The sequence below is a fragment of the Trinickia sp. genome (assembly GCF_051953405.1).
In the GTDB taxonomy this organism is placed as follows: domain Bacteria; phylum Pseudomonadota; class Gammaproteobacteria; order Burkholderiales; family Burkholderiaceae; genus Trinickia.
Genome location: NZ_JBQCIV010000159.1, coordinates 1 through 56273, shown reverse-complemented (window position 1 = coordinate 56273; position 56273 = coordinate 1). Strand labels below are relative to the sequence as shown.

51 protein-coding genes, 1 pseudogene and 1 riboswitch (1 of these 53 running past the window's edge) are annotated in these 56273 nt (G+C 64.2%); of the genes and pseudogenes, 18 read left to right on the top strand and 34 right to left on the bottom strand.

Annotation, left to right across the window (positions count from 1 at the left end):
- From ACTHN9_RS28990 to gstA, 3 genes are all read right to left on the bottom strand, one after another.
- On the bottom strand, positions 1-766 hold the start of the coding sequence (locus ACTHN9_RS28990; protein WP_440540272.1) for a LamG-like jellyroll fold domain-containing protein. The gene continues 1451 nt to the left of window position 1, outside the view; 766 of the gene's 2217 nt are visible here — the first part of the coding sequence; it begins with the start codon at positions 764-766; the stop codon falls past the left edge of the window.
- A gap of 145 nt (positions 767-911) precedes the next feature.
- Entirely contained in the window at positions 912-1604 is a 693-nt protein-coding gene (locus ACTHN9_RS28985) for a glutathione S-transferase family protein (protein ID WP_440540271.1), read from the bottom strand.
- On the bottom strand, positions 1601-2227 hold the full coding sequence (gstA, locus tag ACTHN9_RS28980) for a glutathione transferase GstA (RefSeq protein WP_440540270.1): 627 nt from the start codon (positions 2225-2227) through the stop codon (positions 1601-1603). Before gstA ends, ACTHN9_RS28985 begins: the two co-directional genes overlap by 4 nt.
- A 174-nt stretch (positions 2228-2401) precedes the next feature.
- Here gstA and ACTHN9_RS28975 point away from each other — a divergent pair, with 174 nt between their 5' ends.
- The 7 genes from ACTHN9_RS28975 to ACTHN9_RS28945 all read left to right on the top strand — a co-directional run bounded on the left by ACTHN9_RS28975 (position 2402) and on the right by ACTHN9_RS28945 (position 9736).
- The gene (locus ACTHN9_RS28975; protein WP_440540269.1) at positions 2402-3349 is read left to right on the top strand and encodes a LysR family transcriptional regulator; all 948 of its coding nucleotides are present in this window, start codon (positions 2402-2404) and stop codon (positions 3347-3349) included.
- A 201-nt stretch (positions 3350-3550) separates the two neighbouring features.
- On the top strand, positions 3551-4297 hold the full coding sequence (locus tag ACTHN9_RS28970; protein WP_440540268.1) for a glucose 1-dehydrogenase: 747 nt from the start codon (positions 3551-3553) through the stop codon (positions 4295-4297).
- Positions 4298-4530: 233 nt separating this feature from the next.
- The gene (locus ACTHN9_RS28965; RefSeq protein ID WP_440540267.1) at positions 4531-6423 is read left to right on the top strand and encodes an SAM-dependent methyltransferase; all 1893 of its coding nucleotides are present in this window, start codon (positions 4531-4533) and stop codon (positions 6421-6423) included.
- A 161-nt stretch (positions 6424-6584) separates the two neighbouring features.
- A complete protein-coding gene (locus ACTHN9_RS28960; RefSeq protein WP_440540266.1) occupies positions 6585-7280 on the top strand; it encodes a phosphatase PAP2 family protein in 696 nt (231 codons plus the stop codon).
- A 342-nt stretch (positions 7281-7622) separates the two neighbouring features.
- Positions 7623-8519, top strand: a complete 897-nt coding sequence (locus tag ACTHN9_RS28955) for a hypothetical protein (protein WP_440540265.1) — start codon at positions 7623-7625, stop codon at positions 8517-8519.
- A gap of 210 nt (positions 8520-8729) precedes the next feature.
- A riboswitch (Fluoride riboswitch) is annotated at positions 8730-8792 on the top strand.
- Between the two features lie 80 nt (positions 8793-8872).
- Positions 8873-9259 carry a fluoride efflux transporter CrcB gene (gene crcB / locus ACTHN9_RS28950; RefSeq protein ID WP_440540264.1) on the top strand — a complete coding sequence of 129 codons (387 nt, stop codon included), beginning with the start codon at positions 8873-8875 and terminating at the stop codon, positions 9257-9259.
- Between the two features lie 144 nt (positions 9260-9403).
- The gene (locus tag ACTHN9_RS28945) at positions 9404-9736 is read left to right on the top strand and encodes a DUF190 domain-containing protein (RefSeq protein WP_440540263.1); all 333 of its coding nucleotides are present in this window, start codon (positions 9404-9406) and stop codon (positions 9734-9736) included.
- Between the two features lie 40 nt (positions 9737-9776).
- Here the strand turns inward: ACTHN9_RS28945 and ACTHN9_RS28940 are convergent, their stop codons facing one another.
- From ACTHN9_RS28940 to ACTHN9_RS28930, 3 genes are all read right to left on the bottom strand, one after another.
- A complete protein-coding gene (locus ACTHN9_RS28940) occupies positions 9777-10340 on the bottom strand; it encodes a YggT family protein (RefSeq protein WP_440540262.1) in 564 nt (187 codons plus the stop codon).
- Between the two features lie 96 nt (positions 10341-10436).
- Positions 10437-10754: an EthD family reductase gene (locus ACTHN9_RS28935; protein ID WP_440540261.1), complete on the bottom strand. Its 318-nt coding sequence runs from the start codon at positions 10752-10754 to the stop codon at positions 10437-10439.
- A gap of 80 nt (positions 10755-10834) precedes the next feature.
- Positions 10835-11755, bottom strand: a complete 921-nt coding sequence (locus ACTHN9_RS28930; RefSeq protein WP_440540260.1) for a Rossmann-like and DUF2520 domain-containing protein — start codon at positions 11753-11755, stop codon at positions 10835-10837.
- A gap of 256 nt (positions 11756-12011) precedes the next feature.
- On the opposite strand from ACTHN9_RS28930, the gene ACTHN9_RS28925 reads away from it, so the two are divergent.
- Positions 12012-12173, top strand: a complete 162-nt coding sequence (locus ACTHN9_RS28925) for a hypothetical protein (RefSeq protein ID WP_277430075.1) — start codon at positions 12012-12014, stop codon at positions 12171-12173.
- A 397-nt stretch (positions 12174-12570) separates the two neighbouring features.
- Positions 12571-12870, top strand: a complete 300-nt coding sequence (locus ACTHN9_RS28920; protein ID WP_440540259.1) for a hypothetical protein — start codon at positions 12571-12573, stop codon at positions 12868-12870.
- 117 nt (positions 12871-12987) lie between these two features.
- On the opposite strand, the gene ACTHN9_RS28915 is transcribed toward ACTHN9_RS28920, so the two are convergent.
- Positions 12988-13653, bottom strand: a complete 666-nt coding sequence (locus tag ACTHN9_RS28915; RefSeq protein WP_440540258.1) for a LysE family translocator — start codon at positions 13651-13653, stop codon at positions 12988-12990.
- Positions 13654-13705: 52 nt separating this feature from the next.
- Positions 13706-15280 carry a UbiD family decarboxylase gene (locus tag ACTHN9_RS28910; protein ID WP_440540257.1) on the bottom strand — a complete coding sequence of 525 codons (1575 nt, stop codon included), beginning with the start codon at positions 15278-15280 and terminating at the stop codon, positions 13706-13708.
- Between the two features lie 591 nt (positions 15281-15871).
- On the opposite strand from ACTHN9_RS28910, the gene ACTHN9_RS28905 reads away from it, so the two are divergent.
- On the top strand, positions 15872-16996 hold the full coding sequence (locus ACTHN9_RS28905; RefSeq protein ID WP_440540256.1) for a transglycosylase SLT domain-containing protein: 1125 nt from the start codon (positions 15872-15874) through the stop codon (positions 16994-16996).
- 116 nt (positions 16997-17112) lie between these two features.
- On the opposite strand, the gene ACTHN9_RS28900 is transcribed toward ACTHN9_RS28905, so the two are convergent.
- From ACTHN9_RS28900 to ACTHN9_RS28880, 5 genes are all read right to left on the bottom strand, one after another.
- Positions 17113-18306 carry a pyridoxal phosphate-dependent aminotransferase gene (locus tag ACTHN9_RS28900; protein ID WP_440540255.1) on the bottom strand — a complete coding sequence of 398 codons (1194 nt, stop codon included), beginning with the start codon at positions 18304-18306 and terminating at the stop codon, positions 17113-17115.
- Positions 18307-18398: 92 nt separating this feature from the next.
- Positions 18399-18836, bottom strand: a complete 438-nt coding sequence (gene nusB, locus ACTHN9_RS28895; RefSeq protein WP_440540254.1) for a transcription antitermination factor NusB — start codon at positions 18834-18836, stop codon at positions 18399-18401.
- Positions 18833-19345 carry a 6,7-dimethyl-8-ribityllumazine synthase gene (ribH, locus tag ACTHN9_RS28890; RefSeq protein WP_440540253.1) on the bottom strand — a complete coding sequence of 171 codons (513 nt, stop codon included), beginning with the start codon at positions 19343-19345 and terminating at the stop codon, positions 18833-18835. The genes nusB and ribH overlap by 4 nt, the downstream gene beginning before the upstream one ends.
- Before the next feature lie 58 nt (positions 19346-19403).
- Complete coding sequence (gene ribBA, locus ACTHN9_RS28885; protein WP_440540252.1) at positions 19404-20534, bottom strand: bifunctional 3,4-dihydroxy-2-butanone-4-phosphate synthase/GTP cyclohydrolase II; 1131 nt, start codon at positions 20532-20534, stop codon at positions 19404-19406.
- 54 nt (positions 20535-20588) lie between these two features.
- Positions 20589-21509 carry an alpha/beta fold hydrolase gene (locus tag ACTHN9_RS28880; protein ID WP_440540251.1) on the bottom strand — a complete coding sequence of 307 codons (921 nt, stop codon included), beginning with the start codon at positions 21507-21509 and terminating at the stop codon, positions 20589-20591.
- A gap of 193 nt (positions 21510-21702) precedes the next feature.
- Between ACTHN9_RS28880 and ACTHN9_RS28875 the strand changes: the two genes are divergently transcribed.
- Positions 21703-22146: a winged helix-turn-helix transcriptional regulator gene (locus ACTHN9_RS28875; RefSeq protein WP_440540250.1), complete on the top strand. Its 444-nt coding sequence runs from the start codon at positions 21703-21705 to the stop codon at positions 22144-22146.
- 81 nt (positions 22147-22227) lie between these two features.
- Here the strand turns inward: ACTHN9_RS28875 and ACTHN9_RS28870 are convergent, their stop codons facing one another.
- Positions 22228-23430: an ammonium transporter gene (locus ACTHN9_RS28870; RefSeq protein ID WP_440540249.1), complete on the bottom strand. Its 1203-nt coding sequence runs from the start codon at positions 23428-23430 to the stop codon at positions 22228-22230.
- A 177-nt stretch (positions 23431-23607) separates the two neighbouring features.
- A complete protein-coding gene (locus ACTHN9_RS28865) occupies positions 23608-24540 on the bottom strand; it encodes a DMT family transporter (protein WP_440540248.1) in 933 nt (310 codons plus the stop codon).
- Between the two features lie 98 nt (positions 24541-24638).
- Here ACTHN9_RS28865 and ACTHN9_RS28860 point away from each other — a divergent pair, with 98 nt between their 5' ends.
- Entirely contained in the window at positions 24639-25541 is a 903-nt protein-coding gene (locus ACTHN9_RS28860; RefSeq protein ID WP_440540247.1) for a LysR family transcriptional regulator, read from the top strand.
- A 209-nt stretch (positions 25542-25750) separates the two neighbouring features.
- A complete protein-coding gene (locus ACTHN9_RS28855) occupies positions 25751-27433 on the top strand; it encodes a purple acid phosphatase family protein (RefSeq protein WP_440540246.1) in 1683 nt (560 codons plus the stop codon).
- A gap of 123 nt (positions 27434-27556) precedes the next feature.
- On the opposite strand, the gene ACTHN9_RS28850 is transcribed toward ACTHN9_RS28855, so the two are convergent.
- The 7 genes from ACTHN9_RS28850 to ACTHN9_RS28820 form a co-directional block, all read right to left on the bottom strand.
- Positions 27557-29137 (bottom strand): isocitrate lyase, encoded by a 1581-nt coding sequence (locus ACTHN9_RS28850; protein ID WP_440540245.1) that lies wholly within the window; start codon positions 29135-29137, stop codon positions 27557-27559.
- A 367-nt stretch (positions 29138-29504) separates the two neighbouring features.
- The gene (locus ACTHN9_RS28845; RefSeq protein WP_440540244.1) at positions 29505-31061 is read right to left on the bottom strand and encodes a UxaA family hydrolase; all 1557 of its coding nucleotides are present in this window, start codon (positions 31059-31061) and stop codon (positions 29505-29507) included.
- Positions 31058-31978: an SMP-30/gluconolactonase/LRE family protein gene (locus ACTHN9_RS28840; RefSeq protein ID WP_440540243.1), complete on the bottom strand. Its 921-nt coding sequence runs from the start codon at positions 31976-31978 to the stop codon at positions 31058-31060. The genes ACTHN9_RS28845 and ACTHN9_RS28840 overlap by 4 nt, the downstream gene beginning before the upstream one ends.
- An 87-nt stretch (positions 31979-32065) precedes the next feature.
- Positions 32066-32980 (bottom strand): ABC transporter permease, encoded by a 915-nt coding sequence (locus tag ACTHN9_RS28835; RefSeq protein ID WP_440540382.1) that lies wholly within the window; start codon positions 32978-32980, stop codon positions 32066-32068.
- A gap of 116 nt (positions 32981-33096) precedes the next feature.
- A complete protein-coding gene (locus tag ACTHN9_RS28830; protein ID WP_440540242.1) occupies positions 33097-34035 on the bottom strand; it encodes an ABC transporter permease in 939 nt (312 codons plus the stop codon).
- The gene (locus ACTHN9_RS28825; protein WP_440540241.1) at positions 34032-35567 is read right to left on the bottom strand and encodes an ATP-binding cassette domain-containing protein; all 1536 of its coding nucleotides are present in this window, start codon (positions 35565-35567) and stop codon (positions 34032-34034) included. The genes ACTHN9_RS28830 and ACTHN9_RS28825 overlap by 4 nt, the downstream gene beginning before the upstream one ends.
- A gap of 46 nt (positions 35568-35613) precedes the next feature.
- On the bottom strand, positions 35614-36543 hold the full coding sequence (locus tag ACTHN9_RS28820) for an ABC transporter substrate-binding protein (RefSeq protein WP_440540381.1): 930 nt from the start codon (positions 36541-36543) through the stop codon (positions 35614-35616).
- 387 nt (positions 36544-36930) lie between these two features.
- Here ACTHN9_RS28820 and ACTHN9_RS28815 point away from each other — a divergent pair, with 387 nt between their 5' ends.
- Entirely contained in the window at positions 36931-37671 is a 741-nt protein-coding gene (locus tag ACTHN9_RS28815) for a GntR family transcriptional regulator (RefSeq protein ID WP_440540240.1), read from the top strand.
- A 150-nt stretch (positions 37672-37821) separates the two neighbouring features.
- Here the strand turns inward: ACTHN9_RS28815 and ACTHN9_RS28810 are convergent, their stop codons facing one another.
- On the bottom strand, positions 37822-38559 hold the full coding sequence (locus ACTHN9_RS28810; RefSeq protein ID WP_440540239.1) for a GntR family transcriptional regulator: 738 nt from the start codon (positions 38557-38559) through the stop codon (positions 37822-37824).
- Between the two features lie 160 nt (positions 38560-38719).
- Between ACTHN9_RS28810 and ACTHN9_RS28805 the strand changes: the two genes are divergently transcribed.
- Entirely contained in the window at positions 38720-40270 is a 1551-nt protein-coding gene (locus ACTHN9_RS28805) for an SLC13 family permease (RefSeq protein ID WP_440540238.1), read from the top strand.
- Between the two features lie 40 nt (positions 40271-40310).
- Entirely contained in the window at positions 40311-42734 is a 2424-nt protein-coding gene (locus ACTHN9_RS28800) for a hypothetical protein (protein ID WP_440540237.1), read from the top strand.
- Between the two features lie 165 nt (positions 42735-42899).
- On the opposite strand, the gene ACTHN9_RS28795 is transcribed toward ACTHN9_RS28800, so the two are convergent.
- The gene (locus ACTHN9_RS28795) at positions 42900-43130 is read right to left on the bottom strand and encodes a hypothetical protein (RefSeq protein ID WP_440540236.1); all 231 of its coding nucleotides are present in this window, start codon (positions 43128-43130) and stop codon (positions 42900-42902) included.
- A 233-nt stretch (positions 43131-43363) separates the two neighbouring features.
- Between ACTHN9_RS28795 and ACTHN9_RS28790 the strand changes: the two genes are divergently transcribed.
- On the top strand, positions 43364-44386 hold the full coding sequence (locus ACTHN9_RS28790) for a Gfo/Idh/MocA family protein (RefSeq protein ID WP_440540235.1): 1023 nt from the start codon (positions 43364-43366) through the stop codon (positions 44384-44386).
- A gap of 316 nt (positions 44387-44702) precedes the next feature.
- Here ACTHN9_RS28790 and ACTHN9_RS28785 read toward each other — a convergent pair whose 3' ends face one another.
- The 10 genes from ACTHN9_RS28785 to zwf all read right to left on the bottom strand — a co-directional run bounded on the left by ACTHN9_RS28785 (position 44703) and on the right by zwf (position 55299).
- On the bottom strand, positions 44703-45008 hold the full coding sequence (locus ACTHN9_RS28785; protein ID WP_440540234.1) for a helix-turn-helix domain-containing protein: 306 nt from the start codon (positions 45006-45008) through the stop codon (positions 44703-44705).
- Positions 45009-45119: 111 nt separating this feature from the next.
- Entirely contained in the window at positions 45120-45404 is a 285-nt protein-coding gene (locus ACTHN9_RS28780; RefSeq protein ID WP_430365108.1) for a type II toxin-antitoxin system RelE/ParE family toxin, read from the bottom strand.
- Positions 45404-45691, bottom strand: coding sequence for a CopG family ribbon-helix-helix protein (locus ACTHN9_RS28775; RefSeq protein WP_430364402.1), 288 nt, complete (start codon positions 45689-45691; stop codon positions 45404-45406). The genes ACTHN9_RS28780 and ACTHN9_RS28775 overlap by 1 nt, the downstream gene beginning before the upstream one ends.
- A 306-nt stretch (positions 45692-45997) precedes the next feature.
- Positions 45998-46627 (bottom strand): riboflavin synthase, encoded by a 630-nt coding sequence (locus ACTHN9_RS28770; RefSeq protein ID WP_440540233.1) that lies wholly within the window; start codon positions 46625-46627, stop codon positions 45998-46000.
- A 34-nt stretch (positions 46628-46661) separates the two neighbouring features.
- The gene (ribD, locus tag ACTHN9_RS28765) at positions 46662-47783 is read right to left on the bottom strand and encodes a bifunctional diaminohydroxyphosphoribosylaminopyrimidine deaminase/5-amino-6-(5-phosphoribosylamino)uracil reductase RibD (protein ID WP_440540232.1); all 1122 of its coding nucleotides are present in this window, start codon (positions 47781-47783) and stop codon (positions 46662-46664) included.
- Positions 47784-47798: 15 nt separating this feature from the next.
- The gene (hemL, locus tag ACTHN9_RS28760; protein WP_440540231.1) at positions 47799-49082 is read right to left on the bottom strand and encodes a glutamate-1-semialdehyde 2,1-aminomutase; all 1284 of its coding nucleotides are present in this window, start codon (positions 49080-49082) and stop codon (positions 47799-47801) included.
- Positions 49083-49322: 240 nt separating this feature from the next.
- Positions 49323-50504: a porin gene (locus ACTHN9_RS28755; RefSeq protein WP_440540230.1), complete on the bottom strand. Its 1182-nt coding sequence runs from the start codon at positions 50502-50504 to the stop codon at positions 49323-49325.
- A gap of 557 nt (positions 50505-51061) precedes the next feature.
- Entirely contained in the window at positions 51062-52984 is a 1923-nt protein-coding gene (locus ACTHN9_RS28750; RefSeq protein WP_440540229.1) for a bifunctional transcriptional regulator/glucokinase, read from the bottom strand.
- Complete coding sequence (gene pgl / locus ACTHN9_RS28745; RefSeq protein ID WP_440540228.1) at positions 52962-53654, bottom strand: 6-phosphogluconolactonase; 693 nt, start codon at positions 53652-53654, stop codon at positions 52962-52964. Before pgl ends, ACTHN9_RS28750 begins: the two co-directional genes overlap by 23 nt.
- A gap of 184 nt (positions 53655-53838) precedes the next feature.
- On the bottom strand, positions 53839-55299 hold the full coding sequence (gene zwf / locus ACTHN9_RS28740; protein WP_440540227.1) for a glucose-6-phosphate dehydrogenase: 1461 nt from the start codon (positions 55297-55299) through the stop codon (positions 53839-53841).
- Between the two features lie 529 nt (positions 55300-55828).
- Between zwf and ACTHN9_RS28735 the strand changes: the two are divergent.
- Positions 55829-56273, top strand: a pseudogene (locus tag ACTHN9_RS28735) (sugar ABC transporter substrate-binding protein); the annotation flags it as partial.

Here is a 56273-nt window from a genome sequence, read left to right as displayed (position 1 = left end):
GTCGGTCGCAGAACACGCCGATCGCCATGGCGCCCGCCAACGAGGCCATGTCCCAGTTAGCATGGGACCCGATGTGCCCGTCGCTGAGGAACCACGACGATATCGGGGCGAAGACGTTGAGCAGCATGTCCTGGAAGCGCTTCAGGCTCTGCGGTGCCCAGCCGGAGTAAGTGCGCAGGACTTCGCCGATCTGCGCCAACTGGTGGCCTTGAATGCCGGCCAGGATGATGAAGGTGTGGTCATCATGGGCGGTCGATCCGGGAGGCACCGTTCCGATCACCTTCAGCGTGTTCGCCCAGGCATCCAGGAACTCCACGGCCTTGTCGGCATAGCGGTTGTCCTGCGGGTCGGACAGCTTCCATCGCAGGACGAGGCTCCAGGCGCGCCAGATGTCGACGTACAGATTGTTCTTGCTGCCGTCGGCCCGGTAGACTGCGGGCAGCGGGTAGGGCCGGGTATCCAGCGAGGACATGTGCTCGGCGCACAGCGTTTTCCACCAGCCTGCCCACGGCTCTTGGCCGGCATTGATGAGCGCGCGGATGCGAGTGAAGTCGTCTTCGGTGACCAGCAGCCCCGGGTGGCGGAAGACGCCACTCTCCGAAGCCGGCGTGAGCGCCGTAGGTGCCAGAGCGGCCCGCGCCGCCTGGATTCCGACTCCCGGCAGTAGCGGCAGCATGGGGACGAGGCCCAGGCCCAATGACAACGCTCGACGCGTAGGGTTCGGCAACGCTTCGAGGCTGGCGTGATCCACGATCTTTTTCGACACCTTCGTTCCCTCTGTTGTCTGGTTGAACTGCGCAACAGTAGGGCAGCGCGACAACGCAAGTCAACGCTATCGCCCAAGCGGTGAGTATTGTTGAATTTTTGCGAACTGCCCCTCGGTTTGGGTACGAAGGGCCGTTATCGCCCTCTCACGACGTCCTAAGCAAATAAGCATCGTGCTTGACGAGAAATGCCCGTAGCCGAACACCATAGTCGGGCGTCACGGCGTCCACGACGCTCTGCCGCTCGAACAACGCCCGCCGCCACGCACGCAATTTCGGCGTTGGCGCAAACATGCCCGTCGGCATCAATGCATCGAACACGTCGAAGTACCGAAAGACCGGCGCAAACGCGGCATCGACAAGGCACATTCTCGACCCTGAAAACAACGGACCGTCGCCGATTTGCGCTTCGACGCGAGCGAACTTCTGCGCAAGTGCCGCGCGCTTCGCCTCGTATGTCGCAGCGTCGGTGGCAGTTTCGAATCCCCAAACGTCGCCCAGAATCGCCGAGGCAAACTCGATCCAGCCGCGATGCCGTGCTCGTTCGAGCGGGTCCGCCGGATGCAGCGCGGGGCCTGCACCCACGTCTTCGAGATACTCGCAAATCACCGCGCTTTCGAAGATGGCGGCCGAGCCCCCCGTATCGTCGTCCACAAGCAGCAGCGGCACTTTGCCGAGCGGCGAGACCGCTCGAAACCAGTCGGGCTTATCGGCGAGGTCGACATAGCGGCGCTCGAACGCGACGCCCTTTTCCGCCAGGGCGATGGCGGCGCGCTGGACATATGGGCACAAACGATGGCTCGCCAACGTATAAGCCGGCGCCGTGGCGGCAGTCGTCATGCCGGCACCTTCAGGCCTTCGGCCTTCATCGCCTCGCGCACGGCTGGGCGCGCGCCCACGCGTTCCATATAAGCGCGCAGGTTCGCAAAGCCCGAAAGATCGACATCGACGAAGGTCGACCAATTGACGACCGTAAAGAGATACGCGTCGGCCGCCGTGAACGATTCGCCCATCAGAAACGGTCCGCCGGCGGCCAGGTGCCGGTCGACGAATCCCAGCCGCTCGGCAAGCCTGCCCCGTGCGATCGCGTGCACTTGTGCACCGTATTCGGCATGAAACAACCACGGGCTAAACACCTTGTGAAGCTCGGTCGCGATGAAATTGAGCCACGATTGCAGGCGCGTTCGCGCAAGCGTGCCCGCGGCCGGAGCGAGACCGCTGTCCGGTTTCAGGTCGGCGAGGTATTGAACGATGGCCGGACCTTCGGTCAGCAATGTGCCGTCGTCCAATTCGAGTACCGGCACATAGCCGTTCGGATTCACCGTCGAAAACTCGGCACCCGATGCCGTCGTATGCGGCGTTTTGCCGATGTTCACGCGGGTCAATTCGAGCGCAATGCCGGCTTCGACGGCAACGATATGCGGCGACAAAGAACAAGCGGCAGGGGAGTAGTAGAGCTTCATAGGGGCCTCGTAAAGAATGCGCAGGACAAAGTAGGCAAGACAAACGGAGAACAACAAACGGAGCAAGGCAAAACGCGACAACGGACCCAGCATACGGCGTGCATGGTTGCAATGTCCATTGCGCCAATGCCATTTCGGTTTGCATCTACGCAAGCGATCGTTTAATGTTGCCGGATGAACGATTGGAACGATCTGCGCCTCGTGCTCGCCGTGCATCGCGCGTCAAGTTTGACGAGTGCCGCCGCGCGGCTGAATGTCGACCACTCCACCGCCTTTCGGCGTCTGAAGGCGCTCGAAACGCGGCTGGGCATGCGGCTGTTCGAACGGCTCTCCGGCGGCATCTATCAGGCGACCGAAGCAGGGCTGCGCATGGCCTGCGCGGCCGAGCGCATGGAGGACGAAGCACTCGCGCTCGATCGTGCGCTCACCGGGCACGATCATCGGCTGTCGGGGCGGCTGCGCGTCACCTCGTCGGAAACACTGGCCTACAGTCGGCTGACGCGGCATCTAGCCGCATTTCGTCAGGCGCATCCCGGCGTCGTGGTCGAATTGGCCACGGATAACCGCGTGCTCAATCTTTCCCGCCGCGAGGCCGATGTTGCGTTGCGCCCGGTCCGGCCGCGCGAGGCAGACCTATGGGGGCGCAGGCTCGCGCAAGTCGCTTGGGGCTTTTACGCGGCGCCGGCCTATCTGGCCGAGCAAGGTGGCCCCGTGCCGAGCTTGGACGCGCTCGCGAGCCATCGCTTGATCGGCTGGGAGTACGGCACGATGTCGATCCAAGCTGCCGAATGGCTAGCTCGTATGGCCCCCCAGGACGCCTTCGTTTATCGCAGTAACAGTCTCGTGAATCAACTCGTCGCGGCGCGCTCGGGCATTGGGCTTGCCTTGTTGCCTTGCTATTTGGGCGATAGCGATCATGGCGTCGTGCGTGCGTTGCCCCAGCCGGTATCCGATCTGGAGGGCGAACTATGGATCGTGGCGCATACCGATCTGAAAGGCACGGCCCGAGTCAGGGCATTTTTCGATGTGGTCGGCGATGGCCTCTCGCGCGAACGCGAGTTGTTCGAAGGGCGGGGCGGCGCATCGCCACCCCAAAGTTGGACGCAGTCAATGCAGTATTAAAACCCGGCGTTCCGTCGATTGCGCTATCGACGTCCTGGCCCATTGCGCGGCTTCGAGATTGTTCGTCGATTCCACCATGTCAATTCGCGTCGATCCACTTTATCCACGGGCAGCGACTGCCTACATTGCATCCACCGCAAGCCGGTAGGCAATGCATGCCGCCGGTCCCCTCACAGCATCGAATCGAATGGAGAAATGGTTATGGGTAAGCTCACAGGCAAAGTCGCTGTCGTCACGGGTGCGTCGAAGGGTATCGGCGCCGGCATCGCTAAGGCGCTCGCGGCCGATGGCGCTTCCGTCGTCGTCAACTACGCGAGCAGCCGCGCGGGCGCGGACGCCGTCGTTGCCGCGATCGCCTCGGCAGGCGGCAAGGCCGTGGCCGTGGGCGGCGATGTATCGAAGGCCGCGGACGCGCAAGGGATCATCGATGCAGCGATCGAAAGCTATGGCCGCATCGACATCCTGGTCAACAATTCGGGCGTCTACGAGTTGGCGCCGATCGAAGAATTTACCGAAGAGCAATTCCACCGGCAGTTCAATATCAACGTACTTGGCGTGTTGCTCACGACCAAAGCCGCGCTGAAGCACATGGGCGAAGGCGCGAGCGTCATCAACGTGAGTTCGGTGGTGACCACGATCACGCCGCCGGGGACCGCGGTGTATTCGGGTACGAAAGGCGCCGTCGATGCCATCACGGGCGTGCTGTCCCGCGAGCTTGGGCCGCGCAAAATCCGCGTCAACGCGATCAATCCGGGCATCGTGATCACCGAAGGGACGCACGCGGCAGGGATCGCCGGCTCGGACTTCGAAGCGATGGCCGTGAGCCAAACGCCGCTCGGCCGCGTGGGCCATCCGGAAGATATCGCATCGATCGCCGTGTTCCTCGCGTCCGACGACTCGGCTTGGATGACCGGAGAACACATCGTTGCCAGCGGTGGCATGCGCTAACGGGGCGATCGTCATTCCAACGCCGCCAATCGCATACGTTCTGTATCGAAATCGCGCCCACCTCTCCACGCGTTCCTAAACGCCGCCCGCCGCCCGCCGTAGTGGCATGAATCTGCTCGCCGCTGACCGGCTGGCCGCCGGGTGAGGGCCGCCCCTCTCCGTTACCATTTCGATTCCCCTTGCACCTGACGTTACGTCAGGTTTTAACGTTGGAACCGACGAACGGAGAGGTCATGCAACTCAAGATCGGTGAACTGGCAAAGCGGGCCGGCCTGAGTGTTCGAGCGCTGCATCACTACGACTCGATCGGGTTGTTGTCGCCGTCGCAGCGGACCGATGGCGGCGCGCGCCTGTATGGGCGCGACGACCTGGTCCGGCTGCATCGGATCGAGGCGCTGAAGCGGTTCGGCTATTCGCTTCCCGACATCAAGGCCAGCCTGGATGGCAGTCAGGCCAGCGCACCGATTCAGATTCTGCAACGCCAGATCGCGGAACTCGACGCGCAGGCATCGCGCGCGCAGCGCCTCAGTCGCCATTTGCGACACCTCGTCGAGATGCTGGACGCCGGTGGCGAAACGCCGGCGATCGATTGGCTGAACACGCTGGAGCTGATGAATATGTACCAAAAGCACCTGAACGACGACGAAGTGGGGACGCTGTTTCGATCCGGGCCGGACGCGGCCGCGCCGATGGATCCGCGATGGGTCGAACTCGTCGACGAGGTTGGCCGCGCCATGCGGCAAGCGCTGCCCACCGACGCCGAGGCGGCCCACGCGCTGGCTTGGCGCTGGATGCGGCTCGTGACGCGGATGTGCGGCAACGACCCGGCGCTGGCCACCAAGCTGATGAAAATCCAGATCGGCGAGCCGCGCGCGCAGCAAATCGTCGGGATCACAGCCGAGATGTTGGCGTGGATCGATGAAGCGTTCATTCAAGCGCGTTGCGCGCTGTTTGCCAAGTATCTCGAGCCGGCGCACATGGCCGAGGTGCGACGCCGTCAACTCGATGCGCGCAATCGGCGCGCTTGGCCCGAATTGGTGCTCGAATTGCGCGCTTACATGGAAGAAGGCGTCGAGCCCGGCGCGCAGCCGGTGCAGGGGCTGGTCAAGCGCTGGCAGGCGCTTTTCCGCGACAGCTTCTGCGGCGACGACATGGCGTTGGAGGTGCGCGTTCGCGATGCCTTGATGCGAGAGCCGGATTTGCAACTGGGCATCGGCCTCGACGACGCGGCCCTAGCTTATCTGCACAAAGCACACGTCATTGGGCCGACTTCGCCGTCCTTCGATGCCGGGCCCAAGCCGAGCGCGCTGTTGGTGGCCAAGCAGCGAGCGGCGCACCAACTGCTCGATCGGCCGCTCGTGCTCGACGATCCGGTCGCGTTGGCGATGCTGGGCGACGCCGATGCCAAGGAACTGCGCGAGAACCTCGACCGGTTCCGCCATCCGATGTCGACGGGCATGCGCAGCTCGGTGGTGGTTCGCAGCCGGCTCGCCGACGACTTGTGGGCCGAGGCCATCGCGCGCGGGGTGCACCAGTACGTTGTGCTCGGCGCCGGCCTCGATACGAGTGTCTACCGGCATCCCGACGCGCCCGGTCGCCTCTTCGAAGTCGATTTGCCCGCCACGCAGGAATGGAAGCGTGCTCGCTTAGCGCAAGCGGGCATCGCCGAGCCGCCCTCGCTGCGCTTCGTGCCGGTGGACTTCGAGCGCATCGGCTTGGCCGAGGGCTTGGCGCGTGCCGGGTTCGATCCCCAAGAGCCGGCATTCTTCAGTTGGCTCGGCGTGACGATGTATCTCGACGAGGCGGCTGTCGTCGACACCTTGCGTTCCATCGCGGGATGCGCCAAAGGCAGTTCCGTGCTATTCGAATTTGCGCTCCCGCTGGCAAGCCTGCCGCCGATGATGCGCATCGCCATGGAGCAATTGGCGGCACGGCTCGCGCAAGGCGGCGAGCCGTGGAAAAGCTTCTTCGAACCGGCCGAACTCGCCGAGCGGCTGGCTGCGCTCGGCTACAGCGATAGCCGCGCCTGGCCGCCCGAGGAGCTGAACCGGCGCTATCTGGCTGGCCGCACCGATGCATTGCACCTTAGCGTCACGCCGGCTCGCTTGATCCACGCGACGGTCTGACAAGAGTGTGCGCGTATACACGGTTCGTATGACAAAGGTGTTGCCGTTTTTTTGAATTTTCAGCGAATATTTTTTGTGGGAGGGTATTGGGCGCTTGCCCGTCCTCGTCGCGGCGCGAGGACCGGCTGTGCGACCGTGCGGCTAAAGAAGGGAAGGACGTAGTGAACGGCTTCGACGATGCAATTTTGGTTTTCATGACGCAGCATGCGTTTCATTCCGGATTCGCGAACCGCGCGATCCGCGCGCTGACCGAGTTCTATACCATCAAAGGGCTCGTGTTGATGACGGTGCTATGGGGCATGTGGTTTGCACGGCGCGACGGCGGACAATCGAATCGGGAAATGGTGGTGGCGACGATCGCCAGCGGATTGCTCGCGCTTCTCGTCGGCAGACTGCTGGCGCATTATCTGCCGTTCCGCATCCGGCCCATACACGATGCGAGCCTGCATCTCCATTTCCCCGAAGCGACTTACACCGAACCCTCGCTGCGATTTTGGAGTTCGTTCCCAAGCGATCACGCCATGCTCTGGGGCGCGATCGCAACGGGGATCTTTCTCGTCTATCGCGCCATCGGCGTCTTTGCCCTGCTTTATACGGTGTGTTTCATCTTGTTGCCGCGCGTGTACTTGGGCCTGCATTACCCCACGGACGTCATCGCCGGCTTGCTGCTCGGGGTGGCACTGGCGTGCATCGTCACGCGCGAGGCGGTGCGCAAGAGGATCGCGGCCCCGATCCTACGGTGGATGGACCGATTTCCGGCTATCGGTTATGCGTTCGCCTTCGTCCTGTGTTTCGAGCTGATTACACAATTCGACGATATTCGAATCGCGACCGAGGCAATCAGGAAAGCGTTATGAAAATGAAAGTCTGAAAGACTCGGCATGACGATAACGTTTGCGGACGCACGCGGCCATGCTCGTGCTTAGGCGGTTAAGCGGTTTACCGATCTTCGCCATTTTGTCAATGCGGCGCCGATAACCACAGGCTAAAACGCAACGGAGCGGATTGCGCTAGGCGGATCCGGTATACTCCACGCCGCGCGATTCGGATATGCGAACAGGCTCGGGGGCAATACATTTATTCCAAACGGCCTGTCGCTGAGAGACCCGCCGGCGCGCATTCAACCATCGATCGACATAATGCGAAGAGACCGGCACGAGGGCTCGGCGTGGAACCGTTGCGTCCGCCGGAAATACCCAATGAAAATCAATTCGAAGCTTTCCCTTTCCCTTTCCTTGATTGCGTCGTTGGCGCTGGCTGCCTGTGGCGGCGGCGGCTCGAGTTCGTCGGGCACGACCGGCAACGCCGCGGCTCCGGCTACCGCCAGCGCGCCCACCACCACGTCGCCCACGTCGCCGACGTCGAGCACGCCGGTTGTCGGCGAAGCGCTCCCGAGCCTGTCCAGCCCGCAATCGGGCTCGACCGCCGCGGTCGGCAACGGCGTGGAAGGGATCTGGACGGCCCGCGGTGTGGTCACCAATAACACCGCCTTCATTGACACGAACAATCAGTTCACCTATATCGGCGGGATGTCGACCGTTGCCGTGAACCAGACGTTTGCGTCGCTCAACGTCGCCACGCCGAATTGGACGATGACATCGGGATCGAATTTCTCGTTCTCGTTCGTCAATCCGGTGACCGCGGGTTCGGGCACGTTCACCGCCAAGCAATCGTTCAGCGGCAGCTTTACCTCGAACGGTTCGAATACGACGCTCTCGCTCACGTACGATCCGGCCAACGCCCTCGCGGTCACGCAGGCAAGCGTCGCCGGAACCTGGGCGCAAACGGGCAGCTCGATTACGGTGGCCAACGACGGTACCGTGAGCGGCACGCTCAGCAACTGCACGGCCTCGGGCACCTTGGTGCTCAGCACGCCGAATTCGAGCAAGAACCTGTACACGATGAACGTGACCCTCGTACCGACCGCAGCTTCGTCGTCGGGCTCGTGCAGTCTCACGTCCACAACGACTTACACGGGCAATGCGGCCATCGTGTTCTTGCCGACCTCAAACGCGAATCTGTACACGCGCTCGGTCCTGTATGTCCTCCATTCGGGTACGACGGGCGTGGCGTACGGTCAACTGTCGAAGCAGTAAAGCCGATCCCGCCGCGGCTTGGCGTCTTCGTCGTCCCGACGAACGCCGTACCGCCGCGGCGCTCGTCGTGCTACCGAGAGCCGGGGCAGCGCGGGCGCGATTCGCGTGCTTTCGCGGGATATTGCCTAGCGCCGCTCAAACCCCTAAAGTAATGTCTCGTCGCATTGCGCGGCCGGGCGCTGCTGGCCCGCCCGAGTCCATCGCGGGCAGTGCGCACGGGGAGATGGCATTCCTCCTTGAACCGCCCTCGTGGCTGATGATGCCTACCATTCCCGAGCCGGAATCGGTAGGCGTTCGTTTGGCGCACCGTTTTCCGGTTCGATCGACAACACGATTCGAACCAGGACCGCACGTTGATCTACTCGATTCTCTCCATCTTCATCGGCGCCGGCCTTGGCGCGTTGCTGCGCTGGGCGCTGAGCCTCGGCCTGAACGCCGTCTTTCCGGCGATTCCCCTCGGCACGCTTGCGGCGAACTTGATCGGCGGCTATTTGATCGGCGTCGCCGCGGTGTTTTTCTCCTTCAAAGCCGGCTTGCCGCCCGAGTGGCGGCTCTTCGTTATCACGGGATTCATGGGCGGCTTGACGACGTTCTCGACGTTTTCGGCCGAAGTCGTGACCACGCTCGCGCAAGGCCAGCTCGGCTGGGCATTGGCCGAGGCCGGCATTCACTTGTTCGGTTCGTTCGCGCTGACGGCGCTGGGCATGTGGATGGCACGCATTTGGCTCATCGCCGCGTGATAGACGCGATGGACGGGGCCGCTAGCGCGGGTGCGATATGGCTGGCGAGGGCGCGCCGCCGCAGGCCCGTGACGTCGGTGCCGTTGTCGCCCGGGGCGTGAGGAGGCACAATCGAAGCACGTCGCGTTTGCGCTAGGAGGCGTGATGCAATCCGAGCAATACGTGTTGTTGCGGTTCTATGTCCACGAAAACCATCGCGTGCACGGCAAACTGCTGTGGGAGTGGCTGCTGCACTGCGCCAAGGAACTGGGCGTCATGGGCGGCTCGGCGTTTCGCGCCATGGCGGGCTTCGGCGCCCATCGGGTGTTGCACGAAGATCGCTTTTTCGAGCTGCAGGGGTCGCTGACGGTGGAAGTGGAGTTCGTCGCCACGGAGGCGGATGCCAGGCAGCTCATCCACCTCGTTTCGCAGGCCAACGTGCGGGCCGTCTACACGATCATTCCGACCACGTTCGGCGTCATTGGCGCCGACGCGTGACCGGGGAACGGGCGACGGGCAACGCGGCGCGGGCGGCTCGCTAGATGCCGAACAGCGTCAGCGATACCGCCATCCGCGTGACGATCATGAGCAGCACCTGCACGATCACGAACAGCAGAATCGGCGAAAGGTCGATGCCGCCTAGGTTCGGAATCACGCGGCGCAGCGGGTTCAGGAACGGCGCGGTCAACTGGTAGAGAATCGGCATGGCCGGCGAATGCGGGTTCAGCCACGAAAGCAGCGCCATGAGGATCGTCAGCCAGATCACGAGGTTGAGCGCCCATTTGACGAGCGTCAGCAGCGAGACGATCGCGATGATCGGCGCGACCCCGAGCGGATCGACGCCCGCAATCGCCACCATCGCGACGACATAGACGATCGCCGCCAGCAGCGCCGCGACGAGGCTCGCCACATCCACGCGCCGAGCGCTCGGCAAGGCACGCCGCAGCGGCAGCACGAGCCAGTTCGTCGCTTGGAAAATCGCGTTCGATACGGGGTTGTAAGGCGGCAGGCGGACGACCAGCATCCACGCACGCAGTACCAGCGCGGCGCCGAACAAGGTGAAAACGGTACTGAGCAGAAAGCGGGCAATATCCCCGAACATCGTCGATCCTTTCCTTCTTTGATTATCTGACTAGGTGCGAGGCGGATACCCCGCTCCACGGGCGGCCCATCCGCCTCGCTTGCGAGGCCGCTGACGTCAAACGTTGGCGACTACTTCGCTGATCAAAATTTGCGGCGTGCTGTCGGTGTAATTCGGGATATCCGCGACGAGTTCCGCCGCGGCCGGCGCGAACACCGCCTGGAATGCCTCCAGCGAATCGAACAAAAAATGCCCGGCAGCCACGAAGCCCGGAGCGGAATTCGGCTCGCCGCCGCTCAGGCCTTTGTCCACCGACCATCCTCGCAGCGCCGGCCCGAAATACCGGGCGGCAAGCAGCATGTGCTTCTCGCAATAGTAGCCGAGGTCGAAACGGACGTTTTCTCGATGAGGATAAAGGATGCTGACTTTGATCATTCTTGGGTTCTCGTCAGGTTGCTGAGCTGCGCGGGCGGCATCGAAACGGCCGTCGGCGCCGGTCGTCACCATATCACGGCTTACGCAGCGCCTGCACTGCGTGCAAGCGAGCGGGCGAGCGATGCTTGCACGGCGCGCGTCATGGCGTCGATCAATGCCGGAGGCTCCGAGCGCGATCGCGCCAACGACAGCGCGCGGCGCGTGAGCAGCGCGTAGAGCAAGGCGTGGTCGGCACCCAGCCCTTCGAATGCCGCAAGCTGCTGCTCGAGCAGGGCGGCGTCGCCGCGCGAAACAGGCCCGGCCAACGCACCCGACAAGCCCTTCTCGCGGGCCGCCTCCACCGTACCGGCCAACATCGGCAACAGGGCGCGCAAGGCTTGGCTCTCGTCGAAACCCAGCGCGCGCCAGAGATCGACCGCCTCGCTCAGCGCGGCGAGCGCGAAACTGGCCGCGTAATGGGCGGCGCCGTGATAAAACATGCGTTGACCGTTCGCGAGCGCCAGCACGTCGCAGCCAAGCGCGTGTGCGAGGGTGCGAAGAGACGGGGCTAGATCGTCGGCCGCCTCGACGGTGACCGAGCAGCCGGCGATCCGGTCCAGATCCGCGGGGTCGCCGCTGAATAGGTAGAGCGGGTGGAACCCGCCGATCGACGCGCCCTGCGCCCGCGCCGCGGCGAGCGCTTCGACGCTCGTCGCGCCGCTGCAATGGACGAGTGCCACCGTGCCCGCGCCGCGCGTTGTAAACGTCAATTTGTTCGCGATCGTACCGATGCTGTCATCGGGAACCGCTAAAAAGACAAGGTCGGAGGAATCGACGACGGCCTGCGCATCGGCCACCGCCCGGCACGACGGCAAAGCTTGGGCGAGCCGCGTAGCGGAGGCGGGCGAGCGGGCGCTGACCGCGGCGACGGGATAGCCCGCGCGCGCGAACCCCGCGGCCAAGCAGCGGGCCAAACGGCCGGCGCCGATGAAACCGAGTCGTGGAAGGGCAGGAAGCGGCATGATCGAGCGGGGCGGAACGCCTACGGCGAATTCGCGCCAAACGGAAAACCGCCAGTATGGCGCATCGGCACCGTAGCGGGATGCCACCCCATGCGCATACCTTGTCGCGCCCGACTTAGCAACGGGGGTTCGTGCCGATTTTCGTCGATTCGTTTCGGGCGTCGTATGGAGAGGCGCGGTCGGCCCTCGCAGCGGGTGCCGAACCGGAGCGCTCCGTTCTTCGATCTTGCGTCGCAGCCATGCATGGGAGGTCACGATGAACGTTTTTGCCTACCGTAAGCACTTGCGGTTTCTCAGCCGTGCACAACGCCGGCTCTGGTGGGATCAGAAGAAGCGGCTGACGCCGCGCGTCAAAATCGGGGAAGCCTACGTGCCGCCCAGCATCACGCGCGAATTCACCTACGTCAAAGTCGGATGATGCACATCGATGGCTCGACGGCCAGGCGTCGCAGCGAGCGCACGCCGGTCGTTCCTGCTCGGCCGGTAGCCGGCTGCCAAGCCTCCGGCGGCGGCTGCGGACCGCGCCCATTGCGTAGGCGGGCGGGGCGGTCCGCGCTAACGCAACGAATTTGTAATTAAAGATTACCGACAGCGTCCGAGCGTTCGCCCTCGCAGCGGTAAAAAATCACCCATTGGGCGTTGCCGCGTTGCGCGAGCGCAGACCCTTTGCGCCCGTCAGCCGCGCCCGGATTGCATTTTGCAACAAATGCCCGGCCCTCTCTCCAGGCTTTTTCTATACATTCGAAGCGTAAGTTGCAGTCGTGCCGCTTGGCGTTTTGGCGACGCGACCGCGCATTCGCCAGAGGATCACTCAAATGAAAAAGCTCGCTTCGCTGTTTGCCGTCGTTGCATTGAGCGCGGGGTTCGCCGCGACGGCGCAAGCGCACGTCTCGATCGGCGTCGGCATCGGTATTCCGGTGGCGCCGGCATACCCCGCATACCCCGTCTACGCACCGCCCCCGCCCGTGTACTACGAGCCGCCCCCGCCTGTCTATTACGCGCCGCCGCCGCCGGTCTACTATGGACCGCCGCCGGTCGTCGTCGGCGGTTACTGGGGCGGCGGAGGTGGCTACTACCATCACTGGCACCACCATCCCTATTGGCGGCGGTGGTGATCGGCCGCGTTGCCGGGAGCGTGTTTGCCCGACGACGCCGGCTACGCTACGCGACGGCGCAATGCCGGCTTCGAGCCGCATTGCGCCGTCGGTGTTTTGGGGGCGCGGCGAAACGGCTCAGATGACGGCGCGCGCCGCGTGGCCGACGAGGTCGCGATAACCGTCGACAATCACGCTATACGAGAGGTAGGCGAACAGCAGCGCCGAAACGAGATGACATCCGCGCAGCAACGAGGCGCCGGCATGCTTTCGACCTTGGCTCGCCAGCGTGCAGATGAACAGCGTCCAAGCAAGCCCGCCTAGAAAGAAGCCGCCCAGAAAGAGCGAGGCGCCGCGTGTGCCCGTTGCGCCGGATTTCGCGATGAGCGCGCCGCCGACCGCCGCGAACCACAGGATCGCAGAGGGCGACGACATCGCCAGTGCCACGCCGCGCGCGAAGCCGTGCGCCGGGCTCGCCTCGGGTTCCGAGTGCGTGCCCTCGGCCGCGGGTGCGGGAAAGAGCGCTTCGCGCGCCATTTTCCAGGTTAGGAACAGCAGCATGGCGGCACCGCCGATCCATACGACCCATCGCACCGAGTCGAAACGCAGCAGCGCCGACATGCCCGCGAGCGCCAGCGTCGCGTAGACGAGATCGCCGATGCACGAGCCGAGCCCGAGCCAGAAGCCGGGCCGAAAGCCGTGCGAGAGCGTGCGCGACAAAATGGCGACGTTCACGATGCCGATATCGAGGCACAGCGATAGCGAGAGGAAAAACCCGTTCGATAGCAATGAGGCCGGTTGCATGTCGTGCGCAGCGTTGAATAAGGAAAGGGCTTGGCCGGGCTGTCGCGCCGATTCAGCGCGCGAGCCCCAGGCGTTCGTATAAAGCGTCGACGCGCGTTTTCACGGCCGGGTCCATCGCGATCGGCCGGCCCCATTCCCGGTCGGTCTCGCCGGGCCATTTGTTGGTGGCGTCGATCCCCATCTTCGAGCCGAGGCCCGCGACGGGGGAGGCGAAGTCGAGATAGTCGATCGGTGTGCGCTCGACGAGCACCGTGTCGCGCGCCGGATCGACGCGCGTCGTGATCGCCCAGATGACTTCCTTCCAATCGCGCACGTCGACATCTTCATCGACGACGACGATGAACTTCGTATACATGAATTGACGCAAGAAGCTCCACACGCCGAATAGCACGCGTTTCGCGTGTCCGGCATAGCTCTTCTTCATCTGCACGATCGCCATCCGATAGCTGCAGCCTTCGGGCGGCAGATAGAAATCCGTGATCTCCGGAAACTGCTTTTGCAGCAGCGGCACGAACACCTCGTTCAACGCGACGCCGAGCATGGCCGGCTCGTCGGGCGGTTTGCCCGTATACGTGGAGTGGTAGATCGCGTCGCGGCGCATCGTGATCCGCGTCACGGTGAAGACGGGAAACCACTCCTGCTCGTTGTAGTAGCCCGTGTGGTCGCCGTACGGACCTTCGAGCGCATGTTCGTAGCGCGCTGCGGCGCCGCGCGACGGCCGTGCCGGTGCGCCGGCCGGCGCCGGGTCGGCCTCGCCTTGCTGCGGATAGATAAAGCCTTCGAGGACGATTTCGGCGCGCGCGGGCACTTGCAGGCCCTCCAAGCCGGGTGTCAGGCACCGCGCGAGTTCCGTGCGCGCGCCGCGCAGCAGCCCGGCGAATTGGTACTCGGACAACGTGTCGGGCACAGGCGTGACGGCGCCGAGCATCGTCGCCGGATCGGCGCCGAGTACGACGGCCACCGGATAGGGCTTGCCCGGGTTCGCCAGTGCGAATTCGCGGAAATCGAGCGCGCCGCCGCGGTGCGCGAGCCAGCGCATGATCAGTTTGTTGCGGCCGATGAGCTGTTGCCGGTAGATGCCGAGATTCTGCCTGGGCTTGTTCGGCCCGCGCGTCACGGTCAATCCCCAGGTGACGAGCGGGGCGACGTCGCCCGGCCAGCACGTTTGAATCGGCAGCCGCGCCAAGTCGACGTCGTTGCCTTCCCAGACGATTTCTTGGCAAGGCGGCGCGCTGACCGTCTTGGGCGCCATATCCCAGACCGCTTTGGCGAGCGTCAGCAGTTTGCCCGCATCCTTGAGCCCCTTGGGCGGCTCCGGCTCCTTGAGCGCCGAGAGTAGCCGCCCGACATCGCGCAGCGAGCCGAGCGCCGCGCCTTCCTCGGCGGCCGCGGTTTCGTCGATGCCCATCCCGAGCGCGATCCGGCGCGTGGTGCCGAACAGGTTGCCGAGCACCGGAACGGTGTGGCCCGCCGGCGCATCGAACAGCAGCGCGGGGCCGCCGGCGCGCAGCACGCGGTCGCAAAGCTCGGTCATTTCGAGCACGGGCGACACGCGTTCCGGCACGCGCCGTAGCTCGCCCAGGGTCTCGAGACGGCCGATGAAGTCCCGCAAGTCCTTGTATTTCATAAGTGATCGTTTGACTAGCCGCGCCGCGACGGGTGAGGGGCGCCAAGCAGGCGACGATTTTACCTGCGGATAGCAAGGATGCTCGCTCGGGAACGACATCTCGAAATGGGCGAAACGCGCGCCGGCCATAGTTATCGGCCGTGCTCGCACGATCCTTAATTACATTTCGTTATCATTTCGCGTTTTTGTAGCATTGACGATCTATAAAAGCCTGCTAGAATCCGTCCCACATTGGCTGCAGGGCCAAGTAGTTTTTGTGTTCACTGCCCCCAGATCCAGCTCACGGCGCGAAGTGTCGCGTCACCGTACGCCGCCCTGCACGGCGCTCTAACGGTCTACTAGTTGTCATTGCGCCGGCGCGTTGACGCCGGCTTCGCTTGAGAGCCACTGTGCGCATGCCTAACCGCACGCGCCCGGTCCTTTTGCTCCGATGTGGCTCTCCACACGGTTCGCTGCCGCCTCGTGCGGTAGGGTGCCGTATCCCGGCGTCGCCCAGGTCCAACCAAGGCCAGCGACGCCTTGGCTCGCTCGATTGGCGCTTCGCGCGCTGCGGTACCCCCGAGGCCGAGCCATGCTCAATGGGAGAACCGAATGAATACTTGGTTATCGTGGCGTCCCAACGGTAGTGTCGGCGAAGCGGTTCGAGCCGCTTTGCGTCGCGGGACGCGTGTCAGTCACCATCTGTTCAGCCTCGTCGGCGTGTGCGCCGTGCTGGCTGGCCTCGCACTGTGGCTCTTGCCGACCGTGCGCGGTACCTTGGCGGCGCGCATGATGCCGATCATCGAGGCGGCCGTTCAAGCCGGCCCGGCGCGCCTGCTGAGCGGACATCCGCTGCCGGCGTTCGGCGCCCAGGCGCCCGACGTCGCGGACGAAGCGCCCACGCTCGACAACGCCCGCTACGATGGCGCGTTCGACGGCAGCGGGGCGAGCGGCCTGACGGTTACCGCCGCGCCGGCCCCGGATATGCATCTTTCGACGAGCGTGACGCCGTCGAACCTGTATTTGCTGGCGAAGATGATCTCGTCGCAGCGGGTATCGGCCGATGCGCGGGACGATCGCGTTCTTGTCTCGGCGCGCGAGCAGACGCTCGTGACGTCGTATTTGGCGCGTCGCTACCATGTGGCGCAGGAGCCCGTCGGCGAACTCGTCAAGGCCGCATTCGATACGGGCCGCCAAGTCGGGCTCGACCCGCTGCTGCTGCTCGCGGTCATGGCGATCGAATCGGGCTTCAACCCGTACGCCGAAAGCGGCGTGGGTGCGCAAGGTCTCATGCAGGTCATGTCGAAGGTTCACTCCGACAAGTTTCAGTACTTCGGCGGCACCAGCGCGGCGCTTCAGCCGCTGGCGAACATTACTGTAGGTGCGGTCGTCCTGAAAGATTGCATCGCCCGCGGCGGCTCGTTAGCCGATGGGCTGCGCTTGTATGTCGGCTCCACGTCGCCCGACGATGGCGGCTATGGGGCTAAGGTCATGGCCGAGCGCGCCCGCCTGCGCGATGTGGCCCGCGGCCGCCAAGTGCCGATCAACGCGCCGCAGGCGCCGCAAAAGCCCGTGTTGGCATCGACGAAGCGGGTTCAGGTGGCGCTCGATAGCGGCCATCCGCCCAGCACCGTTCAGGCGAAGGCCGGTTCGGCCACCGAGTCGGCGCCGACCTCCGACGACGCGGGCAACACCGGTAGTCCCGCCCACGGCGTTCACGTGGAACTGGGCGCCTAAGCGCTGGCTCCCGAAGAAGAAAAAAGCACCCGAATTCGGGTGCTTTTTTGTATCCGTTGCAATCGCATTGCGACGGATAACTTGGTCGCGCGGTGCCGTGTCGATACGCTACGGCCTCAATGCCCGAACAGCCGGGCCAGGCGTTCGACCGCTTCTTCGAGCGACGCATACGCTGTCGCGTACGACAGGCGAATGTACTCGCGCGGGGCGTGCTGACCGAAGTCGAGGCCCGGCACCAGGACCACACCCGCATCGTGCAGCATGGCTTTCGTCAGTGCGGCGCTGTCGCCGGCCGCGGGATGCGGCACGCCGCGGCAATCGGCATAGACGTAGAACGCCCCGTCCGGCACGACCGGCACCGTAAAGCCCAGCCGCTCGAGTGCGGGCACGATGAAATCGCGCCGGCGCTTGAACTCGAGACGTCGTCCTTCGTAGATCGCAATCGTCTCCGGTTCGAAGCAGGCGAGGGCGGCATGCTGGGCAAGGGCCGATGCACAGATGAACAAGTTCTGCGCGAGCTTTTCGAACGCACCGATCATCGACGGCGGCACGATGAGCCAGCCGAGGCGCCAACCCGTCATGTTGAAGTATTTCGAGAAGCTGTTGACCGTGACGACGTCGTCGCCGAACGACAGCGCCGACACCGGCCGCGCATCGTACGACAAGCCTTGGTAGATTTCGTCGACGATCGTGAAGCCGCCGCGCGCGCGCACGGCTTTGACGATGCGTTCGAGTTCGGCGGGCTCGATCGAGGTGCCGGTCGGGTTCGACGGCGAGGCGAGCAGTACGCCGCGCGTCTTGTGCCCCCACAGCCGTTCGATATCGGCGGCCGTCAGCTGAAACCGCACATCGGGGCCGCTCGGCACGAGCACCGGCTTGCCTTCCATCGTGGCGACGAAATGGCGGTTGCACGGGTACGACGGATCGGGCATCAGCACTTCGTCGTCGCGATCGACGAGTGCCGCGCAAGCCAGCAGCAGCGCGGCCGAGGCACCGGCCGTGATGACGATGCGTGCGGGATCGATCGCCAGCCCGTAGGTACGCCGATAGTGCGCGGCAATCGCCTCGCGTAGCGGTGCGATGCCGAGTGCGCCCGTGTACTGCGTGACGCCGCGCCGCAGCGCTTGGGCCGCGGCTTCGACGACAGGTTCGGGCGCCGTGAAATCGGGCTCGCCGATACCCATGTGGATGATATGGCGCCCGGCCATCTCGAGTTGCCGGGCTTCCTTGGCCAACTCCATGACGTAAAACGGAGCGATCGCGTCGACGCGCGATGCGAGCTTCGTGAGCGGTTCTGCGGCGATATTCATAGATGGCGTGAACAGGCCCTAGATTCCGGATTCGATCGACGTGGGCCGCAGGGTAGAGCGGCCCCACGCGATGCGAACCGACCGGCGCGGGCTTAGCGGTTGGCGCGGCCCGCCTGCGATTCCGTGGCGCGCAGTTTCAATGCGAGCTTGTCGAGTACGCCGTTGACATACTTGTAGCCGTCCGAACCGCCGAACGTCTTGGCCAGCTCGACCGCCTCGTTGATCACGACGCGATACGGAATTTCCACGTGATGCTTGAACTCGAACGCGGCGACGAGCAGCACCGCCCGTTCGACGGGCGAGAGCTGCTCGATCGGACGGTCGAGGCACGGCGCGAGATCTTCCGAAAGCACGGCGTTTTCGCGGATCACCCCGTGCAGCAACGCATCGAGGTGTTCCTGATCGGCCTTGTCGAAGCCTTGCGCGCCGCGCAGCTGGGCGTCGATTTCACCGGCGGGCGCACCCGATAGCAGCCACTGATACAGCCCCTGCGTGGCCAATTCGCGGGAGCGTCGGCGGGCGCTCTTCATGCCTCGTCCTCTTGCTCTTCGTCCTCGTCTTCATCTTCGTCGCCGCCGAGTTGTTCGAGCGCGACCGAGAGGTTCGCCATTTCCACGGCCACGCGGGCTGCGTCGCGACCCTTTTCCGTCATGCGCGCGACGGCTTGCTCGTCGGTGTCCGTCGTCAGTACGCCGTTCGCGACGGGAATGCCGAAGTCGAGCGCGATGCGCGAGACGCCCGCGCCGCTTTCGTTCGAGACGAGTTCGAAGTGGTACGTTTCGCCGCGGATCACGGCGCCGAGCGCGATCAGCGCATCGAACTGGCCGCTTTCGGCGAGCTTTTGCAGCGCCAGCGGGATTTCGAGCGCGCCGGGGACGCTGACGAGCAGCACGTCTTCGCCTGCGACGCCGAGGCGTTCGAGTTCTTCGACGCAAGCGTCGGCGAGCCCGTTACAGACGGGTTCGTTGAAACGCGATTGCACGATACCGACGCGCAGGCCATCGCCGTCGAGGTTCGGTTGGTATTGTCCGATTTCCATAAAAGGTCCGTAAAAAGGAGGAATGAGGCTAAGTGGCGTGCCGACGTATCGCCCGCGATTATGCGCCAGGCCGCACCGGTGCGCCCGGCATCGGCACGAAGCCCGTCACTTCGAGGCCGTAGCCCGACATGCTGCCGAGCCGGCGCGGGTTCGACAACACCTGCATTTTGCCGACTTGGAGATCGCGCAGAATCTGCGCACCGACGCCGTAAGTCTTGAAATCGACAGGCCGCCGTTTCAGTTGGGCCGCTTTGTCTTCTTCGTCGAACGCCTTGAACACGTCGATCAGGTGATCCTTCGTATCGCCGCAGTTGAGCATGACGACAACGCCGAGATCGCGCTCGGCGATTTCCTTGATGGCGGCGTCGAGCGTCCACGAGTGCGTGGAGGTGCCCACTTCGAGCAGATCGAGCACCGAGAGCGGCTCGTGCACGCGCACGAGCGTTTCGCGCTCGGGCGTCGGCGTGCCGCGCACGAGCGCGAGATGGGGCGAGCCGCTCGGCTGGTCTTGATAAAGAATGGCGCGGAACGGGCCGTGCGCCGTCTGCATCGTGCGCTCGGCCACGCGCGTGACGATGCACTCCGTGCGGCTGCGGTAGTGGATCAGATCGGCGATGGTGCCGAGCTTCAAATCGTGCTGCGCCGCGAATTCCATCAAATCGGGCAGGCGCGCCATTGTGCCGTCGTCTTTGATCACTTCGCAGATGACGGCCGCGGGCGTGAGCCCCGCCAACGCTGTCAGATCGCAACCCGCTTCCGTATGGCCGGCGCGCACGAGCACGCCGCCCGGCTGCGCCATGATCGGGAACACGTGGCCCGGCTGCACGATGTGCTCGGCGCGCGCCTCCCGTGCGACGGCGGTTGCGATCGTGCGGGCGCGATCGGCCGCCGAGATGCCCGTGGTCACGCCTTCGGCGGCTTCGATGCTGACCGTGAAGGCGGTGCCGTACTGTGTGCCGTTGCGGTACGTCATGAGCGGCAGGTTCAACTGCTTGCAGCGCTCTTGCGTGAGCGTCAGACAAATCAAGCCGCGACCGTATCGGGCCATGAAATTGATCGCTTCCGGCGTGACGAAATCGGCCGCCAGCACCAGGTCGCCTTCGTTTTCGCGATCTTCTTCGTCGACGAGGATCACCATCCGGCCGGCTTTCAGCTCGGCGATGATCTCGGGAGTGGAGGCGAGAGACATGTCGTTGGGAATATTCGAGAAAGCGCGTATTTTACGCCACGGCGGGCGGCGCGATCACGTTTGGCGCACGAACGATGCAATATGCGCGTAAATCGTCTCGGGCGCGTCTTCTAGACTGTAGTGGCCCACACCGTCGAGCCGATGGATGGCGGCGTCCGGGAAGGTTTCGCGAAAGAGCGGCAGAAAATGCGCGGCGTCCAGCGTGCGATCGGCCATGCCCCAAATCGCGAGTGCCGGCATCGAAGCGATCGCGCGCCGAGCATGCTCGCCCGGCGATTCGAAGCGGTGCGCCCCGATGGCGAAGCCTTTGGCCCAGCCGATGGCACCGGCGCAATCCTCGAACCGGCTGAAGCGCGAGCCGTATGCGCTCAACCAAACATCGCCGATCAGCGCGTGGTTTTCGAATCCGTTCAGCTTGAGCGTGCTGAGGATATTGAACTCGAGTTCGCCCAATACCCCCTCGAGACGTCCTTGCGCTTCGGCCTTCAAGATCCATTGGAACCAGGGCGAGTGCCGAGCGTTCGCGCTGAGCCGCTCGCCCAAATCCGCTTGTCCGAACGGCGTGGGTCCATTGACCGACACAATGCGACGAATCCGATCGGGGTGCCGCGCGGCCAAACCCATGCCGACGGGGCCGCCGAAGTCGTGCATGACGAGCGTGATATCGCGCAGATCCAGACTCAGCACGAAGCGTTCGAGGTTATCGACGTGATCCTGTAGCCAGTAGCTGCGCTCGCGCGGCGTGGCGCTTTTGCCGAACCCCATGTGATCGGGGGCGACGACGCGGTAAGTCCCGCGCAATGCGGCGATGAGATGACGGAACAAGTAGCCCCAGGTCGGCTCGCCGTGCAAACAGAGGATCGTTTCGCCATTGCGCGGGCCCTCGTCCACGTAGTGCATCGCAAACCCCGGCGCCTCGCAGAAGTGGGCGGGGTAGGGAAACGTGCCGTCGAACGTCTCGTCAGGTCGAATCATCGAAATCTCCCAGTGGGTGAAGTGTTGCGAGCTGCGTGAAAGGCCGCAAAAGCGCGAGCGCACGCGGGCCGAGGCCGACGCCGCCCGGGCGGCGCCATTGTGGTTTCAAAATGAAACCATTGCCTTTGTAGCAGAGTGAGTTTTATATTGCAACTAGATTGATCGACAGCGACACGCGAATAGGGAAGCCTTCATGGTCAAGCGAACCTCTCATCAAGACACGCCGTGCGGCGTGGCGCGCCCGCTGGACGCGATCGGCGACGGTTGGTCGCTGCTGATCGTGCGCGACGCGTTGGCGGGCCTGCGTCGATTCGGCGAATTCCAAGCGAGCCTGGGGTTGGCCAAGAACATCTTGGCGGCGCGGTTGCGGACGCTGGTGGCGCACGGAATCATGGAGATCGCGCCCGCGTCGGATGGCGGCGCGTATCAGGAATACGTGCTGACGGCGAAGGGGCGTGCGCTGTTTCCGGTGTTGGTTGCGCTGCGCCAATGGGGCGACACGTTTTGCTTCGAGCCGGACGAGGCGCGTGCGCGCTTGCTCGATCGGCACACGGGGCGGCCGCCCGAAACGCTGCAGGTGCGTGCGCAAGACGGCCGCGTGCTGGGGCCGGAAGATACGCTGGTGGTGTTGCCGTGAGGGCCGATCGCGCGCGCGGAGTCGCGATCGGCGGTGCGAGGCGGGTGCGCTAAGCGGCCGCCTGGCGCGTGTCCTTCGATATCAGACGACGGTTTCGCGCTCAGGTGTCGCGCTGATCTTGTGAAGCGACAGATCGGCGCCGTCGAACTCGCTTTCGTCGTCGAGGCGGATGCCTACTGTGGCGCGCAGCAGCCCATAGACGATCGCGCCGCCGGCCGTGGCGACGACGATCGCCGCGACCGTGCCGAGCACTTGCGCGAGCAGCGACACGCCGCCGGCGCCGCCGAGCGCCTTCGCGCCGAAGATGCCGGCGGCGATGCCGCCCCAGGCACCGCACAAGCCATGCAACGGCCACACGCCGAGGACGTCGTCGATCCGCCAGCGGTTTTGCACGCACGTGAACATATAGACGAACAAGGCCCCGGCGATCGCACCGGTCACGAGCGCGCCGATGGGGTGCATGATGTCCGACCCGGCGCAGACCGCGACGAGTCCCGCGAGCGGACCGTTATAGGCGAATCCGGGATCGTTGCGTCCGGCGAGCCAAGCGGCCAGCGTGCCGCCGACCATCGCCATCAACGAGTTGACGGCCACGAGCCCGCTGATCTTGTCGATCGTCTGTGCGCTCATGACATTGAAGCCGAACCAGCCCACCGCGAGTACCCACGCACCCAACGCGAGAAACGGAATATTCGAAGGCGGGTGCGCGGCGATGCGCCCGTCGCGTTGGTACCGGCCCCGGCGCGCCCCGAGCAGCAATACGGCCGGCAATGCGACCCAGCCGCCGAATGCATGGACGACGACCGAACCGGCGAAGTCGTGAAACGGTGCGCCGAGCGTGGCGGTCAACCAGGTTTGCAGGCCGAAGCGGTCGTTCCAGGCGATGCCTTCGAAGAACGGATAGACGAAGCCGACGAGGAGGAATGTCGCGCACAGCTGCGGATTGAATTTCGCGCGCTCGGCAATGCCGCCGGAGACGATCGCGGGGATCGCGGCGGCGAACGTCAACAGAAAGAAGAACCGGACGAGGGCGTAGCCGTTGTGCTCGGCGAGCGTGGCCGCATTGCCGAAGAATTGCACGCCGTAGGCGATCGTGTAGCCGATGAAGAAGTACGCGATGGTGGACACGGCGAAGTCGACGAGGATCTTCACGAGCGCGTTGACCTGGTTCTTCTTGCGAACGGTGCCGAGTTCGAGAAACGCGAAGCCGGCGTGCATCGCGAGCACCATGCCGGCGCCCAGCAGGAGGAATAACGTGTCGCTGCCCGATTTCAGGTCATTCATGGCGTAAGTTGGCGCGCAAAAATAGGCGCAAGAAGCAAATCGCGTACCAACTCGGTGAATCGATGTTTCGATGTAGTGCAGACGGCACGCGCAGCGGCCTTCGCGCACCAAAGCGGTTCGCTGGGCGCGCCGGCGCTCCCAAGATGCCGCGCACACCGGCGGTGCGTTGTGCGCACGTTATTTGAGCGCACGCACCCGATTCGCGCATCCTATGCCCCGCGTCAGGGACCAGCCGAGGTTCACCCCGAGACTCGCGAGCACGATCAGCGCGACGCCCAATCCTTGCAGCGGCGTTAGCGCACGGCCGTAAACAAGCCAGTCGACTAGGACGGCCGTCAGCGGATAGATGAATTGAAGCACGGCGATGACGGGTACCGATAACTTGGGTACGGCGCCGTAGATGAGCGCGTAGGAGATGCCGGTGTGCAACACGCCGAGCCCCACCAGCCATCCCCACTGATGCAGGTTCACTTGCGTCAGCGCGCCAGAGGGCGCGAGCCACGGCAAGCTGACGACGCCGACGGCGCACTGAATCATCGTCAGCCAGTGCGGACGCAGCGCACCGAGGGCTTTGGCGATCAGGGTGACGCCGGCATAGAGGACGGACGCGACCAGCGTGAATCCGATACCGGTTAGGTACGTCCGGTCGGCGGACAGCGTGCTCCAGCCGATCCCGGCCGCCAGCGCCAGACCGACGAAGGCTGTGCAAATCCATGCCGATTTCGCCACGCCGACTCGCTCGCGAAAGATCGCGGCGCCGAGCAGGATCACCCAGAACGGCTGAACGTGAAAGACGACCGTCGCCACTGCGATGCCGACGCGCTCGAGCGCCCCGAAGAAGAATACCCATTGCGACACCATCAACACGCCCGACAGGAGCGCGAGGCCCAGCATTCGGCGCGTGAACCGTTGGCTGCGGAAATAGCCTTTCCACGCGCAGTAAAGTGCCATCGTCGCCAACCCGAACACGCATCGGTAGAACACGGTCGTGATGGGGTCGAGGCCGGCTTGCGCGACGAATACCCCCATCGTGCCCATGAGCACCGCGGCGCCCGAGAAGGCGAGCAATCCGGGACGCGAAGCAGGGAGGCGGTCAATCGAGGTCGGCATGAGGGCTCCTTTGAGGGACCCTCAGTATTCAGGGCTTGCCTCTTTCAATCAAACGAATAAAACTTAGAGACCGCATCAATATCGTTTATGAATTCGCGATGGCACCCGATTTCGACGCCGACTTGCTCAAGACTTTCATCGCCGCCGCGGAACTCGGCAGCTTCACCAAGGCGGCCCAGGTCGTCTGTCGTTCGCAGGCCGCGGTCAGTATGCAGATCAAGCGGCTGGAAGGTGCGATCGGCACGCCCCTGTTCGTTCGCGATACCCGCAACCTGTCGTTGACGCATGCGGGCGAAACGCTGCTCGAATACGCCCGCCGTATCCGTTCGTTGCAAGACGAGGCCTGGGCGGCCGTGGCGCGGCCGGAGATTACCGGCCATGTCGTGCTGGGTGCGCCGGACGATTACATTTCTTCGTTGCTGCCGCCGGTATTGCGCCGTTTTTCCGCGATGTATCCGGCGGTGGATATTTCCGTGATTTGTGCGCAAAGCACCGCGCTGGCCCCGATGCTCGAGGACAACCGTATCGATCTGGCCTTCGTGACGCGCGATCGCAGCCTGCGCTTGAATGGCGATTTCATTCGGCGCGAGCCGGTATGGTGGGTCGGCAAACCCGACGAGCCGCGGGTTTGGCAAGCGCGGCCGCTGCCCGTCGCGCTGTATGAATCGGGTTGTATGGCGCGTGCGAACACGGTTGCCGCGCTCGACCGCGCCACCCTGCCATACCGCGCCGCTTACAGTAGCGCCAGCATGCTGGGTTTGCTGGCCGTGGTGGATGCGGGGCTGGCCGTCGCCGCGCTCGCGCGATGCAGCGTTCCCGAACGCCTGAGCGTGCTGGGGGCGCGCCACGGGCTGCCGGAAATCGAGCCGTTGGACATCGTCGTCGCACGCAGCGCCAAATCGAACCGCCCGACTTGCGATTACCTCGCGGCGCAGATGCAGCAGGATTTGAGTCGGCCGATGCAAAGCGAGCCGGCATCGGACGCCGTGGTGTTGGGGTAAAGCGGAGGGGATCGGCCGATCGCTTGCGCCGAAGCGCAGGGTGACGCTATCCGTGCTGCGATCGCCATCGAATCGACCGAACGATCGGCGCGCGTGGCATCGCTCCACCCGGCTGACATTGAACGTTCATCACCGGCCGATAGCATCGCTGGGCTGCGGTCTGCGTCGATCCACGCGGGGCCGCGAACACTTTTAGAGGCCCAGAGGATATGACGAACAAAACCCCCTCCGATGTATCTTCGACCGAAGCGAGCGCCGGCGTGTCGCGCCGCGGTTTTCTGAAGCTCGCGGGCGCTTCGGGATTCGCGAGCGCGGCGGGTGCGCTGGCGGGCGCCGCGATGGCGGCCGACACCGGCAACACCGCTGACGGCACGCCGGAGCAAGTGCATCTGACGTGGGGCAGCGATCCCGCGTGCGAGGTCGTCGTCTCGTGGGCTTCGCAGGCGGCATCGGTACGTCCGCGCGTCACGGTGAGCACGGATCGCGGTCACAGCGAAACGGTGCAGGCGGTGCAGCGCACCTATACGGACGGCTTGAGCGGCGTCGTGGTGTTCGCGTATCACGCCCGCTTGCATGGCCTGAAGCCCGACACGACGTATCGCTACGAAGTCACCTCGGACAATGCCAGCGGCAACCCGTTCAGCTCGAGTTTCACGACCGCGCCGCGCGGCCGCAAGCCGTTCCGCTTCACGAGCTATGGCGACCTGGCGACGCCCAACACGAGCTGGGTGTTGTCGTCGCTGCAAAGCCGGTATGCCGTGCAAGCCGTCGAGCGCTTCCAGCCGCTCTTCCACTTGCTGAACGGCGATCTCTGCTACGCGAACCTGAATCCGAAGCATCAAACGGATGTGTGGCGCGATTTCGGCAACAACAATCAAACGTCGGCGGCGAACCGCCCCTGGATGCCTTGTCCGGGCAATCATGAACTCGAGTTTTACAACGGCGAGCAGGGCCTCGATTCGTATTTGACGCGTTACACGCTGCCCGAGAACGGCACGCGCTTTTCCGGGCGCTGGTACGCGTTCCAAGTGAGTTCGGTGCTGTTCATCTCGCTCGATGCCGACGACATCGTTTATCAAGACGGCGCGGCATTCGTGGCGGGGCCGGCACCGCTCGTACCGGCACCGAGCACGGGCAATGCGCCGATCCCGCCCGGTACGTCGCTGTATGTGCGCGGCTATAGCAACGGCGAGCAGACGCGCTGGCTCGAACATACGCTGCGCCGCGCTGCCGATAACCGCGATATCGACTGGATCGTCGTGCAGATGCATCAAGATGCGCTGAGTTCGTCGAAGACGGGCAACGGGTCGGACAAGGCGCTGCGCGAAGCGTGGTTGCCGCTGTTCGAGCGCTACGGCGTCGACCTCGTGCTGTGCGGACACGATCACGATTACGAGCGCAGCTATCCGGTCTGCGGTTGCCACCGTTATCTGGGCACCGACGTGGCGACCGGCGAACGCGTCGACACCTTGACGCCGCGACCGGTGCGACACGCGCAAATCGGTGCGAATACGTTCGACATGAGCCGCGGCACGATCCACTTGATTTTGGGCGGCGGGGGCACGAGCGCGCCGCTCGACGTCTACGGCGTCGATGTCGGCACCGGCAATCCGCAAGCGAAGGTCTTTACGAAACCGAACCGGCCGATGCCGGGCTCGACCGAGGGCACCTTCGTGCGGGCGCCGGCCGATGCGGTGGAAGATGCGGTGTGGTCCGCGCAGCGCGATACCGGAACGGGCTATGGGATCGCCGTGTTCGATGTCGATCCGGGCGAGCACGGCGGCAAGACGACGATCAAGATGAGTTACTACCACGCACCCGGCGCCGATCGCACGCCGACGAGCGACTACGAACTCTTCGAGACGGTGACGTTGACGAAATCGCGTCGCTGAGGGCAGGCGCCCGCCTGACGCGGTCGAGAAACGAGAAAACGAGAAAACGAGAACGCCAACCGGTCGGGGTTGGCGTTTTTGCTTAGGCTGCGATCGATGCCGGGATTCGCATCGGCATTGGCATCAGAACTGGTTCATCGTGTTGTCTTTGCCGGCCGCCTTCAGGGCCGCTTCGCCGCTGAAATACTCCTTGTGGTCGTCGCCGATGTCCGAGCCGGACATGTTTTGGTGTTTGACGCACGCGATACCCTGACGAATCTCCTTGCGCTGTACGCCCGCCACATACCCCAGCATGCCCTGATCGCCGAAGTATTCCTTGGCGAGGTTGTCGGTCGACAAGGCAGCGGTGTGGTATGTCGGCAGCGTAATCAGATGGTGGAAGATGCCGGCTTCGCGCGATGCGTCGGCTTGGAACGTGCGGATCTTTTCGTCGGCGAGCGCCGCCAATTCGGTTTGATCGTATTCCACGCTCATGAGCTGCGCGCGGTCGTAGGCCGACACGTCCTTACCCGCGGCCTTCATCGCGTCGTAGGCTTGCTGGCGGAAATTGAGCGTCCAGTTGAACGACGGGCTGTTGTTGTACACGAGCTTGGCGTTCGGAATCACCTTGCGAATCTCGCTGACCATCCCGCCGATTTGGGCGATATGCGGCTTTTCGGTTTCGATCCACAGCAGGTCGGCCCCGTTTTGCAGCGCGGTGATGCAATCGAGCACGCAGCGCGCTTCGCCCGTGCCGGGGCGGAACTGGAACAGGTTGCTCGGCAGGCGCTTCGGACGCAGCAGCTTGCCGTCGCGCTTGATGACGACGTCGCCGTTGCCCAATCGATCGGCCGACAATTCTTCGCAATCGAGGAAGGCGTTGTATTGGTCGCCCAGATCCCCGGGCGTGCGCGTCACGGCGATTTGCTTAGTCAGGCCGGCGCCCAGCGAGTCGGTCCGGGCCACGATGATGCCGTCGTCCACGCCCAATTCGAGGAACGCGTAACGGATGGCGCGGATCTTGGCGAGGAAGTCCTCGTGCGGCACGGTGACCTTGCCGTCTTGGTGGCCGCACTGCTTCTCGTCCGACACTTGGTTTTCGATTTGAATGCAGCATGCGCCCGCTTCGATGAACTGCTTGGCGAGCAAGTACGTCGCCTCGGCATTGCCGAAACCCGCGTCGATGTCGGCGATGATCGGCACGACATGGGTGACGTGGTTGTCGATTTTTTCTTGAATCGCCGCCTTGGCGGGCCCGACCGCGGCGTCCAGCTCGCGGAACAGGCCGCCCAATTCGCGGGCATCGGCCTGGCGCAGGAACGTGTACAGCTCGCGGATCAGCGCGCTGACGGACGTCTTTTCGTGCATCGATTGGTCGGGCAGCGGGCCGAACTCGGAACGCAGCGCGGCCACCATCCAGCCGGACAAGTAAAGGTAGCGGCGCTCGGTGCTGTTGAAGTGCTTCTTGATGGAGATCATCTTTTGCTGACCGATGAAGCCGTGCCAGCAGCCGAGCGACTGCGTGTACTTCGATGGGTCCGCATCGTAGGCGGCCATGTCGGCGCGCATGATCTTAGCGGTGTACTTGGCGATGTCCAGGCCCGTTTTGAACTTGTTCTGGGCACGCATGCGGGCGGCATACTCGGGATTGATCGCATCCCAGGCGCTGCCGTGCGTCTGTTTCAAGCCAGCGATTGCCTTGATGTCGTCCTGATAGTGGGCCATGTGAAATCTCCTAGGAAGAAAGCGCGTTCGAAAAAATGCTGGGGCGTTCCGCTCGCGGATTCGGGAGCGAACTGCGTGACTTAATAGTAGCGTCCGCGCGCCGCGTTTTGCCAGAGTCTTATATAAGACATAAGACATATATTTTCGTTATTTTTCAATGGGATGCGTTCAGATTATTGCAATGCAAAACGCGTTTTCAAGCGACGGGAAGACGAGACGGCGGGCGGGGGGCGCGCGATTGCGCAATGTGAAAACCGCTTTCGGCTGTTGGAGGGGGCGAGGCAGATGCCGCGAGCGGCGATGGGGGAGGGGTGATAGTCGTAGCGGAAAGGCAGGCGATGCCGTCCCGCTACGCAAGCGACCGTCCTTACATGATTGCCCCCAACTGCCACGGCAAGAACTCGTTTTGCCCGTAGCCGTGCGTTTCGCTCTTCGAGCGCTGCCCCGATGCCGTGGCAAGCATGAGTTCGAAAATCGCGGCGCCGACCTCATCGACGCTTTGCGCGCCGTCCAAGATGGTGCCGCAGTTCAGGTCGATGTCCTCTTGCTGACGCTGCCATAAGGCACTGTTGGTGCCGAATTTCAGCGACGGCGCCGGTGCGCAGCCATAGGCGGAGCCGCGTCCGGTCGTAAAGCAAATCAAGTTGGCGCCGCCGGCTACCTGGCCCGTCGCGGAAACCGGATCGTAGCCGGGCGTATCCATGAATACGAGCCCGTGCGCGCGCACCGGCTCGGCGTATTCGTAGGTTTCGACGAGCGGCGTGGTGCCGCCCTTCGCCACGGCGCCGAGGGATTTCTCGAGGATCGTCGTCAAGCCGCCCGCCTTGTTGCCGGCCGACGGATTGTTGTTCATGTTCGCGTTCATCCGGCCGCAATACGCCTCCCACCAGCGCAGACGCGCGAGCAGCTTCTCGCCCACCTCCCGCGAGACGGCGCGGCGTGTCAGCAGATGCTCCGCACCGTAAATCTCGGGCGTCTCGGAAAGGATCGCGGTGCCGCCGTGCGCCACCAGTCGATCGACGGCCGAACCGAGCGCGGGGTTGGCCGTGATGCCCGAATAACTGTCGGAGCCGCCGCATTGCAGACCGACCGTGAGATGGCTCGCGTCCACGGGCTCGCGCGTCGCACGGTTGGCTTGTACGAGCAGCTCGCGCACGCGTTCGATGCCCGCCGCGATCGTTTGGGCCGTGCCGCCGGTTTGTTGAATCGTCATCGTCGCGAGCTGCGCGCTGCGTTCCAGATGCTCCGTCTCGACGAGCGCGTCGATTTGGTTCGTTTCGCAGCCGAGTCCGACGATGAGGACCGCATAGAAATTCGGATGCCTTGCATAGCCGGCGAGCGTGCGCCGGAGCACGGCGATCGGTTCGCCTTCGGAGGCCATCGCGCACCCTTGCCCATGCGTCAGCGCCACCACGCCGTCCACGTTCGGAAAGGCTTCGAGCGCCTCGGGACGAATGTCTCGGCGAAAATGATCGGCAATCGCGCGAGCGACCGTGGCCGAACAGTTGACGGTCGTCAGAATGCCGATGTAGTTGCGCGTCGCGATGCGTCCGTCCGCGCGACGAATGCCATGGAACGTGGCGGGTCGCGCGACACGCTGCGTCTCGTGTGCGTCCACGCCGAATGCATAGTCGCGCTCGAACTCGCCCATCGACAGATTGTGCGTATGGACATGCTCTCCGCGTCGTATGGCGCGGCTCGCGAAGCCGATAATCTGCCCATAGCGGCGGACCGGCGCGCCCGCCGCGATATCGCGCACGGCGACCTTGTGGCCCGGGGGGATGAGCCCGGCAACGCGATGCTCGGCGTCGAGCGGCGCGCCGGGCACCAGTTGTTCGCGCGAGAGCGCAACGTCGTCGCGCGGATCGAGTAGGATCAACGCGCCGGAAAGCTGCGGCGCACGAGGTTGGTTTGCCGAGTTCATCGTGCACCCCCCGCGTAGGCGCCGCGCACGCCGACATAGATCGAATAGATGGATGTGCTCGCGGCAATGAAGAGGCGATTGCGCAGCGCTCCGCCGAAGACGAGGTTCGCCACGGTTTCGGGCACCCGGAGCTTGCCGAGCAGCGTCCCGTCGGGCGCGTAACAATGAATGCCGTCGCCGGCGCTGGTCCAGACGTTGCCGTGCTCGTCCACGCGCATGCCGTCGGGTACACCGGGCGCGACTTCCGCGAAAACGCGCCCGTTGCGCAAGCGGCCGTGCGCATCGACGTCGAACACCCGGATATGGTGCGGCCCATTTTCGATGTGCGATGCGCCGGAATCGGCCACGTACAGCCGCGTTTCGTCGGGCGAGAATGCCAGGCCGTTCGGCTTCGCGAAGTCGTCGGCCACGCGTTCCACTTCCCCGTTTTCGGGCGCCACGCGGTACACGTGGCATGCCCCGATCTCGCTCGGGGCGCGATAGCCTTCGTAGTCGCTCAGGATGCCGTAGTCCGGATCCGTGAACCAGACGGAGCCGTCCGAGCGCACCACCACGTCGTTCGGCGAGTTGAATCGGCGTCCCTGATAGCGCTCCGCGATGACGGTGATGCGCCCGTCATGCTCCGTGCGCGTCACGCGGCGCGTGCCATGTTCGCAGCTCACGAGCCGGCAGTCCCGATCCAGCGTATTGCCGTTGCTGAAGTTGGCGTTCGTACGGAACACCCCCGTGCCGATGCCAGGTACCCAGCGCATCATGCGGTTATTGGGGATGTCGCTCCAGACGAGAAACTCCGCGGCCGGCAACCACACCGGTCCCTCGCACCACATGCAGCCGTCCGCGAGCTTTTCGAATGGCGCATTCGGCTGAAGGAGCGCGCGAAACCGTGCATCGTGCACCTCGTATTCGTTGGGATTCATCGTCTTGTCCTGACTCTTCCTAAGTGAGTTTTCCTAAGTGAACCGACCGCGAGCCGACCGTGAGCCGCGGGCGCGCCGAGGCGCCGTTCATGGGTGGGCCTTGCGTCCGCTCGCGACGACGACGGCGATGATCAGCACGCCATAGACGATAGAACGTACGCCGGCGCCGGCGCCTAACGCATTGAGCATGGCGTTCGTGAGGTACAGAAACAGCGACGCGCCCCAGACACCGGCCACGGTGGCTTTGCCTCCCGCCACCTCGGTGCCGCCGATCACGACGACCGCCACGGAGATCAGCATGTATTCCACCCCCATGTCGAGCGCGGCGCCGCCCGACACGGCGGCCAGCAGTAGTCCCGTCAACGCGGCGATCGTTGCGGCCAGTACGTAGGTCACCCAGCGCACGCGCTCGACTTGCACGCCGGCGAGCCACGCGGCCCGCGCGTTTTGGCCGAGCGCGGAAAGCGCGCGGCCGAACACGGTCCGATGCAGCACGAACGCCAGCGCGATGGATAGCGCGAGTGCGAGCCACGCGATGTCGGGCACGCCAACCAGGCGTGCGTTCGCGAATGCCTGCAGCGCGTGGGGCGGGGCAGGCATGCCGCGGCTTTGCGTGATGGCAATCGACTGCACGATGAAGCTCGACGAGAGCGTGGCGATGATGGGCGGAATGCGGAGCATGCGGATCAGCAGGTAGTTCGCCAGCCCTACGAGCACGCCCACCGCGAGCGCGACCGCGATCCCGAGGACGATCCAATCGTCGCGGCCTTTCATCAGCTGCACGCCCAGCACGCCGCTTAGCGCAATCGCGGAAGGCATCGATAAATCGATATTGCCGGGGCCGGCGGTGATGACGATCATTTGGCCGAGGCCCACGAGCACCATGAACACGGCAAACACGAGCGCGGTCGCGAGGACGTTGCCGGCAATCGAGAAGCCGAACGCGCCGGCAATGACGAGCCAAACGAGCAGCGCACCGCCGAACGACCATAGCCAGGGCATCTGCTGCGCGCGCAGGCGGGTAGTGAAATCGCGGCGTACGCCTACTTGAGGCTCGGCCGAACCGCTGTCCGATGCCTGCACGGCCGGCGCCGAGCGCGTATCCGAATCGTGACTGCTCATCGCGCGCCTCCACGTCGTTGCAGCAGCACGCGCGCGGAGAGCACGACGATCAGAATCGCGCCCTGCATGCCGACCTGCCAATCCGGCGACACATTCAAAAACGCGAGAAACGACGCCGCGAGCGTGAGCGTTGCCGCGCCCATGACCGCGCCGATCACGGAAACGCGTCCGCCGATGAATTCGCCGCCTCCTAATATCACGGCGGCAATCGAAAGCAGCGTGTAGCGCAGGGCGAGATTCGCGTCCGCGGAGGTGGTCAGGCCGAGCAAGCAGAGCCCCGAGAGCACGCCGAAGATCCCTGCGATGCCGTATAGCAGCGCCTTGCCGCGCACGAGCGACCAGCCGAAACGCCGCATGGCGCGCGGGTTGCCGCCCGTGCCGCGCAGCCGCACGCCGAACGAAGAGCGCATGAGCAACCCATGCACGAGCACGGCGATCACGGTGGACCAGAGGATCGGCGCCGCGACGAAAGGCGTTTGATATCCCATGATCGACGTGAGCCATGCTGGACTTGTGCCGCCCGGCGTGGGCAACAGCAAGACGGCGAGCCCGTTCCACACGAACGAGAGGCCGAGCGTCACGACGATCGAGGGAATTTGCCGCCATTCGACGAGGGCGCCCACGGCCGCGTACAGGAGCACGCACCCCGCAAGCGCGGCGAGGCCCACCAGCGGCCGGTCCGCCAGCAGTGTCGCCCCGATGCAGGCGACGAGGCTCACGAAAGGCCCGATCGACAGATCGAGATCGTTGGCGGTGATGATGGCCAACTGGGCGAGCGTGGCGAGCACGAGCGGGACGGCAAGATTGAGCAGCAGGCCGATGCCGAAATAGCTGAAGGTGGTGGGCTGCAGGAAAAAGATCGGCACCAGTACCGCGACGAGCGAAAACGCGGGCAGCAGCGCACGCAGCGTCGCGCGATCGAGCGTCCCGTTCATGCCGGTACCTCCTCGGAATCCGCGAAGCTCGCCGCCAACAGCGATTGTTCGTTGCATTCGTGGGCGTGCAGCAGCCGCGTCACGCGGCCGGCCCGGAAAACGTAGGTCCGGTCGCAATGCGCGAATTCGTCGTTTTCGGTGGTGTACCAGATGAAGGTGCGTCCGCGCGCGGCTTCCTCGCGAACGAGCCGGTACAGCTCGCGCTTCGTGCCGATATCGACGCCGCGTGTCGGGTCGTCCATCAGGACGAGCTGCGCGTCGGATGCTAGGGCACGCGCAAACAGCACCTTCTGCTGGTTGCCCCCCGACAGCGAGAGAATACCCGCGCCCAAAGGAGCGCCGCGTATACCGATGCGCTGGGCCCAGGCGCTAGCGAGCGCGCGCGCCGCGCGGCGATCGATCGCGCGCGGCAGCAGGGCAAACCGCGCCGCGTCGCCGTTCGACTTGCGGCGAGCGTCGAGCAGCCAGCGAATGTCCAGATTCTGCGCGATCGACCACAGCGGAAAGGCGCCGTCGCGCGGGCGGTCGCCTGCCACGAAGGCGACACGCTCGCGGCCCTTCGTCGCTGCCTCGTAGATCGCGAGCAAGGCTTCGCTCTGTCCTTGGCCGGCGAGCCCCGCAAAGCCGATCACCTCGCCGCGAGGCGCTTCGATGCTTGCGCCGGCGCCTGCGCCGAGCGTCCAGCGGTAAGCGGGCGCCGCACGCGCATCGCTGGGGTCGGTCTCGCGCCGCCGCGCTTGGAGTACGCCTGCGTCGAGTTCCTGGCCCATTGCCGCGACGATCGCATCGTGCGCGATCGCCTCGCGCGGAAGCACCGCCGCCACGCGGCCGTCGCGCATCACGAGCACACGATGTGCCGCCCGCACGATTTCGCCGAGCATGTGGCTGATCAGGATCGTTGCGATGCCACGCTCGCAGGCCTGCCCGACGAACGCGAGCAACTGCGCGGCGGTATGCGCGTCGAGACTCGACGTGGGTTCGTCGAGGATCACGAGCTTCACAGGATCGTTCACCACGGTGAACGCACGCGCGATTTCTACCATCTGCCGCTGAGTCAACGAGAGGTCGGCGATCAGCTCGTGGCCCTTCAGGCCATGTCCGGGAAAGATGGCGTCGAGCTGCTCCAGCATGAGGCGCGTGGCGCGGCGCCGCCAGTCGCGCCCACGCAGTTCGGGATGCAGGATCGACATGTTTTCGGCGACGCTAAGGTTCGCGCACAGCGACAACTCTTGAAACACGCAGCGCACGCCTGCGGCACGGGCCGCGTTCGGATCGTAGTCCAAGATAGGGCGGCCCTCGATCGTCATGGTCCCTGCATCGGGCCGAAACACGCCCGTGAGCACGGCCATGAGCGTCGACTTGCCCGCACCGTTGTGGCCCGCGATGCCGACGCATTCGCCGGATCGAAATTCGAAGCGCACGTCGGCCAGCGCTTTCACGCGGCCGAACGTTTTGCCGATTCCCTCCAGCGCGATCAGCGCCGGCGGCGTGCCGCTCGAGCGCGGCTGCGCGGGGGCATGAGCGTCGATCAATTCGTCCTCCTGCGTATCGTTCGTCCGGCGTTTCGACAGCGGGCAGTTATTTGGCGTCGACGATCTTGATCACCTCGTCCCGGGTAAAGAGCTTGTTGGCGATGCCGCCCGACGGCGTCTTGGCAAGCACGGCGTCGAGCTCGCCCGAGGTGACTTCCATGAGCGGCATGCGGATATCGTGGGGAAGCTTCTTGCCGGCCAGCAGTTGCTGCGTGACCCAGAACGCAAACGTCGAGCAGCCGGGCGGGATCGTGACGGAGAGCGTCTCGTAGCCGCCGTTCTTGCGCTGCTGCGCCCACCAGGCGAGTTCCTCCTGGCGATTGCCGAGGATGATGATCGGAGTGGGGCGCCCGGCTTCCTTAATCGCGTTGGCCGCGCCGAAGCCGTCGCCGCCTTGGTCGACGACACCGTCGATCTTCGGCAAGGTCGGCAAGATGCCGGCCACCTGTTTCTGCGCGACCGTCTGCGTCCAGTCGCCGTGTACCGAGCCGACGATCTTCAGGCCCGGATACTTCTTGATTTCGTCGGCGATGCCGCGGTGAATCTCGTCGTCGACCGATACGCCCGCGAGGCCTCGGATTTCCAGCAAGTTGCCCTTGCCGTTCAGGCGTTTGGCCATGTAGTCGATCTGCATCGCGCCGAGTTGATGGAAATCCACGGCGATGCGATACGCGCACGGCTCCGTCGCCGTGCCGTCGAACGTGACGACCGTGACGCCCGCCGCGCAAGCTTGCTTGATCACGCCGTTGAGCGCGGTGGGGGAGGCTGCATCGATGGCGATGGCCTTGTAGCCCTGCAAGATGAGATTCTGGATTTGCTGCGCTTGCTCGGTGGCTTGATTCTCCGCTGTCGTGAAGGTGGGCGCCGCCGCGACGATGCCGGATTTGACGGCCGGATCGGCTATCTCGGCCCAGCTTTTGAGCATGGTCTGGCGCCAGCTATTGCCGGCGTAGTTGTTGGAGAGCGCGATCTTCATCGCCGCGGTGCTGGCGGCGACAGCGGTTTGCGCCTGGGCTGCGCTAGCACCGGCGAGACAAAATCCGAGAACTGCAGAAGCGAGAATCGAACGCACTTGCTGTCTCCTTTTGATCTGTTGGGACTGTCCACGCGCGACGCAACGATCCGGCAAACGGCAAGGGGCGCACGAGGGGACGAGCAGGTCGAGCCGGTTGACGGCTAGCCTGAGTTAACTAATATACTAGTTGAACGAAGAAAAGGGGGGAGTTTCTGCATGGTGTCCCACGGTGGGGTTTGATTTTGTTGTAGCGGGGCATCCGAACATTGGGGCGGCCAACGCGCGAGTCGTGCGGCCGCCAGCCCGTAGAATGCGTTGTTTTTGATTTGGGTACGTGCTCAAGGCTCCATGAAAACCGACCGTAACGATCCCGAGCACTTCATCGCCCGTGTGTTGCCTCGCGCCACCGCTTTGGACCGCGCGCAGCCGCTGTCGGCCCAAATTTACGATCTGCTGCGCGAGGCGATCGTGACGATGGCCGTTTTGCCCTCGGATGTGATCTTCGAGCGGGCCTTGAGCGAAACGCTAGGCATTTCGCGCACGCCGGTGCGCGAAGCGCTGCAGCGGCTGGCGCGCGAAGAACTGGTCACGATCGCGGCTCAGTCGGGCACCTTCGTCGCGCCGGTGCTGCGAGAGCAGTTCACGGAAGGGGCGCTGATTCGGCGCGTGCTCGAGAGCGCGAGCATTCGCCGCGCGGCCGAGCTGATTGCGGCGCGCGAGCTGGATACGTTGCACGACATTCAGGCAGTGCACCGGCGCGCGATCGAGCGGGGCGATCCGGTGGAAGCGATCCGGCAGGACAACCGGTTTCATGCGGCGGTGGGGGCGGCGGCTCGGCTGCCGAAAGTCCTGCAATTGATCGACTTGGTCAGGGCGCCCATCGATCGCGTGCGTTACGTGACGGCGCGCGAGCCGGAGGAAGGGGCGATGACGCTCGCTCAGCACCAGTGCGTCCTCGACGCCCTCGTCAAGCACGACCCGGATGCCGCGGAACGGGCGCTGCTCGCGCACCTCGACGACGCGCTGTTGCGTCAGCAGCGCGTGTTCGACGCGCATGTGGAATTGTTCGAGGGGGGCGCGGGGCGATGAGTGTCGTTGCGAGGGGAAGCGAAGCGCAGGGCAGCCCGAATGTCGTTGGCATTCCCGCCTAAACTCGAAATGGACGCAGCACGCCAGGCTCTTGCGCTACAGCCGAGAGAGCGGTATGCGATTCGGTTTGGGGCAGGCGAGAGCGGTCAGCTAATCAACCAGACGCGCTTCAAGTCCACTATGCACTAACAGGTCGAAACGCTCCGGTCGGATATGAAACACCGTCGCCTCGCAGGCCCTGCCATCCGCGAGCCGCGACGTGCGCCGCAGCACCAGCAACGGCGCGCCTGCCTGCACGTCGAGATACGCGGCGATGTCGCTTTCGGCGCCTACCGCTGTTACCGACATCTGCGCATCAACGACACGCCAGCCCAACCGCTCCAGCATCTCGTACGAGGGCAGCGCAGCCACGTCCTTGCGCGACAGCGTATCGGCCTCAAGCAGCATGCAGGTTTGCGCGAGCGCGACCGGCGCGTCATCCACGCGATGCAGGCGTTCCAGGTAGAGACAGCGCGTGACAGCGGCGGTGAACGTCTCGCGCAGGCCTGGCGGCACCTCGCATGTTTCGACGCGAAGCAGTTCCATGCGCGCGCGTGCGCCTTGCGCCGCGAGCGAGTCGTAAAAGCCGCGCAACTCGTCGAGCCGGTGCTGCAAGCGCCGCTGCTTCGCAAACGTGCCCTTGCCCTGCTTGCGCTCCACGACCTGCGCATCGGTGAGGCGAGCCAGCGCTAGGCGCACGGTCACGCGGCTCACCGCGAAGCGGTCGCCAAGCTCCGATTCCGAAGGCAGTTTCCCCGACGGCTCATACGCGCCGCGTTCGATTTCTTCCTGCAATGTCGCCGCGATCTGCTCGTAGAGCGACGTCACGTCTTCGCGCATCAACGTCATGAATGGCGGGTTCCCGGGCTTCGGCGCACGCTCAGCGCAATTTCCGATATCGATATGAAAAGCAATTGGATGGCTCAACTTGTATTAATACGTATTATCCCATCGCTGATCCGCAGGCGCCTTGCGGCATCCCTTTGATCAATGTACGGGAAGCATAGCAGTGACAGACAAAATACTCGACGCGCCGCTGCTCCAGCACGCGCCGCCCTCCGCACCGCCATCGCCGGTACACGGTGCGATCGCTCATGCCGGCTCGCGCACGCCCGGCGCCGTGCTGCGCGTGCGCATCGGTTTCGTGGCCGCGTGGCTGGCGTTCTTCGCCGTCGCGTGGCTGCTGCCGACGCCGGCTGGCCTCGGCGCGCCCGGCAAGGCCACGCTCGCGGTCGTGGCGTGGGTCGCGATCGTCTGGGTGACGGAGGCTATTCCCGTGGGCGTGAGCGGCATTCTCCTGCCGATGCTGCTCGTGCTCTCGCACGCGAGCCCGTCGTTTCCCAAGGCTGCCAGCGGTTTCGCCGCGCCCGTGGTGTTCCTGTGCCTCGCGGCGTTCCTGTTCTCCGCGATCATGCAGGCGAGCGGCCTCGACCGCCGCATCGCGCTCGCGCTGCTCGACCGCCTCAAGGTGCGCACGGCCAACGGCGTGATCTGGGCGATGTTCGCGGTGAACTTCGTGATGTCGCTCGTTGTGCCCGCCGCGAATGCACGCTCGGCCGCGCTCCTACCCGTCACGAACGGCATCGTCAAACTGTTCAGCGACTCGCCGCGCGAGCGCGCTGCGAAAAAGGCCATCGTGATCCAGACGCTCGTCTACGGCGCGATGATCAGCGGCATGTGCATTCTCACGGCACATCTGCCGAACATGGTCGTCTCGGGTCTGCTGGAGAAGCAGCTCGGCATCCGGATCTCGTACTTCACGTGGTTCAAGCTTCAATGGCCGTATATCGGCATGTTCGTCATTACGCAATGCTGGGTGCAGTTCTACTTCCGCTCGCGCGCGGTACCCATCCCGGGCGGGCGCGCCGCCATCGCCTCGATGCGCGCAGCGCTGCCGCGCGCCACGGGGAACGACTGGTCGGTGCTCGTGCTGTTCGCCGCCGTCGCACTGCTGTGGGCGACGGAGCCACTCCATCATCTCTCCTCGGAGATCGTGGCGCTGATTGCGCTTGCGGTGCTGTTCGCGCCGGGCGTGCTGCGCTTCGGCTGGGCCGAGGTCGAGCAGCGCACGATCTGGGGCACGCTGTTCATGCTGGCCGGTGCGTTGTCGCTCTCGGCTGCGATCAGTTCGTCGGGGCTCGCGCAGTGGGCCGCCGACCACATCTATCTCGCCGCACAAGGACACGGCTGGTGGCTCGCCATCGGCATCGTGATGCTCGGCACGCACGTGATCCGCATCGGCATGCTCTCGAACGTCGCGGCCGTCACAATGATCGCGCCTATCGCGCTCGCACTCGCGCCGCGGCTCGGGCTGCATCCGGTGTCGTTCACGATGCTCGTGAGCGACACCGACAGCTTCGCCTACCTGCTGCCCACGCAGATCACGGCCGGCGTGATCGCCTATAGCAGCGGCGCGTTCACGACCGCCGATTACGCCAAGGTCGGCGTAGTCTCGGTGCTGATCGCCATCGTCTACGGGCTGTGTGTCATCGCGCCGTGGTATGCCTTCATGGGCGTGCCCGTCTGGGACGCAGCCGCGCCCTGGCCGTTTGCGCATTGAGCGCGCCGTCTTTCACCACCACGAATTCACGCGAACGATCATGAGCGAAGCACAGGAAGCCGATCTGCACGCCAGCGCGCGCGCCCTGCGAGAGCGTTTGGGCGCCCACACCGCCCCTGCGGGCCTTTACGAACGACTCAAGCAGTTGCCCTTCGCTGGCAGCGTGCGCTGCAACGTCGCGCGTCTCCAAGCCGGCGACTGGGCCGAAGTTGTGCTCGACTACGAAGTCGGGTCCTCGGGCATCGCCGACGGCGGCTGGCTTAAGGCCACCTTCAAGTTCTACTCCGACTGGGCGCTGTTCCAGACGAGCGACCCGACCGCCGCGAACTACATCAGCGCGGAGTATCACGCTGGGCCGCTCGTGCCGGGCCAGAGTCCCGCGACGGTGCAGGCGCTCAACGTGCGTTTCGACCAGAAGGGTCACGAGCGGCCGTACCAGAAGGCCGTGATCGTGGATGTCGTGGACGGCTACCTCAACGCGGGCGACCGCATCGTGATTCGTCTCGGCGACCGCCGTAACGGGCCGGGCACGCGCATCCAGACCTTTGCTGAAGACAACTTCCGCTTCCGGCTTTACGTCGATCCGCTCGGCACCTCGCGCTTCGTTGCCGTGCCGGGCGACATTGCCATCGACATTCATGCAGGCCCGCCTTCCGGTGTGCTGCTCAACGGCCCGCGCTTCGTGCAGCCCGGCGAGCGCGCGCCGTTCCGTCTGTCGTTGCAGGACCGCTGGGGCAATGCCTGCCGCGATCTCGGCGACGACCGCCACGGCGGCGCACCGGTCGCGCGCGTCACGGCTTACGATGCGCATGGCGAGCCGGTGCATCGGCGTCAGTACGCGTTGCCGTCGACGGGCTTCGCGACGCTCGCCGTCGACGATCTGCCCACCGCGAGCGGCACCCTGCGCGTCGTCGCCGATGTGCCCGCTCGCCCTGAGATTCGCGCCGCGCAGGCGCATCTGACCGTCGATCCCTCCCTGCCCACGCCGCGCGCGCTCTATGCCGATCTGCATGTGCATGCGCACGACACGGTCGGCACCAACAGTCCCGCGTACAACGCGCAGTACGCACGCGACATCGGCGGCATCGACGTGCTCGGCTATACCGCGAACGACTTCCAGATCACCGATGCGAACTGGCAACTCGGCGTGCAGGCCATCGAGGCATTCAACGAGCCGGGCCGCTTCGTGGCGTATCCGGTGCAGGAATGGTGCGGCAGCTCGACGGCGGGCGGCGATCACAACGTGGTATTTCTCGGCGACGGCACACCGGGCTTTCCGTACAACGCGCGCGGCGAGCACAACCGCACGCTGGTCTGGAACGAGGACATGAAGGGCAACGCCGTCGAACTGGGGCGCTGGCCGGTGGAAGAGCTATGGGACGCGTATGCCGACGCCGCACCCGAGCATCTCGTCATGCCGCACGTAGGAGGGCGCCGCTACATCCCTGACTGGCATCATCCCGAACTCGAGCGCCTGGTCGAAATCGCATCGACGTGGGGCCATTTCGGCTGGCTCTATCAGGACGTGATCGAGCGCGGCTACCAACTTGGCGTGGCGGCGAGCGGCGACGAACATCGCGGCCGTCCGGGCGGCGGCGCGCCGGGCGTGCAGGTGTTCGGCGTACATGGCGGCCTGACGGGCGTGCTGGCGCAAACGCTCGACCGGCGCACCGTGGGCCGGGCGCTGCGCGCGCGTCATACCTGGGCGACCACCGGCGAGCACAGCGCGCTGCTCGTGCGCTGTGGCGATCATCAGCAAGGCGATGCGTTCACGCACCGAGGCCCCGCCACGCTCGACTATCGCCTGCTCGGCAACCGTGGCTGGGAATACGTCGCGGCTTACGATCACACGGGCCTGATCTGGGAGCGCAATCTGCATGCGGAACTCGGCTTTGCCGAGCGGCTCATTCGCGTGCGCTGGGGCGGCGCGCGCATCCGCGACCGTTATCGCTGGGCGGCGTGGCGCGGGCGTATCCGCATCCTCAACGGCACGATCCACAACTTCGGTTCGCACGGCTTCGAACACGTCGAGGAATCGGCGTGGCGCAGGGGCGCAACCGACATCGAGTTCGTGAGCGACACGTATGGCGATGCGGACAGCATTGAAATCGATGTGAGCCATCTCGCGGCCGCGAAGATCGTGATCGAGGGCGCCATCGACGGTTTCGCGGAGGTCGGCGATCCGCTGGCGAGCAATCCGTTCGCGCACGCGCCCGCATTCCGCTTTGAGATCAGCGGCGAGCAGCTACTGGCGCAAGGCAGTGCGGTGCATGCGCTCGGAGGCACGGAATTGTTCATTGCAGTGGAGCGGATGACCGACAAGCCGCTGCCGGTGGATCTCGCGGATAGCGTGGAAATCGCGCCGCTGAATGCGCCGTTCGGGTTCCGGCCGGTGTATTTTTTCGGGCGCCAGCGCGACGACAGCAAGGTATGGGCGTCGGCGCACTTCATTACGTTTATATAGTCTCCACGTACCGCGCGATTGTGTTTAGCCTGGCTGGAAAGGCTTGTCCTGCATAGGCAGAGTACTGAAAGTTGCTCGTAGACCGTCAGAAATACCGGCAATAGCGGTGACCGTACCGAGACATCAATAGACCATGCGCGATGAATCGGAACCGCTATGGCGTTGTTACGGCGGAAAACGAATCTGAGAGAATTGTCTTCCGGCCAGGATCGCGCGCCGTTCGATTTCTAAGTTTTGGTTGCCACCAGCCTCCGCCGCTTCGAATGTTTCGACGAGATAGCGCAGTTCGGCGTTGAACAGTGCGTTGACGGACGTGTCTGACTTCGCCGCGAGAATTTTGGCGCGCTTGAGCAGGTCGCGATCGACTGAGCCCGTGAAATTCACGGTTTCGGCCATGGTCGGAATCCTCCACCAGGAGCAGCGTCGTTCAAAAGCTACGCAAGGGCCGCGACGGGCGGCGCTCGGTCTTACCTAGGGGCAACGCCGGTATTTATTGGTGCTAAAGTGGTTCTATAATGGTTCCTCGTTCTCAACGGGGCAGAGCCGGTTCAAGCTGCCGCCTATGAGCGTGTCGTGCGGGGCAGCAGCCCCGTTCTGATCGAGGTACTCAACAGTGGACGGCGCTGATAATGGTGAAAACAGAAGAATCGAGGCATCCGGAGGGTCTTGAGTTGCGCGGCTCCAGGCCCGTCCGATGGGGAATCGTAGGCGCGGGCCACATAGCCGGTCGATTCGCCGAAGGTCTCGGCTTTGTACAGAACGTAGAACTCGTCGGCGTGTGGGCGAGGCGGCAGAGTCAAGCGGAAACGTTCGCCCGGAAGCACGAGACACGCGCCTACGTCAGTTTCGATGACTTGCTGGATGACATTGACGCGCTGTACATCGCAACGCTCCAGGATAGTCATTCGCATTACGCAATGCGTGCGTTCTCCGCCGGTCGCGCGGTTCTATGCGAGAAGCCCGCAGCCGTGAGCGCACGCGAGCTTCAACATCTGCAGGATGCTGCGAAGGCTTCCAACGTTCTCTTTATGGAGGCGATGAAGCCCCCGTTCTATCCGCTGTTTACAAAACTGATGGAACACCTCGCGGAAGACCCGATAGGGGACGTCGGATTTGTGCGCGCCGGTTGTTCGATCGCGGACGCACCGGCCGATCACCCATCATTTAGATTGGATCGCGGAGGTGGCGCGTTGCTGAATATCGGTATCTACGAGGCGTTTCTAGCGGTCCGGTTCCTCGGGAAAGCGATCGATATCCAGACGCTAGGTCGATTGGGGCAAACCGGCGTCGATAGCTTCGCAAGCCTCAACATTCTTCATGAAAACGGCATCGCGCAAATATTCTGCGGGCTAGATTTGGACGGCAAAGGCGATGCTTTTCTCGCTGGCACGAAGGGGTCCGTCACGATCCACGAAAACTGGTGGAACCCGTCTCGAGCGACGGTTCGCTACCTTGGAGGACGGACGGTCGAATTGCATGAGCCGTTCCAGGGCGGTGGACTTAATTACGAAACGGCCCATTTCTGTGACGTACTGCGCTCGGGTAGAATCGAAAGCCCGGTCATCCCGCACGATATGTCGATGAAAATGATCGATATCGTGGACGCTGCACGTGCTGAACTAGGGCTTGTTTACCCTTTCGAAACGAGGTAAAACACCCGCGCCTCCCGCCGCGGCCAGATCATGTGTCGTGGAGACGCAGAGTGTGCCTAATTGTTCTCTACGATGCATGGCGGCGCGCCAAGTTCGCCCCTCGGTGACTCCCAGCGCGCTTAAGTCCTGTCGTTGCTCCTTGCCGCCCCGAGCGTCCGCTCCACATACCGCGCGATTATGTTGAGTCTGGCGGGAACACGAAGCCCCTTATGGGCGGGGGCGAGAAATGCTGCTCGCATACCGTCAAAAATACCGTCGCATCACGGTGCTTGTAGCGAGGCGACGATAGGCAATGCTGGACGGTGCGCGCAATCGTTCAGAGCGTTTCCAGCATCTGAAGCGTTTCCGGGTGCTTGGCGACCAGTCGGATCAGCGTGGCGGCCTGTGCGTTGGGCTTGGCTTTGCCTTGCTCCCAATTCTGATAAGTGCGCACGTTGATCCGCAGGCTTCGGGCCATGACGGCTTGCGACGCGTGAGAGGCTTCGCGCACGGCCTTGATTTCGGCCGGCGAGACTTCGAGCGCATCGGCCTTGATCTTGCGCAGCGTGATTTCCCCTTCGCGCTCGGCAGCAAGGGCATCGAGACCCTCGGTCAATTCAGCAAACAGATTTCGCTTCTTCATTGCTTGCTCCGTATTCGTGACCTCTCTTTCCAGTAGCTTCGCGAAGGCTTTGCGCTCGTCACTGGACGACGCCTGCATCCTTAATCTCCCGCGCCTCTCTCGCAGCGGTTCTCATTCCCGTATCGGCGGCCATTGGCGGGCCGCATGGACGACGTTCAGCACGCGAACCAGATCGCCAACTATGTCATAGATCAAGATGTAATTTCGATGGACAACCAGTTCGCGCGTGCCGGTTATGCGGCCAAGGCGACCAAGGTTGGGACGGTCGACCAGTCGCGACGCCTTTTCCTCGAACATCTCATCGAGATCCAACGCCGCAGTGGGATTATCGGCTTCGATGTGGTCGTATATGTTGTCGCGATCCTCAATCGATTCCAGCGTCCAAAACAACTCCATCACTTCGAAGCTTCAAGCCGACGACGAGTGTTGGCGCGACGGGCTGCGAATTTAGCCTCAACGTCGGCGGCCGGTACGAGATTGCCGGCATCGGCCGAGGCTCGTGACCGCTCAACCTTGGCGCGCAGCCAGGCGTCGTATTCAGCGGATTTTTCTTGCTGTTTCACGTAGTCCCGCATGAAGTCGCGCAAGAGTTGAGCGCCAGTGCGGTCGTGGGCCTTGGCGACTGTGGAAAACTCGTTTTTGAGCGCTTCATCGACCCGAAAAGTAAAGGTAGCTTCTGTCATGGCGGTGCTCCCCAATGTGTTACGCGATAAGTGCATCGTAGCACAGTCAGGTTGTGTTCATGGAGGGCAAAACGCGAGGTGGATGACGATGTTGAGCTTCCAGCAGTGTCTGACGACTACTGGCGGACCTCAAGCCGCCTCGCCGAACTGGCCGCGGTACTTGACAAACCCGTTCCAATTGTTGGGAGGGAGGCCATACCGTTCGGTGACGCTTGGAAAGTGCGGGTGATTCCAGCCGAGGCTGGGCTGCTCGTGTCCTTAGTGTCTGGTTCGGCCAAAGGCATGCCGTGGGCTTGGTTCAACGAATCATGACCGTCCCGTGGGCGCCGCCGTCGACAACATCCTTTCGACATACCGCGCAATCAAATCCACTTCCAGATTGACCTGATCCCCGGCCGCCACATTCCTAAGCGTGGTGACCTCCACCGTATGCGGGATCAAGTTAATGGAGAACTCGCACCCGCCGCCGCGATCGTCCACGCTGTTCACGGTCAAGCTCACGCCGTTCACCGTGATCGAGCCTTTGTACGCGAGATAACGCCCGATTTCTCGCGGCGCCAGCACGCGCAACTCGTGCGATTCGCCGACAGGCGCGAACCGCGTGACCCGGCCAAGCCCATCCACGTGCCCCGATACGATGTGGCCACCCAATCGCTCATGCGCGGTCAACGCTTTCTCGAGATTGACTTCGCCCGGCGCCGCAAGACCCACTGTGCAATTCAGGCTTTCGCGCGAAACGTCGACATCGAACGTCCGAGCCGTCTTCTCCACCACAGTCATGCACGCGCCTTGAATCGCGATGCTATCGCCGAGCGCGACGTCGCTGAGATCGAGCGCGCCGGCATCGACCGTCAGGCGCACGCCGGCCGCGTCGCTCGTCCCGAGTGCCTTCACCGCTTCGATGCGACCCACGGCCGCGACGATTCCCGTAAACATGGTGAGCTTCCTTTAGATTCGTCTAGTGTCCAGTTCATTGCGGCGTCGAAGGCGCGGGCAATCGCGCCAAGATCCGCAAGTCGTCCCCGATCCGGTCGACGGCCTGAAAAACGAGCCGCGTGCGTGCATCGAGCGCTCCCGGCGCGGCGAGGTCGAACATGCCGGCGCAACCGCCGCCGAGCAAGCTCGGCGCCAAGTAGATCAGCAACTCGTCGACGCACCCTTCGCGTAGCAGCGAGCCATTGAGCTTATGCCCGGCTTCGACGTGCAATTCGTTGATGCCGCGCTCGCCCAGCACTTTCAACATGGCCGGCAAATCCACCTTGCCCTGCGCATTGGCCAGCGGCACGATCTCGATGCCGCGCGTAGCCAATGCTTCGGCATGCGCCGCGTTGCGTTCGTCGATCCGTCCGCAAAAGATCACCGGCGGCGGGCCGTCGAGCAGGCGTGCGGTCAAGGGCACGTCGAGCCGGCTGTCGACGAGTACCCGCAGCGGCTGCCGAGGCGTGTCGACATCGCGCACCGTCATGCGCGGATCGTCCTCCCGCACCGTCCCGATGCCCGTCAAAATCGCGCAGGCCCGCGCGCGCCAAGCGTGACCGTCGGCGCGCGCCGCTTCCCCCGTAATCCACTGGCTCTCGCCGGTCGGCAGCGCGGTGCGGCCGTCCAGCGACGCCGCCACCTTCATTCGCACCCAAGGGCGCGCGCGCGTCATGCGCGACACGAAGCCGATGTTCAGTTCGCGCGCCTCGTGTGCGAGCAACCCGCAGCGTACGTCGATACCGGCATCGCGCAGCATGGTCAAACCGCGGCCCGACACTTGCGGGTTCGGGTCCTCCATCGCGGCAATCACGCGCTTGATGCGCGCGTCGATCAGCGCATGCGCGCACGGCGGCGTCCGGCCGAAGTGACTGCAAGGCTCCAATGAAACATAAGCCGTGGCGCCCTGCGGGTCGTGGCCGCGGCGTCGCGCATCCTTGAGCGCCTGTATTTCGGCGTGGTCCTGGCCGGCGGGCTGCGTGTAGCCCTCGCCGATCGCCATGCCGTCCTTCACGAGCACGCAGCCGACGCGAGGGTTCGGTGTCGTCGTGTACATGCCGCGCGCGGCGAGTGTCAGCGCGCGCTGCATATGGATGAAATCGGCTTCGGAGAACATAGGCGGGCAGCCGGGTTACAGCGGACGTGCCGCGAATGCGCCGCGCGCCGCCTCGATCGTCGCGTCGATCGCGCCGTCGTCGTGCATGCTCGACACGAAGCCGGCCTCGTAGGCCGACGGCGCGAAGTACACGCCGGCATCGAGCATCCGATGGAAGAACGTGTTGAAGCGCGCGATATCGCTGTGCGACACGTCGGCGAAGCTCGCCGGCACGCGCTCGGTGAAGTACAGGCCGAACATGCCGCCGATGGCATCGGCGCTGAATGCGACACCCGCATCGCGCGCCGCAGCGGCGAGGCCGTTCGCGAGCCGCGCCGTTTGCGCCGACAAACGATCGTAGAAGCCCGGTGCCTGGATCAACTCGAGTGTCTTCAAGCCGGCCGCGACGGCAACCGGGTTGCCCGACAGCGTGCCGGCCTGGTAGACGGCGCCCTCCGGTGCGAGCAGCGACATGATGTCGCGCCGGCCGCCGAATGCCGCCGCAGGCATGCCGCCCCCGATGACTTTGCCGAGGCAGGTGAGATCGGGCGCGATGCCATACACCTGCTGCGCGCCGCCGAGCGCGACGCGAAAGCCGCACATGACTTCGTCGAAGATCAGCACGGCGCCGTGATGCGTACACAGACGCCGCAGCGCCTGCAAAAATTCGGGATTGCCGCGCACGAGATTCATGTTGCCGGCAACAGGCTCGACGATGACCGCCGCGATTTCGTCGCCGAAGGCGGCGAACGCTTCTTCGAGCGCCGGCGTGTTGTTGTACTCCAGCACGGTCGTGTGCTTGGCGATATCGGCCGGTACGCCGGCCGAGGTCGGATTGCCGAACGTCAGCAAGCCGGAGCCGGCTTTGACGAGCAGGCTATCGGCATGGCCGTGGTAACAGCCTTCGAACTTGACGATGCGATTGCGCTGGGTGAAGCCGCGCGCGAGCCGCAGCGCACTCATGGTGGCTTCGGTGCCGCTCGAGACAAGGCGCACCTGCTCGATCGACGGCACGAGCTTGCAGATTTCCTCCGCGATCTCGATTTCGGCTTCGGTCGGCGCACCGAACGAGAAGCCGTCGGCCAACACCCGCTGCACGGCTTCGAGCACTTCCGGGTGCACATGGCCGACGATCATGGGGCCCCACGAGCCGATGTAGTCGATATAGCGTTTGCCTTCCGCATCCCAGAAGTAGGGCCCCTGGGCGCGCTGAACGAAACGGGGCGTCCCGCCGACGGAGCGGAAGGCGCGCACGGGCGAATTGACGCCGCCGGGAATGGTGCGTTGGGCACGTTCGAAGAGAGCTTGATTGCTGGGCATGAGCGATGTCGACGTCGAAGTGGGACCGGCCGGGACGGACGGGCGCTAGCGGATGAGCGTCGCGGCCGATGGGATGGCGCCAATTGTACCGAAGTACCGGGCGCGGGGCGCAGGGGCGGGGGACGCCGGGGAGGCTGCACGCAACGCGCATAAAAAAAGCGCCCACGAGGGGCGCTTCGAAGATACTGCGGCAACCGTGCTCCAGCGGGCCGAGGCCCACTGGATGACCGGTCGCTGTGCTTAGAACTTGTGACGCAGGCCAACGCGTGCGAGCACTTGGTTAGCCGTGCTCGACTCGCCAGCTGCTGCGCCGTCATAGATGTCAGCCTTCGCGCTGCCACCCGAAGCGTGTTGCCACACGCCCATCAGGTACACGTCCGTACGCTTCGACAGACGGTAGTCGGCGATTGCGTTGACTTGGTGCCACTTCGGCTTCACGCCCGATGCCGAATCCTTGCCGTCCGTGTACGTATAGCCGAGGCCCAGCGTCGTAGCCGGCGTCAGGCTGTACTGACCCCAGACTTCCGCGCTTTGGAACCACACTGCGTCGCGGATGCCAGCCGGCAGGTTCGCTGCGCCTTGGTTGGCGTTGTCGTAGCGAACGTGCGTGTAGTTCACGCCGAGCGTTGCCGGGCCGAACGCGTACGTGCCGCCCAGACCGAACGTTTCCATGCTGCCCGGCGTACCGACGTAGCCGAATGCGCCGTGGCCGTTCGATTGGCCAACCAGCGGAGCAACCGGAGCCGTAGCCGTGCCCGTGTTCGTGATGAAGTTGCCGTCGGCAAATTGCGTGGACGGGTTCTTCGCGAAGAAGTAAGCAGCGCCCAAGTACAGCGGACCAGCCGAGTAGCTCAAGCCCGTCGACAGCGCGCTGTTGCGGCCGAACTGACCGGCAACGCCGCCGAACGCGTACATGCCTTCAGCTTGCAGGCCGTTCCACTTCGGCGTCACGTACTTCACAGCGTTGTTCACGCGGAAGCCGTTATCCGTGTTGTCGATATCGCTGGGGTGCGAGAAGTAGGCGCCCCATTGGCCGTTGAACGTGGTCGCTTGGACGTCGTCGACGATCGAGTCGTATTGACGGCCGAGCGTCAGCGTACCGAATTGGTTGTTCGACAGGCCGACGTAGGCTTGACGACCGAATTCGAGGCCGCCTTGACCGAGCTTGCCGCTCATCACGTTAAAGCCGTTTTCGATTTGGAAAATGGCCGACGTACCGCCGCCCAGGTCTTCCGTACCCTTCAGGCCCCAACGGCTGCCTTGCACGACGCCGCTTTGCATCGCCCAGAGGTGGCTGCCGCCGGAGTTGTTCACGTACGTGAGGCCAGCGTCGATCACGCCATAGAGCGTGACGCTGTTTTGCGCGAAGGCCGGCACAGCGAAGGCGCCCGTCACTGCCAGTGCGAGAAGCGATTTTTTCATCAAATAGGTCTCCGAGACGTTGAGTTGCAGTGTGAGCAACCCGGATTAAGTAATTCGTTTGCCGCGGACTTGGCCGCCTCTTGGGCAGGTTGGGTGCCGCAGCGGGGTCCAGGCAGTCGAGGCGATACTAGGCATCTAGACCCCTTATCCTCATTAGTAGAAACACTAGTTGCCGAGGATTGTTGCGAATATTGAAACGCAGTAATTCCGCGGGCATCTCGCGCTCTTCCTTGACAGACAAGGCAGAGAGTGAAAGCGGTTGCTTAATTGCGAGGCGTGGTTGTTGCGTGGGCGCGACACTCGGGCGCGGGGCGTTGTTGCGAATACGTTGAAGAAAAATCGACGTTTTGCGCCGATGTGGGGCATTCATCTCGCCCATCGCGGAGCAGTCAACGCGCAAACGCCCGCCCGACAAGCTTTCCGCGGAAAAGTTCCATACGATCTCGACCTGGGCCGCCAGCCGATCCGCAAACAAAAAACCCGCGGCTCGAGCGAGCGCGCGGGTCGATACAGCCGCTATTCGTCCGACGACGATACCGGGTTGAGCGATGCCGACGTCAATCCGTTGCCGACGATGCCGCCCCATGGCTGAGCCAATCGAGCACGGCCGTGGCATCGTCGGTGCCGGCGGAGCGCGCTTTCGCCACAGCCTGCTTCATTTCGCCCGCGGGCTCGGCACGTCGAATCGCCACGCCCACGGCCAGGATGTCGATCATCACGAGATGCAAGATGCGCGAAATCATCGACAACTGCGATTCGCGGATCTCGATATGGTCGGTTTCGAGCGCCACGGTGGCCCGCTTGGCGAGCGGAGTATTGCTCGATGTGATCGCGATGACTTGGGCGCCGGCCTGCATCGCCACGTCGAGCACGCGCAGCAGTTCGGGCGCGCGTCCCGACTTCGACACCGCGACGATCACGTCGCCCTTGCCGAGCAGCGCGGCCGAAGCTGCCTGCATATATAGATCGCCGTACGCGATCGTCGGAATGCCGAACCGGAAGAACTTATAGTGCGCGTCCTGTGCGACGATGTTCGAATTGCCGAGCCCGTAGAACTCGATCCGGCGCGCGCCGTTCAGCAGCTCGATCGCCCGCTCGACGTGCTCGAAGTTCAGGTGCTCGCGCAACTGCAAGATGGCCGATACCGTATTGTCGAGCACCTTCGCGCCGAAATCGGTGGCCGTATCGCCCAGATGCACCTGGCTGTGGCTAACCGGAATCGTGCCCGTTAAGCCCGTCGCGAGCTTGAGTTTGAAGTCCGAGAGGCCCTGGCAGCCCAGCGAGCGGCAAAAGCGGATGACTGTCGGTTGACTGACGTCGGCCTTGCGGGCGATGTCGACGATCGGATCGCTGATAATGGAGCGCGGGTGGTTCAGCGCGAGATCCGCTACCCGGCGCTCGGCCGGCGTCAATGCGTCGCGCATTTGGCGGATCCGTTCGAACACGGCGGACGAGCCGCCGCCCGCACGGTTCGACAACTGCTCCGCGAGAATGGCCGAAACCCCAAGGAATGCCGGGTATTCGGCCGTGATGATGTAGGTCGGCACGTTCGCGAGATAGGGCTTGAAGCGGCCTTTCGCTTCGAAGCGCTCGCGGAACGAGGAGCGCAAGAACAGATCGCCGAGCTTGAGCACGACGCCGCCGCCGATGTAGATGCCGCCCAGCGCGCCGAGCGTGACCGCGAGGTTGCCCGCGAACGAGCCGAGGATGCCGCAGAAGCACTCGACGGCTTCGAGCGCGAGCGCGTCGCCGGCGTGCGCGCGCTCGACGACGTAGGCCGGATCCACCGTGGGGGCGACACGCTTCTTGTCGCGGGCGGCCAGCGCGCGGTAAATGAGTTCGATGCCGGGCCCTGCCGCCACGCGTTCGAACGAAACGTGCGGCCATTTCTTGCGCGCGTATTGCATGACGATGTCTTCGCGCTCGTCCATCGGCGCGAAGCTCGCGTGGCCGCCTTCGCTGCCGAGCGCGATCCAACGGTCGTCGGCCGGAATCAGACCCGACACGCCGAGGCCCGTACCGGGCCCGAGCAGCCCGATCACGCTGTTTTGCCGGCGCGAGCCGCCGCCCACTTGGTGGCGCTGCGCATCGGTCAGCCCAGGCAGCGCCATGGCGAGTGCCGTGAAATCGTTGACGACGAGCAGCGTGTCGAAGCCGAGCGCGCGCCGCGTCGCCTCGATCGAGAACGCCCACTTGAAGTTCGTCATGCTGACTTGATCGCCGTCGACGGGATTGGCGATCGCGATCGCCGCATGATTGACGCGGCCGACCTTCGTATCCTTTAGATACTTCTTGAGCACGTCTTCGATCGTCGGAAAATCGGCGCACGGGTAGACGCGAATCTGCGAGACTTCCCCGGGTTCCGTTTCGAGCGCGAAGCGCGCATTGGTGCCGCCGATATCGGCGAGCAGGCGCGGACCGTCGGCGTGCTGGCGTGCGCCGGGTACCGATTGAGCTTTATTTTGCAGACCAGTAGACATCGAGTCTGACTCCCTTGTCGTTTGCCAGCTTCGAGATGGCATTTTCTTGCGGCGCGGATGCCGCCGCTTTGAGGACGTCGAGCTTGCGTTCGCCCGAGATCGATAGATAGAGCCGCTCGATGCCCTTGAGCGCGGACATCGATAAGCTGACCCGGGCGTGCGGCGCCGCACCCGGGTGGACGGCGACGTAGCGCTCGCTCGTTTGCAGCGCGTGCGCCCATTCGTGCGCAGGGGCATCGGCGAACAGCGACGCCGTATGGCCGTCCTCGCCCATGCCGAGCACAGCGACGTTCGGCAACGCATACGCGGGATCGGCGTTGAGCGCGGCGATGCGCGCCTCGATCGGAACCGATACGTCCACGAGCGGGGCGAAGCGGGCGGCGGCCGCGGCCTGCGTGAGCAGCGTTTCCCGGACGAGATGCGCGTTGCTCGCGCCATCGGTTTCGGGCACCCAGCGATCGTCGACGAGCGTCACGTCGACACGCGCCCAATCGAGCGATTCCAGGGCGAGCGCCTGGAAGAACGGGCGCGGGCTCGTGCCGCCGGAAACGGCCAGCGTGATGCGCGCGTCGAGGGCGGCGGCAAGCGATGCGCCGAGCGCACCGCTCACGGCCTTGGCCAGCGCGCCGGCTTGGGCGCGCGGATCGTCAAAAGCGTGAAGCTCGATCACTTCTCCTCCAGACTGCTTTTTGTATGTTCACCATCGTCGGCAACGCCGCGCCGCTTGGAGAGTGTGGCTCGTCTCGCTAGCGTGGCGTTGCCGTGTCGTCGATCCGTCTACCCGTCGTTGCTTTGTTTTCGTCGTTTCACCGATCCGCCGATTCGCCGATTCGCGACGCCGACGGCCCGGCGATTCAATTCTCTTCTTCGAGCCAGCAGGTGTCGTGCTGCGCGAGCATCGCGCTCGCGGCGGCGGGGCCCCAGGTACCGGCCGCGTACGGCTTGGGCGGCTTGTTCGACGCCGCCCACTCGTTCAGGATCGGTTCGACCCAGCGCCACGCGGCTTCTTGCTCGTCGCGGCGCACGAACAGCGCGAGCCGCCCGTTGATCACATCGAGCAGCAAGCGCTGATAGGCCTCCATCTGTCCTTCCTTGAAGAACTGATCGAAGGCGAGATCGAGGTGCACGCTCGAGAGGTTCATGCCTTCGCCCGGCTGCTTCGCCAGGCAGTACAGACGAATCGATTCGTTCGGCTGCAGCCGGATCACGAGGCGGTTCGACCCGGGGCGCAATGCCGTGGGCCCCAGCGCCGAATGCGGCACGGGCCGGAAATTCACGACGATCTCGGCCACACGCTCGGCCAGACGCTTACCGGTGCGCAGGAAGAACGGCACGCCGGCCCAACGCCAGTTTTCGATCTCCACCTTCAGTGCGACGAAGGTTTCGGTCGCGCTTTGCGGCTTCACGCCGTGCTCGGTGGCATAGGCCGGCACCGACGTGCCCTTGATTACGCCCGAATGGTATTGCCCGCGCACGGCGATCTTGGAGATGTCGCGCGTGTCGATCGGCTTGAGCGCACGCAGCACGCGCAGCTTTTCGTCGCGCACCGAATCCGAATCCATCGAATGGGGCGGTTCCATTGCGACGATCGACAACAACTGCAGCAGGTGATTTTGCACCATGTCGCGCAGCGCGCCGGTGTTGTCGTAAAAATCGCCCCGCGCTTCGACGCCGAGTTCCTCGGCGATCGTGATCTGGATGCTCTCGACCCATTCGCGGCGCCACAGCGGCTCGAACAGCGCGTTGCCGAAACGCAGCGCGAGCAGGTTCTGAACCGGTTCCTTGCCGAGGTAGTGATCGATCCGGTAGATCTGCTCTTCGGCGAAGATCTCGCCCACGGCGTCGTTGATCGCGTTCGACGAGCGCAGATCGTAGCCGAGCGGTTTTTCGAGCACGATGCGCGCGTTCTCGTTCAGTCCGACGGAAGCGAGCGCGCGGCAGATCGGCACGAACAGCGACGGCCCCGTGGCTAGATAGAACACGCGCGTGCCGGCGTGATTGTCGAGTGCATCGCGCAGCAGCGCGAAATCCTCGGGCTTGCCCAAATCGAGCTTGACGTAGGCGATGCGTTCCAAGAAGCGCTGCCAGGCCGCTTCGTCGAGCCCGCCCTTGGAGACGTGCGATTTGACGTTGCTGTTGACCCAGTCGATATAGCCGTCGCGATCGGCGGCGTGCCGGGCCACCGCGACGATCTTGCCGTGCTCCGAGAGCATGCCCGCGCGGTGGGCCTCGTACAGCGCCGGAAGGATCTTTCGCATCGACAGATCGCCAGTCCCGCCGAAGAGAACGAAAGTGAAGCCTGAGTCGATTTGCATGAGTCGTGAGCCGAAATCAAAGGGTTGCGGGCGCGATTCGAGGAACGGGCTGGATGGGTCGGCTGCTCGAAGTTGCGACGTCTGTAGCGCGATAAAAATAATTTTGACACTGAATTGTAGTTTAACTACAATCCAAATCAAGAGGTAACGTCGATCGATTGCAAAAACCTTTGCGGATGCGATGCAACGCGAGGGTCGGCAGTGCGGATCGGCGGCAGTGCGCCGCGTGTCCCTTATTTGTACCGCGCGTGCATGTTAGCAGCGCGATTTGCTGGGCGCTGCCTCCCCGAGCTCGAACCGCGCGACGCGGATCGGCCGAATTCAAAAGAGGAGACAGTCGCCAAGTTTGGAAGCACGTATTTCCTGACGATCCTTCGCGGCCGCATTCGGCCCGTCGGCGCGAGTGAGCGCCGCGCGAGGCGCCGTTCGGCCACATCCAGTGTTGTTCTGTTGCACCCAACCACCGTTCCCCGGCCAGTCGAAGAGGGGAGCACTCGTTACTTGGTCAGTAGTCTGGAGGAGATAAAGAATGAAAGTTCGCGCGATCATGGCTGCGCTGTGCGCCACGGGGCTCATGCTGGGCGTGTCGGCGGCTCAGGCGGGGGAATCCGTCGAAGTGCTGCACTGGTGGACCTCGGGCGGTGAATCGAAGGCCATCGGCGTCCTCAAGGACGACATGACGAAGCAAGGTTACACGTGGAAGGACTTTGCGGTTGCAGGCGGCGCGGGCGCGGCTGCCATGACGGCACTGAAGACGCAGGTGATCTCGGGCAATGCGCCGAGCGCCGCGCAGATCAAGGGGCCGCTGATCAAGGAATGGGCCGACCAAGACGTGCTCGTGAACATCGATTCGGTTGCCAAGTCGGAAGACTGGAAGAAGAATCTGCCGCCGGAAATCGACAAGATCATGCACGCGGACGGCCACTACGTCGCAGCGCCGTTCTCGGTGCATCGCGTGAACTGGCTGTATATCA

What these genes read in the sequence shown, in the direction of transcription:
- ACTHN9_RS28905 (WP_440540256.1), top strand. Translation starts at nt 15,872, where the DNA reads ATGAATACTTGGTTATCGTGGCGTCCCAACGGTAGTGTCGGCGAAGCG.
- ACTHN9_RS28965 (WP_440540267.1), top strand. Translation starts at nt 4,531, where the DNA reads ATGCAACTCAAGATCGGTGAACTGGCAAAGCGGGCCGGCCTGAGTGTT.
- ACTHN9_RS28755 (WP_440540230.1), bottom strand. Translation starts at nt 50,504, where the DNA reads ATGAAAAAATCGCTTCTCGCACTGGCAGTGACGGGCGCCTTCGCTGTG.
- ACTHN9_RS28865 (WP_440540248.1), bottom strand. Translation starts at nt 24,540, where the DNA reads ATGCCGACCTCGATTGACCGCCTCCCTGCTTCGCGTCCCGGATTGCTC.
- ACTHN9_RS28915 (WP_440540258.1), bottom strand. Translation starts at nt 13,653, where the DNA reads ATGCAACCGGCCTCATTGCTATCGAACGGGTTTTTCCTCTCGCTATCG.
- ACTHN9_RS28875 (WP_440540250.1), top strand. Translation starts at nt 21,703, where the DNA reads ATGGTCAAGCGAACCTCTCATCAAGACACGCCGTGCGGCGTGGCGCGC.
- ACTHN9_RS28925 (WP_277430075.1), top strand. Translation starts at nt 12,012, where the DNA reads ATGAACGTTTTTGCCTACCGTAAGCACTTGCGGTTTCTCAGCCGTGCA.
- ACTHN9_RS28930 (WP_440540260.1), bottom strand. Translation starts at nt 11,755, where the DNA reads ATGCCGCTTCCTGCCCTTCCACGACTCGGTTTCATCGGCGCCGGCCGT.
- ACTHN9_RS28900 (WP_440540255.1), bottom strand. Translation starts at nt 18,306, where the DNA reads ATGAATATCGCCGCAGAACCGCTCACGAAGCTCGCATCGCGCGTCGAC.
- ACTHN9_RS28800 (WP_440540237.1), top strand. Translation starts at nt 40,311, where the DNA reads ATGAGCGAAGCACAGGAAGCCGATCTGCACGCCAGCGCGCGCGCCCTG.
- ACTHN9_RS28770 (WP_440540233.1), bottom strand. Translation starts at nt 46,627, where the DNA reads ATGTTTACGGGAATCGTCGCGGCCGTGGGTCGCATCGAAGCGGTGAAG.
- ACTHN9_RS28855 (WP_440540246.1), top strand. Translation starts at nt 25,751, where the DNA reads ATGACGAACAAAACCCCCTCCGATGTATCTTCGACCGAAGCGAGCGCC.
- hemL (WP_440540231.1), bottom strand. Translation starts at nt 49,082, where the DNA reads ATGCCCAGCAATCAAGCTCTCTTCGAACGTGCCCAACGCACCATTCCC.
- ACTHN9_RS28820 (WP_440540381.1), bottom strand. Translation starts at nt 36,543, where the DNA reads ATGAAGATCGCGCTCTCCAACAACTACGCCGGCAATAGCTGGCGCCAG.
- ACTHN9_RS28910 (WP_440540257.1), bottom strand. Translation starts at nt 15,280, where the DNA reads ATGAAATACAAGGACTTGCGGGACTTCATCGGCCGTCTCGAGACCCTG.
- ribBA (WP_440540252.1), bottom strand. Translation starts at nt 20,534, where the DNA reads ATGTCTCTCGCCTCCACTCCCGAGATCATCGCCGAGCTGAAAGCCGGC.
- ribH (WP_440540253.1), bottom strand. Translation starts at nt 19,345, where the DNA reads ATGGAAATCGGACAATACCAACCGAACCTCGACGGCGATGGCCTGCGC.
- ACTHN9_RS28775 (WP_430364402.1), bottom strand. Translation starts at nt 45,691, where the DNA reads ATGACAGAAGCTACCTTTACTTTTCGGGTCGATGAAGCGCTCAAAAAC.
- nusB (WP_440540254.1), bottom strand. Translation starts at nt 18,836, where the DNA reads ATGAAGAGCGCCCGCCGACGCTCCCGCGAATTGGCCACGCAGGGGCTG.
- ACTHN9_RS28785 (WP_440540234.1), bottom strand. Translation starts at nt 45,008, where the DNA reads ATGAAGAAGCGAAATCTGTTTGCTGAATTGACCGAGGGTCTCGATGCC.
- ACTHN9_RS28835 (WP_440540382.1), bottom strand. Translation starts at nt 32,980, where the DNA reads ATGCCCTGGCTATGGTCGTTCGGCGGTGCGCTGCTCGTTTGGCTCGTC.
- ribD (WP_440540232.1), bottom strand. Translation starts at nt 47,783, where the DNA reads ATGTTCTCCGAAGCCGATTTCATCCATATGCAGCGCGCGCTGACACTC.
- ACTHN9_RS28920 (WP_440540259.1), top strand. Translation starts at nt 12,571, where the DNA reads ATGAAAAAGCTCGCTTCGCTGTTTGCCGTCGTTGCATTGAGCGCGGGG.
- ACTHN9_RS28790 (WP_440540235.1), top strand. Translation starts at nt 43,364, where the DNA reads ATGGTGAAAACAGAAGAATCGAGGCATCCGGAGGGTCTTGAGTTGCGC.
- ACTHN9_RS28840 (WP_440540243.1), bottom strand. Translation starts at nt 31,978, where the DNA reads ATGAATCCCAACGAATACGAGGTGCACGATGCACGGTTTCGCGCGCTC.
- ACTHN9_RS28940 (WP_440540262.1), bottom strand. Translation starts at nt 10,340, where the DNA reads ATGTTCGGGGATATTGCCCGCTTTCTGCTCAGTACCGTTTTCACCTTG.
- ACTHN9_RS28850 (WP_440540245.1), bottom strand. Translation starts at nt 29,137, where the DNA reads ATGGCCCACTATCAGGACGACATCAAGGCAATCGCTGGCTTGAAACAG.
- ACTHN9_RS28860 (WP_440540247.1), top strand. Translation starts at nt 24,639, where the DNA reads ATGGCACCCGATTTCGACGCCGACTTGCTCAAGACTTTCATCGCCGCC.
- ACTHN9_RS28975 (WP_440540269.1), top strand. Translation starts at nt 2,402, where the DNA reads ATGAACGATTGGAACGATCTGCGCCTCGTGCTCGCCGTGCATCGCGCG.
- ACTHN9_RS28935 (WP_440540261.1), bottom strand. Translation starts at nt 10,754, where the DNA reads ATGATCAAAGTCAGCATCCTTTATCCTCATCGAGAAAACGTCCGTTTC.
- ACTHN9_RS28880 (WP_440540251.1), bottom strand. Translation starts at nt 21,509, where the DNA reads ATGATTCGACCTGACGAGACGTTCGACGGCACGTTTCCCTACCCCGCC.
- ACTHN9_RS28780 (WP_430365108.1), bottom strand. Translation starts at nt 45,404, where the DNA reads ATGGAGTTGTTTTGGACGCTGGAATCGATTGAGGATCGCGACAACATA.
- ACTHN9_RS28815 (WP_440540240.1), top strand. Translation starts at nt 36,931, where the DNA reads ATGAAAACCGACCGTAACGATCCCGAGCACTTCATCGCCCGTGTGTTG.
- ACTHN9_RS28750 (WP_440540229.1), bottom strand. Translation starts at nt 52,984, where the DNA reads ATGTCTACTGGTCTGCAAAATAAAGCTCAATCGGTACCCGGCGCACGC.
- ACTHN9_RS28810 (WP_440540239.1), bottom strand. Translation starts at nt 38,559, where the DNA reads ATGACGTTGATGCGCGAAGACGTGACGTCGCTCTACGAGCAGATCGCG.
- ACTHN9_RS28830 (WP_440540242.1), bottom strand. Translation starts at nt 34,035, where the DNA reads ATGAACGGGACGCTCGATCGCGCGACGCTGCGTGCGCTGCTGCCCGCG.
- gstA (WP_440540270.1), bottom strand. Translation starts at nt 2,227, where the DNA reads ATGAAGCTCTACTACTCCCCTGCCGCTTGTTCTTTGTCGCCGCATATC.
- ACTHN9_RS28955 (WP_440540265.1), top strand. Translation starts at nt 7,623, where the DNA reads ATGAAAATCAATTCGAAGCTTTCCCTTTCCCTTTCCTTGATTGCGTCG.
- ACTHN9_RS28945 (WP_440540263.1), top strand. Translation starts at nt 9,404, where the DNA reads ATGCAATCCGAGCAATACGTGTTGTTGCGGTTCTATGTCCACGAAAAC.
- zwf (WP_440540227.1), bottom strand. Translation starts at nt 55,299, where the DNA reads ATGCAAATCGACTCAGGCTTCACTTTCGTTCTCTTCGGCGGGACTGGC.
- ACTHN9_RS28985 (WP_440540271.1), bottom strand. Translation starts at nt 1,604, where the DNA reads ATGACGACTGCCGCCACGGCGCCGGCTTATACGTTGGCGAGCCATCGT.
- ACTHN9_RS28795 (WP_440540236.1), bottom strand. Translation starts at nt 43,130, where the DNA reads ATGGCCGAAACCGTGAATTTCACGGGCTCAGTCGATCGCGACCTGCTC.
- ACTHN9_RS28970 (WP_440540268.1), top strand. Translation starts at nt 3,551, where the DNA reads ATGGGTAAGCTCACAGGCAAAGTCGCTGTCGTCACGGGTGCGTCGAAG.
- ACTHN9_RS28845 (WP_440540244.1), bottom strand. Translation starts at nt 31,061, where the DNA reads ATGAACTCGGCAAACCAACCTCGTGCGCCGCAGCTTTCCGGCGCGTTG.
- ACTHN9_RS28870 (WP_440540249.1), bottom strand. Translation starts at nt 23,430, where the DNA reads ATGAATGACCTGAAATCGGGCAGCGACACGTTATTCCTCCTGCTGGGC.